This is a genomic window from Pseudomonas sp. ok272 (assembly GCF_900109995.1).
Classification (GTDB): domain Bacteria; phylum Pseudomonadota; class Gammaproteobacteria; order Pseudomonadales; family Pseudomonadaceae; genus Aquipseudomonas.
This window is the reverse complement of the sequence record NZ_FOCB01000003.1, coordinates 324508-380901: the sequence shown is the minus strand read 5'-3', so window position 1 is coordinate 380901 and position 56394 is coordinate 324508. Positions and strand designations below refer to the sequence as shown.

Annotated in this window: 59 protein-coding genes and 1 pseudogene; 41 read left to right on the top strand and 19 right to left on the bottom strand. The window is 60.0% G+C overall.

Annotated features, from left to right (window positions below):
- Positions 1-52 precede the first annotated feature (52 nt).
- From def to BMW74_RS07350, 5 genes are all read left to right on the top strand, one after another.
- Complete coding sequence (def, locus tag BMW74_RS07370) at positions 53-559, top strand: peptide deformylase (protein WP_093415775.1); 507 nt, start codon at positions 53-55, stop codon at positions 557-559.
- Positions 560-615: 56 nt separating this feature from the next.
- Positions 616-1575, top strand: coding sequence for a methionyl-tRNA formyltransferase (gene fmt / locus BMW74_RS07365; RefSeq protein ID WP_093415772.1), 960 nt, complete (start codon positions 616-618; stop codon positions 1573-1575).
- Complete coding sequence (gene rsmB / locus BMW74_RS07360) at positions 1572-2882, top strand: 16S rRNA (cytosine(967)-C(5))-methyltransferase RsmB (protein ID WP_093415770.1); 1311 nt, start codon at positions 1572-1574, stop codon at positions 2880-2882. The genes fmt and rsmB overlap by 4 nt, the downstream gene beginning before the upstream one ends.
- A gap of 22 nt (positions 2883-2904) precedes the next feature.
- Positions 2905-4278, top strand: coding sequence for a Trk system potassium transporter TrkA (gene trkA / locus BMW74_RS07355; protein WP_093415767.1), 1374 nt, complete (start codon positions 2905-2907; stop codon positions 4276-4278).
- Positions 4279-4439: 161 nt separating this feature from the next.
- Complete coding sequence (locus tag BMW74_RS07350) at positions 4440-4751, top strand: tetratricopeptide repeat protein (RefSeq protein WP_093415764.1); 312 nt, start codon at positions 4440-4442, stop codon at positions 4749-4751.
- A 265-nt stretch (positions 4752-5016) separates the two neighbouring features.
- Here BMW74_RS07350 and BMW74_RS07345 read toward each other — a convergent pair whose 3' ends face one another.
- Both BMW74_RS07345 and BMW74_RS07340 read right to left on the bottom strand, forming a co-directional pair.
- A complete protein-coding gene (locus tag BMW74_RS07345) occupies positions 5017-5904 on the bottom strand; it encodes a lysophospholipid acyltransferase (RefSeq protein WP_093415761.1) in 888 nt (295 codons plus the stop codon).
- A gap of 42 nt (positions 5905-5946) precedes the next feature.
- A complete protein-coding gene (locus tag BMW74_RS07340) occupies positions 5947-6504 on the bottom strand; it encodes a DNA-3-methyladenine glycosylase I (RefSeq protein WP_093415758.1) in 558 nt (185 codons plus the stop codon).
- A gap of 82 nt (positions 6505-6586) precedes the next feature.
- On the opposite strand from BMW74_RS07340, the gene glyQ reads away from it, so the two are divergent.
- From glyQ to BMW74_RS07320, 4 genes are all read left to right on the top strand, one after another.
- A complete protein-coding gene (gene glyQ, locus BMW74_RS07335) occupies positions 6587-7540 on the top strand; it encodes a glycine--tRNA ligase subunit alpha (RefSeq protein ID WP_008155694.1) in 954 nt (317 codons plus the stop codon).
- Positions 7537-9591, top strand: a complete 2055-nt coding sequence (gene glyS / locus BMW74_RS07330; RefSeq protein ID WP_093415755.1) for a glycine--tRNA ligase subunit beta — start codon at positions 7537-7539, stop codon at positions 9589-9591. Before glyQ ends, glyS begins: the two co-directional genes overlap by 4 nt.
- 6 nt (positions 9592-9597) lie before the next feature.
- A complete protein-coding gene (gene gmhB / locus BMW74_RS07325) occupies positions 9598-10131 on the top strand; it encodes a D-glycero-beta-D-manno-heptose 1,7-bisphosphate 7-phosphatase (protein ID WP_093415752.1) in 534 nt (177 codons plus the stop codon).
- A gap of 83 nt (positions 10132-10214) precedes the next feature.
- A complete protein-coding gene (locus tag BMW74_RS07320) occupies positions 10215-10970 on the top strand; it encodes a lysophospholipid acyltransferase family protein (RefSeq protein ID WP_093415749.1) in 756 nt (251 codons plus the stop codon).
- Between the two features lie 107 nt (positions 10971-11077).
- Here BMW74_RS07320 and BMW74_RS07315 read toward each other — a convergent pair whose 3' ends face one another.
- A complete protein-coding gene (locus BMW74_RS07315) occupies positions 11078-13384 on the bottom strand; it encodes a CHASE2 domain-containing protein (RefSeq protein ID WP_093415746.1) in 2307 nt (768 codons plus the stop codon).
- Positions 13385-13402: 18 nt separating this feature from the next.
- Positions 13403-14404 (bottom strand): FecR family protein, encoded by a 1002-nt coding sequence (locus BMW74_RS07310; protein ID WP_175479164.1) that lies wholly within the window; start codon positions 14402-14404, stop codon positions 13403-13405.
- 886 nt (positions 14405-15290) lie between these two features.
- On the opposite strand from BMW74_RS07310, the gene BMW74_RS07300 reads away from it, so the two are divergent.
- Positions 15291-16010 carry a response regulator transcription factor gene (locus BMW74_RS07300; protein ID WP_093415739.1) on the top strand — a complete coding sequence of 240 codons (720 nt, stop codon included), beginning with the start codon at positions 15291-15293 and terminating at the stop codon, positions 16008-16010.
- An 87-nt stretch (positions 16011-16097) separates the two neighbouring features.
- Here BMW74_RS07300 and BMW74_RS07295 read toward each other — a convergent pair whose 3' ends face one another.
- Entirely contained in the window at positions 16098-17060 is a 963-nt protein-coding gene (locus tag BMW74_RS07295; protein WP_256562541.1) for a UDP-glucose 4-epimerase family protein, read from the bottom strand.
- A 349-nt stretch (positions 17061-17409) separates the two neighbouring features.
- On the opposite strand from BMW74_RS07295, the gene BMW74_RS07290 reads away from it, so the two are divergent.
- Positions 17410-17751 carry a PilZ domain-containing protein gene (locus tag BMW74_RS07290; RefSeq protein WP_093415732.1) on the top strand — a complete coding sequence of 114 codons (342 nt, stop codon included), beginning with the start codon at positions 17410-17412 and terminating at the stop codon, positions 17749-17751.
- Positions 17752-17776: 25 nt separating this feature from the next.
- Here BMW74_RS07290 and BMW74_RS07285 read toward each other — a convergent pair whose 3' ends face one another.
- The 7 genes from BMW74_RS07285 to BMW74_RS07255 are packed head-to-tail and all read right to left on the bottom strand — an operon-like array spanning position 17777 to position 24063.
- Entirely contained in the window at positions 17777-19873 is a 2097-nt protein-coding gene (locus BMW74_RS07285) for a flagellar biosynthesis protein FlhA (RefSeq protein WP_093415728.1), read from the bottom strand.
- Between the two features lie 2 nt (positions 19874-19875).
- Entirely contained in the window at positions 19876-21012 is a 1137-nt protein-coding gene (gene flhB / locus BMW74_RS07280; RefSeq protein ID WP_093415725.1) for a flagellar type III secretion system protein FlhB, read from the bottom strand.
- Positions 21005-21805 (bottom strand): flagellar biosynthetic protein FliR, encoded by an 801-nt coding sequence (fliR, locus tag BMW74_RS07275; protein ID WP_093415722.1) that lies wholly within the window; start codon positions 21803-21805, stop codon positions 21005-21007. The genes flhB and fliR overlap by 8 nt, the downstream gene beginning before the upstream one ends.
- A gap of 5 nt (positions 21806-21810) precedes the next feature.
- On the bottom strand, positions 21811-22083 hold the full coding sequence (locus BMW74_RS07270) for a flagellar biosynthetic protein FliQ (RefSeq protein ID WP_093415719.1): 273 nt from the start codon (positions 22081-22083) through the stop codon (positions 21811-21813).
- A 17-nt stretch (positions 22084-22100) separates the two neighbouring features.
- Entirely contained in the window at positions 22101-22859 is a 759-nt protein-coding gene (fliP, locus tag BMW74_RS07265) for a flagellar type III secretion system pore protein FliP (protein ID WP_093415716.1), read from the bottom strand.
- Positions 22856-23227: a flagellar motor switch protein FliN gene (gene fliN / locus BMW74_RS07260; RefSeq protein ID WP_093415711.1), complete on the bottom strand. Its 372-nt coding sequence runs from the start codon at positions 23225-23227 to the stop codon at positions 22856-22858. Before fliN ends, fliP begins: the two co-directional genes overlap by 4 nt.
- Entirely contained in the window at positions 23224-24063 is an 840-nt protein-coding gene (locus tag BMW74_RS07255) for a FliM/FliN family flagellar motor switch protein (protein ID WP_093415706.1), read from the bottom strand. Before BMW74_RS07255 ends, fliN begins: the two co-directional genes overlap by 4 nt.
- Before the next feature lie 470 nt (positions 24064-24533).
- Between BMW74_RS07255 and BMW74_RS07250 the strand changes: the two genes are divergently transcribed.
- The 17 genes from BMW74_RS07250 (at position 24534) to BMW74_RS07170 (ending at position 38888) form a co-directional block, all read left to right on the top strand.
- A complete protein-coding gene (locus tag BMW74_RS07250; protein ID WP_093415702.1) occupies positions 24534-25946 on the top strand; it encodes a sigma-54 dependent transcriptional regulator in 1413 nt (470 codons plus the stop codon).
- Between the two features lie 28 nt (positions 25947-25974).
- Positions 25975-26307 carry a flagellar hook-basal body complex protein FliE gene (fliE, locus tag BMW74_RS07245; protein ID WP_093415699.1) on the top strand — a complete coding sequence of 111 codons (333 nt, stop codon included), beginning with the start codon at positions 25975-25977 and terminating at the stop codon, positions 26305-26307.
- A 20-nt stretch (positions 26308-26327) separates the two neighbouring features.
- Entirely contained in the window at positions 26328-28004 is a 1677-nt protein-coding gene (fliF, locus tag BMW74_RS07240) for a flagellar basal-body MS-ring/collar protein FliF (RefSeq protein ID WP_093415695.1), read from the top strand.
- Positions 27976-29043, top strand: a complete 1068-nt coding sequence (locus tag BMW74_RS07235; RefSeq protein ID WP_093415692.1) for a FliG C-terminal domain-containing protein — start codon at positions 27976-27978, stop codon at positions 29041-29043. Before fliF ends, BMW74_RS07235 begins: the two co-directional genes overlap by 29 nt.
- Positions 29044-29053: 10 nt before the next feature.
- Positions 29054-29749 (top strand): flagellar assembly protein FliH, encoded by a 696-nt coding sequence (gene fliH / locus BMW74_RS07230; protein ID WP_093415689.1) that lies wholly within the window; start codon positions 29054-29056, stop codon positions 29747-29749.
- A 3-nt stretch (positions 29750-29752) separates the two neighbouring features.
- Positions 29753-31072, top strand: coding sequence for a flagellar protein export ATPase FliI (gene fliI / locus BMW74_RS07225; protein ID WP_093415686.1), 1320 nt, complete (start codon positions 29753-29755; stop codon positions 31070-31072).
- 8 nt (positions 31073-31080) lie between these two features.
- Positions 31081-31506: a flagellar FliJ family protein gene (locus BMW74_RS07220; protein WP_093415683.1), complete on the top strand. Its 426-nt coding sequence runs from the start codon at positions 31081-31083 to the stop codon at positions 31504-31506.
- Between the two features lie 102 nt (positions 31507-31608).
- Positions 31609-31902, top strand: coding sequence for a flagellar biosynthesis anti-sigma factor FlgM (gene flgM, locus BMW74_RS07215; RefSeq protein ID WP_371911742.1), 294 nt, complete (start codon positions 31609-31611; stop codon positions 31900-31902).
- The gene (gene flgN / locus BMW74_RS07210; protein ID WP_175479163.1) at positions 31899-32339 is read left to right on the top strand and encodes a flagellar protein FlgN; all 441 of its coding nucleotides are present in this window, start codon (positions 31899-31901) and stop codon (positions 32337-32339) included. The genes flgM and flgN overlap by 4 nt, the downstream gene beginning before the upstream one ends.
- A gap of 285 nt (positions 32340-32624) precedes the next feature.
- Positions 32625-33920, top strand: coding sequence for a flagellar filament capping protein FliD (fliD, locus tag BMW74_RS07205; RefSeq protein ID WP_093415677.1), 1296 nt, complete (start codon positions 32625-32627; stop codon positions 33918-33920).
- Entirely contained in the window at positions 33920-34318 is a 399-nt protein-coding gene (gene fliS, locus BMW74_RS07200; RefSeq protein WP_093415674.1) for a flagellar export chaperone FliS, read from the top strand. The genes fliD and fliS overlap by 1 nt, the downstream gene beginning before the upstream one ends.
- Positions 34302-34628, top strand: coding sequence for a hypothetical protein (locus BMW74_RS07195; RefSeq protein WP_093415671.1), 327 nt, complete (start codon positions 34302-34304; stop codon positions 34626-34628). The genes fliS and BMW74_RS07195 overlap by 17 nt, the downstream gene beginning before the upstream one ends.
- A gap of 108 nt (positions 34629-34736) precedes the next feature.
- Positions 34737-35765: a flagellar hook-length control protein FliK gene (locus BMW74_RS07190; RefSeq protein WP_093415668.1), complete on the top strand. Its 1029-nt coding sequence runs from the start codon at positions 34737-34739 to the stop codon at positions 35763-35765.
- A gap of 67 nt (positions 35766-35832) precedes the next feature.
- Positions 35833-36318 (top strand): flagellar basal body-associated FliL family protein, encoded by a 486-nt coding sequence (fliL, locus tag BMW74_RS07185; RefSeq protein ID WP_093415665.1) that lies wholly within the window; start codon positions 35833-35835, stop codon positions 36316-36318.
- 9 nt (positions 36319-36327) lie between these two features.
- Positions 36328-37062, top strand: a complete 735-nt coding sequence (locus BMW74_RS07180; RefSeq protein WP_093415663.1) for a FliA/WhiG family RNA polymerase sigma factor — start codon at positions 36328-36330, stop codon at positions 37060-37062.
- A gap of 3 nt (positions 37063-37065) precedes the next feature.
- Positions 37066-37938, top strand: coding sequence for a flagellar motor stator protein MotA (gene motA, locus BMW74_RS07175; protein ID WP_093415660.1), 873 nt, complete (start codon positions 37066-37068; stop codon positions 37936-37938).
- The gene (locus BMW74_RS07170) at positions 37935-38888 is read left to right on the top strand and encodes an OmpA family protein (protein ID WP_093415657.1); all 954 of its coding nucleotides are present in this window, start codon (positions 37935-37937) and stop codon (positions 38886-38888) included. Before motA ends, BMW74_RS07170 begins: the two co-directional genes overlap by 4 nt.
- A 45-nt stretch (positions 38889-38933) precedes the next feature.
- Here BMW74_RS07170 and BMW74_RS07165 read toward each other — a convergent pair whose 3' ends face one another.
- The 4 genes from BMW74_RS07165 to flgA form a co-directional block, all read right to left on the bottom strand.
- Positions 38934-39407: a hypothetical protein gene (locus BMW74_RS07165; RefSeq protein WP_093415654.1), complete on the bottom strand. Its 474-nt coding sequence runs from the start codon at positions 39405-39407 to the stop codon at positions 38934-38936.
- Positions 39404-40312: a winged helix-turn-helix domain-containing protein gene (locus tag BMW74_RS07160; protein ID WP_256562540.1), complete on the bottom strand. Its 909-nt coding sequence runs from the start codon at positions 40310-40312 to the stop codon at positions 39404-39406. The genes BMW74_RS07165 and BMW74_RS07160 overlap by 4 nt, the downstream gene beginning before the upstream one ends.
- A gap of 252 nt (positions 40313-40564) precedes the next feature.
- Positions 40565-41446 (bottom strand): lateral flagellin LafA, encoded by an 882-nt coding sequence (gene lafA / locus BMW74_RS07155; protein WP_093415648.1) that lies wholly within the window; start codon positions 41444-41446, stop codon positions 40565-40567.
- Positions 41447-41713: 267 nt separating this feature from the next.
- Complete coding sequence (flgA, locus tag BMW74_RS07150) at positions 41714-42502, bottom strand: flagellar basal body P-ring formation chaperone FlgA (RefSeq protein ID WP_093415646.1); 789 nt, start codon at positions 42500-42502, stop codon at positions 41714-41716.
- 99 nt (positions 42503-42601) lie between these two features.
- Between flgA and flgB the strand changes: the two genes are divergently transcribed.
- From flgB to BMW74_RS07085, 13 genes are all read left to right on the top strand, one after another.
- Entirely contained in the window at positions 42602-42961 is a 360-nt protein-coding gene (gene flgB / locus BMW74_RS07145; protein WP_093415643.1) for a flagellar basal body rod protein FlgB, read from the top strand.
- Between the two features lie 3 nt (positions 42962-42964).
- Positions 42965-43393 (top strand): flagellar basal body rod protein FlgC, encoded by a 429-nt coding sequence (flgC, locus tag BMW74_RS07140; protein ID WP_093415641.1) that lies wholly within the window; start codon positions 42965-42967, stop codon positions 43391-43393.
- A complete protein-coding gene (gene flgD, locus BMW74_RS07135) occupies positions 43393-44076 on the top strand; it encodes a flagellar hook assembly protein FlgD (RefSeq protein ID WP_093415639.1) in 684 nt (227 codons plus the stop codon). Before flgC ends, flgD begins: the two co-directional genes overlap by 1 nt.
- Positions 44077-44124: 48 nt before the next feature.
- Positions 44125-45315: a flagellar hook protein FlgE gene (flgE, locus tag BMW74_RS07130; protein WP_093415637.1), complete on the top strand. Its 1191-nt coding sequence runs from the start codon at positions 44125-44127 to the stop codon at positions 45313-45315.
- A gap of 9 nt (positions 45316-45324) precedes the next feature.
- Entirely contained in the window at positions 45325-46053 is a 729-nt protein-coding gene (locus BMW74_RS07125; RefSeq protein ID WP_093415635.1) for a flagellar basal body rod protein FlgF, read from the top strand.
- Between the two features lie 14 nt (positions 46054-46067).
- Positions 46068-46853 carry a flagellar basal-body rod protein FlgG gene (gene flgG, locus BMW74_RS07120; protein WP_093415633.1) on the top strand — a complete coding sequence of 262 codons (786 nt, stop codon included), beginning with the start codon at positions 46068-46070 and terminating at the stop codon, positions 46851-46853.
- An 8-nt stretch (positions 46854-46861) separates the two neighbouring features.
- A complete protein-coding gene (flgH, locus tag BMW74_RS07115; RefSeq protein WP_175479162.1) occupies positions 46862-47524 on the top strand; it encodes a flagellar basal body L-ring protein FlgH in 663 nt (220 codons plus the stop codon).
- 12 nt (positions 47525-47536) lie between these two features.
- Positions 47537-48640: a flagellar basal body P-ring protein FlgI gene (locus BMW74_RS07110; protein WP_093415631.1), complete on the top strand. Its 1104-nt coding sequence runs from the start codon at positions 47537-47539 to the stop codon at positions 48638-48640.
- 14 nt (positions 48641-48654) lie between these two features.
- Positions 48655-49857, top strand: coding sequence for a transglycosylase SLT domain-containing protein (locus BMW74_RS07105; RefSeq protein WP_093415629.1), 1203 nt, complete (start codon positions 48655-48657; stop codon positions 49855-49857).
- The gene (gene flgK / locus BMW74_RS07100) at positions 49854-51221 is read left to right on the top strand and encodes a flagellar hook-associated protein FlgK (RefSeq protein WP_093415627.1); all 1368 of its coding nucleotides are present in this window, start codon (positions 49854-49856) and stop codon (positions 51219-51221) included. Before BMW74_RS07105 ends, flgK begins: the two co-directional genes overlap by 4 nt.
- A 42-nt stretch (positions 51222-51263) precedes the next feature.
- The gene (gene flgL, locus BMW74_RS07095) at positions 51264-52175 is read left to right on the top strand and encodes a flagellar hook-associated protein FlgL (RefSeq protein WP_093415625.1); all 912 of its coding nucleotides are present in this window, start codon (positions 51264-51266) and stop codon (positions 52173-52175) included.
- Positions 52176-52192: 17 nt separating this feature from the next.
- Positions 52193-53233, top strand: a complete 1041-nt coding sequence (locus BMW74_RS07090) for a hypothetical protein (RefSeq protein ID WP_093415623.1) — start codon at positions 52193-52195, stop codon at positions 53231-53233.
- A gap of 203 nt (positions 53234-53436) precedes the next feature.
- Complete coding sequence (locus BMW74_RS07085; protein WP_093415621.1) at positions 53437-53769, top strand: tryptophan synthase subunit beta; 333 nt, start codon at positions 53437-53439, stop codon at positions 53767-53769.
- Between the two features lie 98 nt (positions 53770-53867).
- Here the strand turns inward: BMW74_RS07085 and BMW74_RS25445 are convergent.
- The 3 genes and pseudogenes from BMW74_RS25445 to BMW74_RS07070 all read right to left on the bottom strand — a co-directional run.
- A pseudogene (locus tag BMW74_RS25445) lies at positions 53868-54044 on the bottom strand (aspartyl beta-hydroxylase); the annotation flags it as partial.
- 18 nt (positions 54045-54062) lie between these two features.
- Positions 54063-55580: a TolC family protein gene (locus BMW74_RS07075; protein ID WP_093415619.1), complete on the bottom strand. Its 1518-nt coding sequence runs from the start codon at positions 55578-55580 to the stop codon at positions 54063-54065.
- A 42-nt stretch (positions 55581-55622) separates the two neighbouring features.
- Positions 55623-56394, bottom strand: a 772-nt coding sequence (locus tag BMW74_RS07070) for an Ig-like domain-containing protein (protein ID WP_256562539.1), incomplete at its 5' end; no start/stop codon positions are given.

Sequence of the window (56394 nt, the reverse complement as noted above, 5' to 3'; positions counted from 1 at the left end):
CCCGCCCGGCCACCGGCCCCGACCTTACTTCACACGTGCAGCAATTACGCTTATGGCCATTTTGAACATCCTCGAATTCCCCGACCCGCGCCTGCGGACCATCGCCAAACCGGTGGCCGTAGTGGACGACGAAGTGCGGCAGTTGGTCGATGACATGTTTGAAACAATGTATGAAGCACCAGGCATCGGCCTCGCGGCGACCCAGGTCAACGTGCACAAGCGCATCGTGGTCATGGACCTGTCCGAAGACCGCAGCGAACCTCGGGTGTTCATCAACCCTGAGTTCGAGACCCTGACCGACGAGATGGACCAGTATCAGGAAGGTTGCCTGTCGGTACCCGGCTTCTACGAGAACGTCGATCGCCCGCAAAAGGTCAAGATCAAGGCCCTGGACCGTGACGGCAAGCCCTACGAGCTGATCGCCGAAGGCCTGCTGGCGGTGTGCATCCAGCACGAATGCGACCACCTCAACGGCAAGCTGTTCGTTGATTACCTGTCCTCGCTCAAACGCGACCGGATCAAGAAGAAGCTGGAAAAGCTCCATCGCCAGAACGCCTGATCCCTTTCTTCCAAAGGCTTGCTGCGGCAAGCCTTTTTCTTTTGTGAGAGCTTCCCATGACTGAGCCACTGCGCATCGTCTTTGCCGGCACCCCCGAGTTTGCTGCCGAACACCTCAAGGCCCTGCTCGATAGCCCGCACCAGATCGTGGCGGTCTACACCCAGCCGGATCGCCCGGCCGGTCGTGGGCAAAAGCTGATGCCCAGCCCGGTCAAGCAGTTGGCACTGGCGCACAACATTGCCGTGCTGCAACCGCCAACCCTGCGCAATGCCGACGCCCAGGCCGAACTGGCGGCGCTCGCGCCGGACTTGCTGGTCGTCGTGGCCTACGGCTTGATCCTGCCGCAAGTGGTGCTGGACATCCCGCGCCTGGGTTGCATCAACAGCCACGCCTCCTTGCTGCCACGCTGGCGCGGGGCGGCACCGATCCAGCGCGCCGTGCAGGCCGGTGATCGCGAAAGCGGCGTCACCGTGATGCGTATGGAAGCGGGCCTGGACACCGGACCGATGCTGCTCAAGGTCGTGACCCCGATCAGCGCCGACGACACCGGCGGCAGCCTGCACGACCGCCTCGCCGAACTGGGCCCGCCTGCGGTGATCCAGGCGATAGCTGGGCTCGCGGCCGGCACCCTGGAAGGCGATGTGCAGGACGACAGCCTCGCCACCTATGCGCACAAACTGAACAAAGATGAAGCCCGCCTCGACTGGAGCCGCCCGGCCGTGGAGCTGGAGCGCCTGGTGCGCGCCTTCAACCCGTGGCCGATCTGCCACAGCACGCTCAATGGCGAAGCCTTGAAGGTGCTGGCCGCCAGCCTCGTCGAAGGCAAGGGCGCGCCGGGCGAAGTCATCAACGCCAGCAAGGACGGCCTGATCGTCGCCTGTGGCGAACAGGCGCTGTGCCTGACCCGCCTGCAATTGCCCGGTGGCAAGGCGCTGGCCTTCAGCGACCTGTTCAACAGCCGCCGTGAGAAATTCGCCGTGGGCACCGTGCTCGGCGCTGCGGTGGACGCCCAATGAACCCGCGTCTGGCCGCCGCCAAGGCATTGGCTGCCGTGCTCAGCGGCAAAGCGTCGCTTAACAGTTCGCTGCCCACCCAGCTGGACAAGGTCGAAGACCGTGATCGCGGCTTCACCCAGGACCTGGCCTTCGGTACCGCACGCTGGCAGCCACGCCTGTCGGCACTGGCTGCCAAGTTGCTGCAAAAACCGTTCAAGGCCGCCGACGCCGATGTCGAGGCGCTGTTGCTGGTGGGCCTGTATCAACTGCTCTACACCCGGGTCCCGGCCCATGCCGCCATCGGTGAAACCGTGGGCTGTGCCGACAAGCTGAAAAAGCCCTGGGCCAAGGCCCTGATCAATGCCGTGCTACGCCGCGCCCAGCGTGAAAGCGAAACGCTGCTGGCCGAACTCGAACACGATCCGGTGGTGCGCACCGCCCACCCGCGCTGGTTGCAAAAATCCCTCAAGGCCTTCTGGCCCGAGCAATGGGAAGCCATCTGCGCCGCCAACAACGCCCATCCGCCCATGATTCTGCGGGTCAACCGCCGTCATCACGCGCGCGATGCCTACCTCGGGCTGCTGGCCGCCGCGGGCATCAACGCCCAGCCGTGTACCTACAGCCGCGACGGCATCGTCCTCGAAACACCGGGCGATGTGCGCAGCCTGCCGGGCTTCGCCGAGGGCTGGATCAGCGTGCAGGACGAGGCCGCGCAACTGGCGGCCGACCTGCTGGACCTGGCGCCCGGCCAGCGGGTGCTGGACGCCTGCTGCGCACCCGGCGGCAAGACCTGCCACATCCTCGAAGCCGAGCCAGCGCTCGCCGGCGTGGTGGCGGTGGACCTGGAAGCCAAGCGCCTGGTACGGGTGCGGGAAAACCTCGCGCGCCTGGGCCTGGACGCCGAACTGATCGCCGCCGACGGCCGCGACACCCAGGCCTGGTGGGACGGCAAGCCGTTCCAACGGATCCTGCTCGACGCCCCGTGCTCGGCCACCGGCGTGATTCGTCGCCACCCCGACATCAAGCTGACCCGCCAACCGGACGACATTGCCGCGCTCGCCGTGCTGCAGGGCGAACTGCTGGACGCAATGTGGCCAACCCTCGACGTGGGCGGCATCCTGCTCTACGCCACCTGCTCGACCCTGCCGACCGAGAACACCGACGTCATCGAAGCCTTCCTGGCGCGCACCCCGGGCGCTCGTGAACTGGACATCGCCAGCCAGGCCGGGATCAAGCAACCCCACGGCCGCCAGTTACTGGCCCAGGAGGGTGGCCACGACGGCTTCTATTACGCCAAGCTGATCAAGATTGCCGCCGCACGCGGTTAAACGGATTTAAGGGAGTGACTGGATGAAAATCATCATCCTCGGCGCAGGACAGGTCGGCGGCACGCTGGCGGAACACTTGGCCGGCGAAGCGAACGACATCACCGTGGTCGACACCGACGGCGAACGCCTGCGCGACCTCGGCGACCGCCTGGACATCCGCACCGTGCAAGGTCGCGGCTCGCTGCCGACCGTCTTGCGCCAGGCGGGCGCCGATGATGCCGACATGCTGATCGCGGTGACCAACAGCGACGAAACCAACATGGTCGCCTGCCAGGTCGCCCACACCCTGTTCCACACCCCGACCAAGATCGCCCGCGTGCGTGAAGCCGCCTACCTGACCCGCGCCGACCTGTTCGATAACGACGCGATCCCGGTCGACGTGTTGATCAGCCCGGAACAGGTGGTGACCAACTACATCAAGCGCCTGATCGAGCATCCCGGCGCCTTGCAGGTGATCGACTTCGCCGAGGGCAAGGCCCAACTGGTGGCGGTCAAGGCCTACTACGGCGGGCCGCTGGTGGGCCAGCAACTGCGTCAGTTGCGCGAGCACATGCCCAACGTCGACACCCGCGTGGCGGCGATCTTCCGCCGCGACCGACCGATCCTGCCCCAGGGCGATACGGTGATCGAAGCGGACGACGAGGTATTTTTCATCGCCGCCAAAGCGAACATTCGCGCGGTGATGAGCGAAATGCGCCGGCTCGATGAGAGCTACAAGCGCATTGTCATCGCCGGCGGCGGGCAAATTGGCGAACGCCTGGCCGAAGCCATCGAAAGCCGCTATCAGGTGAAAATCATCGAGATGAACGCGGCGCGCTGCCGCCACCTCTCGGACTCCCTGGACAGCACGGTCGTCCTGCAAGGCAGTGCCTCGGACCGCGATTTGCTGCTGGAAGAGAACATTGCCGACGCCGATCTGTTCCTGGCGCTGACCAACGACGACGAAGCCAACATCATGTCGTCGCTGCTGGCCAAGCGCCTGGGCGCGAAAAAAGTGATGACCATCATCAACAACCCGGCCTACGTCGACCTGATCCAGGGCGGCGACATCGACATCGCCATCAGCCCGCAACTGGCGACCATCGGCACCTTGCTGGCCCACGTGCGGCGCGGTGATATCGTCAGCGTGCACTCACTGCGCCGCGGCGCGGCGGAAGCCATCGAGGCGATTGCCCACGGTGACGCAAAGTCGAGCAAGGTCATCGGCAAGGCCATCGAGAACATCCTGCTGCCGCCGGGCACCACCATCGGTGCGATCATCCGCGACGAGGAAGTGTTGATCGCCCACGACGACACGGTGATCGAGGCGGGTGATCATGTGATTCTGTTCCTTGTGGATAAAAAGCATATTCGGGATGTGGAGAAGCTGTTCCATGTGGGGTTGAGCTTCTTCTGATCCAGAAGCTGCAGAGGCCGAGGGGCCTCATCGCGAGCAGGCTCGCTCCCACAGGATTCTCGATCGGTTACACATTTTTAGGTTCACTGACGGTCCGTTGTGGGAGCGAGCCTGCTCGCGATGGCCCCCTCACTGGACCCCACCTCAAAGAGGCCTCCACCATGCTCGAATCCCTGGAAAAAATGCTCGCCAAGGGTGTGGATAACTCGCTGCTGCGCTTCGGCCTGGGCAAGGGGTATCTGGACCTGAAGGAAAACGCCAAGGCTGTGGAGCATTTCAGTCGCTGCGTGGCGTTCGACCCGAAGTACTCGGCGGCGTGGAAGTTGCTGGGCAAGGCCCACCTGGCGCTGGCCGATTACCCGGCGGCGCGCCAGGCCTGGGAACAAGGCCTGGAAGCGGCCCGCGCCCATGGCGACAAGCAGGCGGAGAAAGAGATGGCGGTGTTCTTGAAGAAACTCGACCGCCAGGCCTGATGCGATCCGTGTGGGAGCAACTGTCTTAGCCATGCCGCTCGTCACCGCCATCGCGAGCAGGAATCTGGGTTGAGCCCGTAGGAGCGAGGCTTGCCCGCGAACCGGCCAGTCCATCCAACATCAATGTCGTCAGGTTTACCGCCTTCGCGGGCAAGCCTCGCTCCTACAAGAAATCCGGGCCTGACACGGGATGGGTGTTCACCGTGGACCAGGGTGGCAAGCCAGCTCCCACATTGTCTTGTGGTGCTTGAGCCTCAGCGGTCACTCAGTACCAACGCTCCTCACCCGGCGGACGCTTCTTGAAGCGCTTCATGCTCCACATGTATTGGCTCGGGTAAGCGCGCACATACTTCTCGACCACCTGGCTCATGGCCGCGCAGGACTCGGCGGTATCGGTGCTGTACATCGCCTCGGGCGCCGCCTCCAGGATCACTTTGTAGCCTGAACCGTCCGGCAGACGCAGCGCATGCAGGAACACCCCGACCGCCTTGCCGCCGGCGAGCATGTTCGGCACGAACTTGCTGGTCAGGGCCATGGTGGCGAAGAACGGTACAAAGATCCCGGCGGTTTCGGCCGGCTCCGGGTCGGCGGGAATGCCCACCTGGCCGCCTTTGCGCACTTCCTTGATGACACTGAGGATGCCTTCCTTGGTCGAGGCCGCCACGCGATTGCCCAGTTGCACCCGCTGCTTGCGCAACAGTTCGTCCACGGCCTTGAGCTTGGGCGGACGGTAGAAAATGATCGGTTTGCACTGGCTGCAATAGAAGTGATTGAGCACTTCCCAGTTGCCCAGGTGGCTGGTGATGCCGACCACGCCCTTGCCCGAGGCCAGGGCCTCCTTGAGCACGTCCAGGCCTTCGACTTCACGCACCAGGTCAATGGAGCGCTGGGCCGGCCAGATCCAGGCGCAGGCGCTCTCGGTCAGGGACTTGCCGATGTCCTTGAGGCTCTGGCCCACCAGGCGCTCGCGCTCGGCGGGGTCCATCTCAGGGAAACACTTGGCCAGGTTGATCCGCACCACGTCCCGGGAACGGTTGGGGGTTTTCCACATCACCCAGCCAATCGCCGCGCCTACGGTCTGCACGGCCCGCCAAGGGAGCAGGGCAAACAACCTTAGAGCGCCTACCAGCAAGGCGCCTTTCAACTTATCCACAGGTCACTCCTGTTGTCTTGATCCTGTTGTGAGCCGGGCATTCTAACCGCCTGCCGCCAATGTGGCGTAACGATCACAGTCGAGGGTGTGATCCATGACCATGCCCGAGGCCTGCATCAGCGCGTAACAGATGGTCGGGCCAACAAACGTGAACCCGGCGTTCTTCAAGCCTTTACTCATCGCCACGGCGACCGGGGTCACGGCCGGCACCTCGGTACGATCCTTGAAATGATTGACCTGGGGGACGTTATCCACAAACGACCAGAGAAACCCCACCGGGTCCTCCAGCGCCAGCCAGGCCTGGGCATTGCGCCGGGCCGCCTTGAGCTTGAGGCGGTTGCGGATGATCCCGGCATCGAGCATCAGATCATCGATTTCGGCGTCGCTCATCTGCGCCACGCGCTGCACATCGAAGCCGAACAACACCTGGCGGTAACGCTCGCGTTTCTTCAATACGGTGATCCACGACAAGCCCGCCTGGAACCCTTCGAGCAAAAGCAACTCGAACAAACGCTGCGCATCGCGCAGCGGCACACCCCACTCCTGATCGTGATAAGCCATGTACAACGGATCGTTTGAACACCAAAAGCAGCGTGGCATAGGGCTCCAGGGGAGTGGTGGCGGGGCCGAATCGGGTATACTCCCGCTCTTTAAATCGCAGCCCAAGTAACAGGTGAATTTCGTGAGCCAGCCTACGCCAGCCGTGCGTACCTTCCAAGACTTGATCCTCGCCCTCCAGCAATACTGGGCCGAGCAAGGTTGTGTGGTACTTCAGCCCTACGATATGGAAGTAGGCGCCGGCACTTTCCACACCGCTACCTTCCTGCGGGCCATTGGCCCGGAAACCTGGAACGCCGCTTATGTGCAGCCCAGTCGTCGCCCGACTGACGGCCGCTACGGCGAAAACCCGAACCGCCTGCAGCACTACTACCAGTTCCAGGTGGTCCTGAAGCCGAACCCGGACAATTTCCAGGAACTGTACCTGGGCTCGTTGAAACACGTCGGCCTGGACCCGCTGGTCCACGACATCCGTTTCGTCGAAGACAACTGGGAGTCGCCGACCCTGGGCGCCTGGGGCCTGGGCTGGGAAGTCTGGCTCAACGGCATGGAAGTGACCCAATTCACCTACTTCCAGCAAGCGGGTGGCATCGAGTGCTACCCGGTGACCGGCGAGATCACCTACGGCCTGGAACGCCTGGCCATGTACCTGCAAGGCGTGGACTCGGTCTACGACCTGGTCTGGGCTGACGGTCCGATGGGCAAAGTGACCTACGGCGATGTGTTCCACCAGAACGAAGTGGAACAGTCGACCTACAACTTCGAACACGCCAACGTCGAGAAGCTGTTCGAACTGTTCGACTTCTACGAAAGCGAAGCCAAGCGCCTGATCGAACTCGATCAACCGCTGCCGTTGCCAAGCTATGAAATGGTCCTGAAGGCATCCCACACCTTCAACCTGCTGGACGCACGCCGGGCGATCTCGGTAACCGCGCGCCAGCAATACATCCTGCGTGTACGCACCCTGGCGCGTTCCGTTGCGCAAGCCTACCTGCTGGCTCGCGCCAAGCTGGGCTTCCCGATGGCGACCCCGGATTTGCGTGATGAAGTGTTGGCTAAGCTGGAGGCTGCACAATGAGTGCTCAAGATTTCCTGGTTGAACTGGGCACCGAAGAGCTGCCACCCAAGGCCCTGAATACCCTGGCCGAGGCGTTCCTGGCCGGTATCGAGAAAGGCCTGCTGGCCGCGGGCCTGGGCTTTGAAGCCAAGACCGTGTATGCCGCCCCGCGCCGCCTGGCCGTGCTGATCACCGCCCTGGCCACTCAACAGCCCGATCGCAGCATCAACCTCGACGGCCCGCCCCGCCAGGCCGCGTTCGATGCCGAAGGCAACCCGACCCAGGCCGCCCTGGGCTTCGCCAAGAAGTGCGGCGTGGACCTCAGCGAAATCGACCAGAGCGGTCCGAAGCTGCGCTACAGCCAGAACATCGCCGGCAAGCCGACCGCCAGCCTGTTGCCGACCATCGTCGAAGACTCGCTGAACGACCTGCCGATCCCCAAGCGCATGCGCTGGGGTGCGCGCAAAGAAGAGTTCGTGCGTCCGACCCAATGGCTGGTGATGCTGCTCGGCGATCACGTGGTCGATTGCACCATCCTCGCCCAGAAGGCCGGCCGTGATTCGCGTGGTCACCGTTTCCATCACCCGGAAAACGTACGCATCACCGCACCGGCCAACTACCTCAACGACTTGCGCGCCGCCTATGTACTGGCCGATGCCAATGAGCGTCGCGAGCTGATCAGCAAGCGCACCGCCGAACTGGCCACCCGCCAGGAAGGCACCGCTATCGTGCCACCGGCCTTGCTCGACGAAGTCACCGCGCTGGTGGAATGGCCCGTGCCGCTGGTGTGCTCGTTCGAAGAGCGCTTCCTCGACGTGCCGCAGGAAGCCTTGATCACCACCATGCAGGACAACCAGAAGTACTTCTGCCTGCTGGACGCCGATGGCAAGTTGCTGCCGCGTTTCATTACCGTAGCCAACATCGAGAGCAAAGACCCGCAGCAGATCATCGACGGCAACGAGAAGGTGGTTCGCCCACGCCTGACCGACGCCGAGTTCTTCTTCAAGCAAGACAAGAAGCACAAACTCGAAGACTTCAACCTGCGCCTGCAGAACGTGGTGTTCCAGGAAAAACTCGGCAGCGTCTACGACAAGGCCGAGCGCGTCTCCAAGCTGGCCGCGTTCATTGCCCCGCATATTGGCGGCAACGCTCCGTGGGCGGCCCGTGCCGGCCTGCTGTCCAAGTGCGACCTGGCGACCGAAATGGTCGGTGAGTTCCCGGAGATGCAAGGTGTCGCCGGTTACTACTACGCCCTCAATGACGGCGAGCCGGAAGAAGTCGCCCTGGCACTGAACGAGCAGTACATGCCGCGCGGTGCGGGTGCCGAGCTGCCGACGACCCTGACCGGCGCAGCCGTGGCGATTGCCGACAAGCTCGACACCCTGGTGGGTATCTTCGGGATCGGCATGCTGCCCACCGGCAGCAAGGACCCGTACGCACTGCGCCGTGCCGCGCTGGGCGTGCTGCGCATCCTGATCGACAAGAAGCTCGACCTCGACCTGACCGACGCCGTGGCGTTCGCCGTGGCCGCGTTCGGCACCAAGGTCAAGACCGCTGGCCTGGCGGACTCGGTGCTGGAGTTCATCTTCGACCGCCTGCGTGCCCGTTACGAAGACGAAGGCGTGGATGTCGCCACGTACCTGTCGGTGCGTGCCCTGAAGCCGGGTTCAGCCCTGGACTTCGACCAGCGCGTCCAGGCGGTGCAAGCCTTCCGCCAGTTGCCGGAAGCCGCTGCCCTGGCCGCGGTGAACAAGCGCGTATCGAACCTGCTGAGCAAGCTCGAAGGCAGCGTGCCGACGCACGTGGAAGCCAAGTACTTCGACAACGCCAACGAGTTCTCCCTGTACTCGGCGATCCAGCAAGCGGACCAAGCCGTGCAGCCAATGGCCGCCGCCCGCCAGTACAGCGAATCGCTGGCCCGCCTGGCAGCCCTGCGCGAGCCGGTGGATGCGTTCTTCGAGGCGGTGATGGTCAACGCTGACGACGCCAACGTACGGGCCAACCGTTACGCTTTGCTGGCCCGCCTGCGCGGTCTGTTCCTGGGCGTTGCCGACATTTCGTTGCTGGGGTAATACGGTTTGAAGCTGCTGATTCTCGATCGGGACGGGGTGATCAATTACGACTCCGACGCTTACATCAAGTCGGTGGAGGAGTGGATCCCGCTGCCCGGCTCGGTCGAGGCCATCGCGCAGTTGAGCAAGGCCGGCTGGACCGTAGCCGTGGCTACCAACCAGTCGGGCATTGCTCGCGGCTACTACGATGTCGCCACCCTGGACGCCATGCATGCGCGCTTGCGCCATCTGGTGGCCGAGCAGGGCGGCGAACTCGGCTTGATCGTCTACTGCCCACACGGGCCAGACGAAGGCTGTGACTGCCGTAAACCAAAACCCGGCATGTTGAAAACCATTGCCGCCCATTACGAGGTGGCGCTGACGGGCCTGTGGTTCGTTGGCGACAGTCTCGGTGACCTGGAGGCGGCAAAGGCCGTCGACTGTCAGCCAGTTTTGGTAAAGACCGGTAAAGGCGAAAAGACTCAGGGTAAGGGCCTTCCGGCAGGTACGCTGATTTTTGACGATCTGGCGGCGATTGCCGCAGAACTTATCAACAATTAGGGCGATTCTGACATCCTGATCAAGGATTGTTCGGGAACGCGCTTTTAGAAGGCGGGCAATGCCCCGCAATGGTAAACGCGACCATGTCGATCTTGCAGGCAATCAGAACCTTTCTTTTTTACCTGCTGCTGGGCACCAGCTCGTTGCTGTGGTGCAGCCTGAGTTTTTTCATCGCGCCTTTCCTTCCGTTCAAGGCGCGCTACCGCTTCATTAATGTCTACTGGTGCCGCTGCGCCTTGTGGCTGAGCAAGGTGTTCCTGGGCATCCGCTATGAAGTCAAAGGTGCCGAGAACGTCCCGGACCGCCCCTGCGTGATCCTCTCGAACCACCAGAGCACCTGGGAAACATTCTTCCTGTCGGCCTACTTCCAGCCGCTAAGCCAAGTGCTCAAGCGCGAACTGCTGTATGTGCCGTTCTTCGGCTGGGCAATGGCCATGTTGCGCCCGATCGCCATCGACCGCGATAACCCGAAGGCCGCGCTCAAGCATGTGGCGAAGAAGGGCGATGAACTGCTCAAGGACAATGTCTGGGTACTGATCTTCCCCGAGGGCACCCGCGTTCCGTTTGGCACGGTGGGCAAGTTCTCCCGCGGCGGTACGGCACTGGCGGTCAACGCCCAGTTGCCCGTGCTGCCCATTGCCCACAATGCCGGCCGGTTCTGGCCCAAGACTGGCTGGGCGAAAAACCCCGGCACCATCACCGTGGTGATTGGTGCGCCGATGTACGCCGAGGGCAGCGGGCCACGAGCAATCGCCGAACTCAACGACCGCGCAGCCGCCTGGAACGAACAGACCCAGCGTGAGATGGGGTCGTTGTCGCCACTCCCAGACGCGACGTGAGTCCCTGTGGATAAGCAGTAGGCGGGTTACGCTGAAATGATGTCGCGGGTTTAAGTCTTCAAAACGCCGTAACCCGTGCCAACGCTTTTTATGCCCGCTTACTGTGCTCATCCATCCAGCAATGGCAACTGAACCGTAAAGGTCGTGCCCTGGCCAACGCGGCTTGTGCACTGGATCCGCCCCCCATGCCGATCCACCACCGCCTTGACCATCGACAACCCCAGGCCCAGGCCCTCGCTGCCTCGCGATGAGGCAAACCGGCGATACTGGCCGAACAATTGCTCCAGCTCATCGGCAGCGATGCCCTGGCCTTGGTCGACAATTTCACAACTCAGCCAGCCCTGCGAGTCCCTCACCCGCACGCTGACCGTCGAACCTTCCGGGCTGTACTTGATGGCGTTTTCCAGCACGTTGAACAGTGCTCGGGTCAGTAGCGACTGGTCGGCCAGCACCAGGCCTTCGGCGTCATCGTCCAGGTCATGGGTCAATTCGATCTGCTTGAGCTGGGCGATGCTCATCGCTTGGTCGAACGCATCGAGCACCAGCATGGCGAACATGCTGGGCTCGAACTGATATGCCTCGGACTCGGCCTTCGCCAACTGCACAAACGCTTCAGTCAGGCCCAGGGCTTTGCGTACCTGCAGTTCGATCTGGCCGAACAGGTGCAGGTCGCCGCTGCGCTGATGGCGCTGAACATCCAGCAGGGCCAGGATCGCTGAATGGGGGGCGCGCAGGTCGTGGGACAGGAAACGTAGCAGCACCGCGCGCTGTTCCTCGGCATCGCGTTCGACGCTCAGGTCCGTGAGGCTCAGCAGCCAACCAATCGCCGGTCCTTCCTCGGCCGGCAACAACGGCGCCAGATCCACTCGCAGGCTCCGGCCCTGGGTATCGCGGAACTCGTTGCTCGGTAGTGTCGACAGGCTAGGGCGCTCGCCATCTGCCAGCCCCGGGTAGCCCACGCCAGCGAGTCGTTGCAGTAAATCCTCGCCCACCAGATCACCGGCAAACAAGCTCCGGGCATTGCGGTTGGCCAACAGAATTCGCCCGTCGGGGGCGCTGATCAGTGTCGCCACGGGCAGATACTCCAGGCCGTCCGCGATGAATCGGCGGGTATCGCGCGTTCGGCTCAAGGCCTGTTCCAGCGCGACTATCTGCCCTTGCAACTCGTCACCCGCCGGCGAAGGTATACGGCGGCGCTCGGGGAATACTTTCGGCTCACTGTCCAGGCGTTCCAGTTCCCAGCCGAAGTAGGCGAGCACTGCGCTCAACCGGCGCCAGTTCCAGATCAGGTACCCCAGGAGCATCCCCAGCACGCTGGCCGCCGGCGACCACCACCATCCACCTCTGAGCAGTAGCGCGGAACTCAGTAGGGCGAGCGCCATGCACCCCAGCGTCAACCACAGGGCTCGCCGTGGTCGAAGCAACAGCAAGGCCAGCAGCACGGTCACGAACGCGACTGACAAGGTGACCGTCCAGCCAGTGCCCAGCACCACGATGCTGCGTTGTTGAAGCAGGCCGTTCAGCAGATTGGCCTGAATCTCGATGCCCGGCGTCGTACCCAGGCTCGCCGACTGTGGCGTCACATAGCGGTCGCCCAACCCTGGCGCCGTGGAGCCCACCAGGATCAAGCGATCGCGTAGCAACTGCGGCGGCACTTCGCCCCGCAGCACGCTGACGTAGGGCACGCTGGGAAACCCGGCATCGGCACTGATAAACGGGATGCGAATGCCGTAGGAGCGTTGCCACCCTTGCACCGTCGATGGCGAGGGTACGCCCGGCAGGATGTCCGGGCCCTCGGTGGTTGTTTCGTACAACAACCACGCCAACTGCGACCGCGGATTGCGCTCAGGGCCTTCGCGCAGGTAAACGCTGCGCACCGTGCCATCAGGGTCTGCCTCGGCATTGATATGGCCAATACCCTTGGCACACTGGCCCAAGGCTGCCACGGGCTCGATCTCACCCAGCGGCTGTCCGTAGCGGGCGACACCTTCGCGCAGCAAGGGAATGAACACATTGCCGGCCCGACAGATCGCCTCGGCCAGGCGCTGATCATGGCCTGGGATTTTGTCCGGCTCGCTGAAGATCACGTCAAACAGCACGCCCCTGACCTTGGCGGCCGTCAGGCGGTCCAGCAAGTCTGCATGCACCGTCCGTGACCACGGCCACTGCCCCAGTTGCTGCAAGCTGTAGTCGTCGATGGTGACGATGAGGATTCGTGGATCAACCGGCAGGGGACTCAGGCGGCGCAGGTTGTCATACAGCAGGTTGCTCAGTGTCAGCCCTTGGCTCAAGGACAGGATGGCCGTCAGCGGCAACAGGATCAGGCTGACCCAGAGCCACTCACGGACCAAGCGACGAAACAGGTGCTGCGCCTGGCTCGGCTCTCGCCCTTCCTTCCTCGGCCAGGGCATCATCGGTAACAGGCCGATGGTTTATTGGACACGCAGGGTCCGGGGGTAATAGAAGATGTCATATACCCCGGTTTCTCCTTCAAGCCCCTGATCGTCAAACGCAGAGAGCCGAACGTGGTAATTAAACGCCTTCAATCCGCTGAAATTGATCTCGGGCGTGCTGGAAAACTGCTCCTGCAAGATGTTCAAGAACCCCGTGTCGGTGGCCACCTGGGCACGGTAGCGCGTCGCACCGTCCATGGGTCTGATGATCAATTGCCAGACAGGCTGCCGCCCGGTCTGGCCTGCCTGGCCGAGCAGCTGCGGGGCTGGCAGCAAATCGGTCGGCGTGAGCTTGCCTTCCTTTTGAATGCGTAGCCCCTGGCGAGCCATGACCTGTACCACCTCGTCGTCCCCTGCACCGACTTGGCGCGGCGACTTATCCCCAGGCTTCTTCGCAGGCTGATCGGTATCCTCAGTGCGATCAACGGCCACCTGGCCGTTCAGCACTTCGACCAACGACTGGCCCTTGTCATCGTTACGCACTCGAAAGTGCGTGCCGCGCACGCCGAGTACCCCCACCGGCGTGACAATCTGAAAACGATCATAGTCGCTGGCACGCTTGATCACATAGGACTCGACCTGACCCTGCTCCAGAATGACCTGCGCCACCTTGAGCTCTTCGTTGAGCGTCAACCTGACCTGGGAACTGGAGGGCAGGACGATACGCGATCCATCGCCCAGCGACAGACTGACAAATGCAGAAGGGGAGGTCTTCACCCCTTCCTGTTCATCCACGCTCATGCCCTCTTCCAAAGGAACCTGCTGGCCCTTGTGGTCGAGCTTCCAGGCTTCGCCGCTCAGGTGCTCAATCGTGGCAGGCAACGGCTGGCCACGACATTGCTGGTTATCATCGATATACGGTAGGCGCTTTGCGGGGAGGGACGCAGCGTGCGCGCTCTGGGTCAACGAACCCAACAAGCCCGCAACCAGCAGCAGGCAAGTGCTGAAACGGCGACAGTGCAAAGAAGTGATCGGGGTCATTGGATTCGCTTTTCACGCTTTTCTAAAGGTCGGGCAGATCAGCCAATTGGGCAACCCTATGCATGCACCATACCTGACAGGGCTCTACGACCGGTAGCCCAGGCCAGCGTACGCAATGATCGCCGATAAAAAGCTGTTTCGGGGCTCCCTGAACGTGAACACCTCGAAGGAGGGAAGTGACACATCCTTGTGTCGGATCGAATCCATCTCGATCTCGAGAAACATGAGAGGGCACTCCTTTTTTTCCCCTGGACTGCAGACCGCAAGCGAACCGGCGATCGGCGGTCCTGCCAGGTGGCAGCGACACACCCTGTGTCGGAGCACATCCCAGTGCTCCTGTGCCTCTCAACGCGGATGAATGTACCGATTTCCAGGTGCGATTGGCTGATTCTCAATATTTGTTCAGAATTGCTCCGCCGACGTGTCAGAACACCCAGCGCGGCTGGCTTTCACGTACCCGCAATGGCTCCTCTTCGGGTGTATCGACCGGTGCAAAACCTCGCGAATCGCTAAACCCTACGGGTGTCGCCACAGGACTGAAGTAACGCGGCGACGGCGGCGTGTTCGCCGGCACATCACTTGAGCTTGCGGTAGATGCCGCAGTCCCCATGTAGGCCGCGAACACCAACGACAAACACCCTGTCAGCACCCACTTCCTACCCCCCCTCACCCTCAATGCATGAAGATTCCAACTTTTCACTATGGCGGCTTCCTTGACTCTTCAAGCGGATACCTGCCGATTACCGGCCTATTGATATCAGCCTAACCAACCAAGGACAGCCTGGAGTAAATCGCCACAATTGTTCAGATTCGAACAATCAGCCTAAACTCGACATCGTAGGACCTTTTACCCACGCCATTCTACGAGTCGAAGGAAACACCCCGCATGCGTGTCGCAATACTGGATGACGAACCCGCCGAGTTACGCCGGGTGGAACAGACACTGCGACAAATTCCCGGGGTTGGGGAGCCAGCGTGGTCGCTCTACAGCTTCGAGCGAGGTGAGGACCTGCTGCGCCAGCTTCGGCGCGAGACCTTCGACCTGCTCATCCTCGATTGGCAGTTACCCGATATCAGCGGCCTGTCATTGCTACGCTGGACCCGCGAACACATGAAAGCGCCTCCCGCGGCCATCATGCTGACCAGCCGCGATGCGGAAAGTGACATCGTCCAGGCATTGAACGCGGGTGCCGACGACTACGTCAGCAAACCGTTCCGCCCCAATGAGCTCAAGGCCCGGGTCGCGGCCGTACTGCGCCGTCATGGCCTGCAGCGCACCTCAACCAACGAGCATCTTAGCTTCAATGATTTGGTGTTCGACGACGCCGAACTCACAGTGATCCGCGCCGGTAGTCCCATCAGCCTGACAGAGCGGGAATACCGCCTGGCGCATTGCCTGTTCACCAACCTCGGCCGGCCGCTATCGCGAGAGTACCTCTACGAACGTTTTTGGAGTCACGAGGAGATGGTGTCTTCCAGACCGCTGGATACCCATATCTACCGCCTGCGCAACAAACTGGGCCTGACCCCTGACCGTGGCTGGCAGTTGTTGACGATCTATGGCTATGGCTATCGCTTGGAGAGTGTTGCGACGACACGTGAGTAGTGCTTGTTCGGCGAGTCATCAAGAAGGCCAACGCGAGTGCATTGGCCTTCTTGGTTACTGCAGGTCTCATCCGGTAAGGGGGCCTGGCTACTTCAGGACAACACGCGGTGTATCCTGCGCCGAATCCTTGAAGCATCTACTCAGGCCTTCATCGAGTGAGAAGGGCGGCGTCCACCCAAGCAGCTCCGTGGTTTTGCTGATGTCCACCCGCAAGGACCCCAGCAGCCGATTCGCCATCGCCCGCTTCCCGAGCACGGCGGCCCCCGCTCTCAGGACGGCTTCGGGCACCGGAATGAGCCTCGCTGGCTTACCCATCGCTTTCGCCACGCGGCGCAACAGTTCCGAGGTCGAAACGTCCTCGCCATCTGAAGCAAGCAGCACCTTGCCAGCAGCGGCGGGGTGATCGAGGCACGTTGCGATCAAATCGACCATGTTGTCCAGGCCAATCAATGAGCGTTGGTTAGCGATTGCTCCGAGGGGCAGTGGAATGCCACTTGCAACCCATTTAACCAAGTTTGCGAAATTGCCCGGGGCGCCGGGGCCATACATCAGGGGCGGGCGAATAATCACCAGCTCCATGCTGTTGGTTTTGCACAGTTCGACAAGACCCTGCTCGGCCTCCCATTTGGAGATCGCATAGGGCTCCTCGGGAGCAACTGAGTCAGTTGCGGTAAAGGGTCGGTCGTTACATGTCCCATTCACGCCAATGGTGCTGATGAAGATGAATCTTTTGACGCCGCTAACGGCTGCCTGGCGGGCAATGTTCAGTGTGAAGTCGACATTGACCTTGCGAAATTCCGCCAGCGGGTCTGCGGCCTCATCCTTGAGGACATGAGCACGGGCTGCGGCGTGAACCACCACGTCGATACCGGCCAGACACGCCATAAAATCAGCGGTGGCGAATGCGTGCTTCGCCGGGGAGGTATCCGCCGCCTGCCAGCGGGCAGCCTTCCGTGAAAGACCCGTCACGTGCAGTCCGTCATTCTCGCAAAGCCTGGAGATGAGGGTCCTGGCCATGAAGCCGGAAGCCCCGGTTACCAATATGTTCACAGTATCTCCTTCGACGCCTGCCATCGTTCGGATGTTGCAGACCGTGTCGTTTGCACATGACCATTCGAGCGTTCTTGGCGATAGCAGCGTTACGTTGACTGGGTCACAAAATAGATGATTCGGGAGCCCCTGCAAACGCTGAATTGACCCTGTTGCCGAGATTTCACTGACCCGGTGAGCCATTACCGGTGCTGGGCTTAATGAATGGCGCCAGCCGGTCGCCTTCTTTAACCTGCGGCCTCGTGCGCGAGACCGCAGGCTAAAGCACCCAACGGTCAGGATGCGATTCGCGCGTTCAAATTTGACTGCCGCTGGTATCTTGCGAACCCAAAAAAAGACCTCACACATCATGCGTCAGCACACTCGCATCACCTTTCGTTCAATCTTCCGTATCAAGGTCAGCGATTGCCAGACCGACCAATTGATTGGCTATGTGGGCGACGTGTCCGAGTCAGGTTTGCGCCTGCTCAGTGACGCCCCGCAGGACGTCGACAGCTGTATGAATCTGCGCCTGCGGATGCGTGATCGCGACGGCGAGTTGCGTAAGGTCGACATTCTGGCGCTATGCCTGTGGTCGCAGGAAAACGCGAGAACCGGATACTTTGAGTCGGGCTTTAGATTGGCTCAAGACTCGGAGGCGTTCGCCCACTTGGTGGGCAATATGCGGCCAATGCGACGCGTACAGAGTTGACCCGCTCGCGGCATTGGCTACGGGGTTAGCCTAGGCTGCCGAGAATATTGACCCCAACCTTCTCTGGGATTTCATTTTGCGACAGCACGTACAGGCCTGGGCTGAACACCCGTGCATAACGCGCGAGCAGCGGGCGTAATTGTGGCGTCACGGTGAGAATGGGCGGATGGCCTTCCTTGCGCAGCTTTTCCTTGACCACCGGCATGGAGGTTTGCAGTTGATTGAGCAGGCTGGGTTCGACCGGGATGTTATCCAGGCTTACCGGCCCGGCCTGCCGGGCAATGCTCAAGGCACTGAGCAGCGTGTTTTCCAGGGCGTTATCCAGTACGAACACGGCCACCTCGCTGCGCTCCCCGGCAATGCTTGAAACGATGTTGCGGCGCAGCGCATAGCGCACGTCCGATGCCAGCAGAATCGGGTCTTTCGTGCTTTCGCTGCCCTCAACCAGGGCTGTGGCGATGCTGACGATGTCCTTGAGTGAGACCTCTTCCAGGAGCAACTGCCGATACACTCGATGTTGTTGGGTGAAACTCAGTTGGGCTTTCAGGCTCTCGGCCAGTTTCGGCGCTTGCAGGGCCAGGCGTTGCATCAGGTGCTCGACATCGTCGTGTTTGAAAATATCCGGGAGGTTGTTGCGCACCACTTTGTTCAGATGGGTGGCCAGCACGCTGGCGCAGTCGATCACCTGATACCCCAGGTTAAGGGCTCGCGATTTGTCGCCAGGCACAATCCACACAACCGGCATGCGATAGGCCGGGTCGGTGCCCAGAATACCGTCGATTTCGCCGTACAGCTCGGGGGAGGGAATGGCCATCAGACGGTCAGCGTGCAGCTCAGCGCCGTCGATTCGTTCACCGTTGATGTAGATGTTGTACTGCGAGGCCTTGAGCCGCAGGCTGTCGCGAATCTGCACCTCCGGCAGGAGAAAGCCGAGGGTTTCCGAGAGGCTCTGGCGCACCCCGCGTACGCGTTGCGCCAAGGGCGCGCCGGCCGCCTCGTTGACCAGGCCGACCAGTTTGTAGCCAAGGGAAATCGACAGCCGCTCGACCATCGGAATATCTTCCCAGGCCAGACTCTCGGCCCGCTCCTGCTCCATGGCTTTGCCGATGGCCTTCACCTGTTGCAGGCTAGTGGCTTCGTCGGGCGGCTGGCCGACGGAAACGCGCCAGCCAATAAAGCCGATCAGGGCGGCAAAGCTGATAAAGGCCAGATGCGGCATGCCGGGCACCAGGCCCAGGATCAGTAAGATGCCGGCCACGGTGTAGAGCACCGACGGCGAGGCCATCAACTGACGCTGGACCTGGGTGGTAATGTCCGAGGACTCGTTGATCCGGGTCACGATAATCGCTGCCGCAGTGGACAGCAGCAGCGCTGGAATTTGCGCAACCAGACCATCACCAATCGCCAGCAGAGCGTATTGCTGGAAGGCCTGGCCCGCACTCAGGTCATAGACAAACAGGCCGATGGCAAAGCCGCCGAACAGGTTGATCAGCAGAATCAGGATGCCGGCGATAGCGTCGCCGCGTACGAACTTCGAGGCGCCGTCCATGGCCCCGTAGAAGTCGGCTTCCTTGGCCACTTGCTGGCGCCGCTGCTTGCCTTCTTCCTGGGTAATCACCCCAGCGTTGAGGTCGGCATCAATCGCCATCTGTTTGCCGGGCAAGGCATCCAGGGTAAAGCGCGCAGTGACTTCGGAGATCCGCTCGCCACCTTTGGTGATCACGATGAAGTTGACGATCATCAAGATGGCGAACACCACCAGGCCGACAATAAAGTTGCCGCCGATGACGACTTCACCAAAGGCCTCGATCACCTTGCCCGCCGCACCGGTGCCGGTGTGCCCGTCGAGCAGCACCACGCGGGTCGACGCGACGTTGAGGCACAGGCGCAGCAAGGTGGTGATCAGAATCACGGTGGGGAACAGCGAGAAGTCCAGCGGGCTTTTCGCTGAAACGCTGACCAGCAGCACAAGGATCGCCATGGCGATGTTGAAGGTGAACAAGATGTCCAGCAGCAGCGGTGGCAGCGGCAGAATGATCATTGCCAGGATCGACAGAATGATCAGTGGAATCCCGATGCGGCCACTACGGAACGTCGGCGCGAGTTGCTGGAGTAAATTCATGATTAAGCCCTGTTCGCCATGCTATCGGGAATGTTGAAGTCGCCCGCCAAATGCGGTTTGCTCCGGCGCCCTTGCCGGTAGGCGCGCAGTTGCAGGATGTAGGTCAGAACATGCGCCACCGCGGTATACAGCGGTGCCGGGATTTGCTGGTTAACCTGGGTGCTGTAGTAGATCGCGCGCGCCAGCGGTGGCAGCTCGATCACTTCAAGCTGGCTGGCAGCCGCCATCTTGCGCATGTACAGCGCGGTCTCATCGACGCCTTTGGCCAGCAAGAAGGGGGCATTGGCCTTTTTCGGGTCGTACTTGAGGGCTACCGCAAAGTGCTGCGGGTTGACGATGATCACATCGGCGTTTTTGATCACCCGGCTGATCTGCCCTTGTAGCATCTGTCGCTGCAGTTGCTTGATGCGCGCCTTGACCTCCGGACGACCCTCCTGGTTCTTGTGTTCCTCTTTGCGCTCCTGCTTGGTCATGCGCATTTTTTTCAGGAAGAAGAAGCGCTGCAACGGGATGTCGATAAAGGAGAACAGTACAAACACCAGCAGCAAAGTCAGGGTCATGTTGAAGGTCAGCGACAGTGCGCTGCCTATGGCACTGAACAGATCACTGCGTTGCAGCGCAATCAGCCGGGGCACGGCATCAGCGATCAGCACCCAGGCCACCCCCAGCAGCACAAGAATTTTCAGGATCGACTTGAACAACTCGCTGAAGCTCTGGGCCGAAACGATCTTGGCCAGGCCAGTGATTGGATTGAGCTTGCTGAATTTGGGGTAGAAGTTTTTCGCCGCAAACACCCAGCCACCCGGAACCAGCGACAGCGTCACGACCAGCAAGGGTGTCACCAGCAGGGGCAGGAGCAAGGTGATGAACAGCACCAGGTTATGGGTGATGATCAGTTGCAGGTCGTCCAGGCTGATTTCACTGTGCTGAAAGTTCTGGTACGACAAGCGGAAGCTTTCCTGCAAGGTTTCATAGAACAGCACCACGCTGAATTTGAGCACGAACAGCGTCGCCAGCAGGGAGATGGTGGTGGCCAGATCCTTGGAGCGGGCCACCTGGCCGTCGTCTTTGCTCTTCTTGAGCTTCTGTTGCGAGGCTTCTTCGGTTTTTTCCTGGGAGCTGCTGCTTTGCTCAGACATCACGCCCCCCCAGATGCATGCTGCCAATGTTGTGCAGCAGTTCGCGGGTCAGGTGCAGGTAGCTTTCCGGCAGGTTGGGCAGGGTCATGTGAATGCACAACAAGCCAACCAGAATAGTGATGGGAAAGCCCAGGGAAAACAGGTTCAAGGAGGGTGAAATACGGTTGAGCAAGCCGAAGCAGAACTGCACCAGCGTCATGCAGAACACCACTGGCAGGGTGATCAGCACGGCGGCGGAGAACACCCAGGCGATGGCGCGGATGAAATGCTCGAAGCCGGCGAACTGCAGGCCGCTGCCTATCGGCCAGTAAATAAAACTTTGGTAGAGCACGCTGACCGTGAGCAGATGGCCGTCGATGGCCAGGAGCATGAACACTAACAAGATGAAGTACAGCTGGAACACGATCGAAGAGGACGACACGCCGTTCATTGGGTCGTTGTAGCGCGCCATGCTCATGCCCATTTGCGTGGAAATGACCTCGCCAACCAGGGTGAAAATGGTAAACACCAGTTGCAGGCTCAGCCCCAGCAGCACGCCAAACAGCACTTGCTCCAGCGTGGTCAGCAGACCCTGCAGGGACAGCGGTTCAATGTATGGCGGCTTGGGCATGGCTTGTGCCAGGGCCAGCGTCAAGGCCAGCGCCAGGAGTACGCGTAGACGCACCGATAAGGTTTTGTGGTTGAACAGTGGGGCCATGCTCAAGACCCCCAGAATGCGGCAAAACGGCCACCAATAATTCACGAGGGCTTGCAGGTATTGGCCGGTGTGCAGCAATGGTTCGCTGGCGGGCATATCAGTTAGCCAACCAGCCTGCCGGCTTGCTTGAAGGACTCAATGAACAGGTCACCGAGGGTGCGCAGAATCCAGTGACCAGCAAACATCAGCATGCCGAGGGTGATCAGCAGGCGCGGCAGGAAGCTGAGCATCTGCTCGTTGATCTGCGTGGCCGCCTGAAAGATGCTCACCAGTAGACCACCAATCAGGCTGGGGACAATCAGCACGCAGACGATCAGCGCGGTGATATGCACGGCATTGGAGACGATACTGACGGCGCTGTCGGGGGTGAGCATGGTGGCGGCGGTCCTGGCTAGAACGGTTGAATGCTGGTGGTGAGGGTGCCAACTAACAGCGTCCAGCCGTCGACCAGAACGAAGATCATCAGCTTGAAGGGCAGCGAGATCATCATCGGCGATAGCATCATCATGCCCATCGCCATCAGGACGCTGGCGACCACCAGGTCAATCACGAGAAAGGGCACGAAAATCATGAAGCCCAGCTGGAAAGCGGTTTTCAGCTCGCTGAGTACGAAGGCCGGCAGCAGCAGGAAAAAATCCAGCTTGGCGAGGTCTTCGGGCATTTTTTCACCCGCCAGCGAGACCATGGTTTCCAGGGAGGTCTTGTTGGTTTGCGCCAGCATAAAACGGCTGAGTGACTGCTTGGCGGTGCCCAGGCCCTGCTCCAGGGAAATCTGGTCGCGCTCGAATGGCGCGTAGGCCTCGCTGTAGATTTCCTGCCAGACCGGGCGCATCACCAGCAGGGTCAAGCACAGGGCGACACCGACCAGTACTGGGTTGGGCGGGCTTTGTTGCAGGCCAATCGCCTGGCGCAGGATAGCCAGCACGATGATGAAGCGCGTAAAGCAGGTCATCATCATGAGCATGGCCGGCACAAAACCGAGCAGGGTCATGATGACCAGAATCTGCAGTTTGACACTGAGTTCCTGGCCATTTTCAGTATCGTTCAGGTTCAGCAGGGAGATTTCCCCTCCCGCCGCCTGAGCCAGCATGGGCATGAGGCCAGTGCCCAGCAGCATGATCAGTGACCCCCAATAACGCACGCGCTTCATGCCGTCAGGTCATTCAGGCTGGTGCCGCTGAGTTCGACAATGCGCAGGCCATAGTTGCCGTTCATCACCACCACTTCAGCTTTGGCGAACAAGGCCCCATTGACCTTCACGTCGAGTGGTTCGCCAGCGAGTTTATCGAGCACGATCACGCTGCTGGCGTCGACCTCCATCAACTCCTTGAGGGAGATTTCGGTGGAGGCTACTTCCAGGGTGACATTCACCGGGATCTTGCCAAAGAAGCTCAGGTCTTGCTGCGGCAACTGGGGGGTGCGCTCAGCCACGCCAGGCTCCAGGGCGGCGGGCGTCAGGCCAAGCTCGCTATCGTTGATCAGGCTGTCGAATTCGTTATCGGAAAGGGGGCCGTTCATGGAGTTTTCACGCTCTCAAGCGAGGTTAGCAATAAGGAGCCGTTATCTTCGAAAATGGCGCCGCGAAACAGCTTTTGCTGATTGATCTGCACATCGCAGCGCTCCAGCAAACGCATCATCAGAATGTCGCCCAGACGCAAGTCGAGCACTTGCGACAGTGGCATGTGCAAGCTGGCGATCACGCAATCGAGTTGAACCGGCAGGTGTTTGATCTGCTCGACCGGGTTACCGTTGAACTGGCTAGTGCTCGGATGGGTCAGGCGGCTGGTGAGCTCGTCGACCAGCTGGGTGTCCAGGTAAATGAAAATCGACGAACTCACACCAGTGATGTGGCTGGTGTACTGGAACTCAGCGATGTATTCCCAGTGCGTCTCGACGTAGGCATTTTCGTAAGGCTTCAGTTCGCCAAACGTGGACCCGGCGAGAATCGAGCGAGCAAAGATCTGCGCGATATCGATGCCCAGACGGCTGCGCATGCGCTGCTCGGAGGTGCTGATCGGCGGGGTCTCGTGGCTGGGCAACGACGTGCCGCCGTAATAACACTCCAGCGCCTCTGTTAATAAGGCGCGCTCGATGGAAAACCCCACTTTGCCCAGCGGCGAACGATAAATACATTCGGCGGCTTCGCTGCGGGACTCGTGGACCACGGCTTTATTAAGCTCGAGGTTGATCCGGTAATTACGCAAGAAGTAATCGCTGATGACCCGCGGGTGTTTATTGGACAGCTCGCGTATGTAGGTCGGGATCTTGTGATAGTGCCTGCCTAACTTCTGCGGCTTTAACCTGGTCAGACTTTCGGCGGGCACGCCATGGTGGACTTTTGCATTGCCAGTCATGTTGTGAGCGGTCTTCCTGGGAATTACGGCAGGACGTTTTCTCGCCCGCCGAGCGGTTGCGATAGAAAACAGTGTGATGGGCTGACGGGGTGTGCCGCGGGCACAGCCAGCAAAGCCTAGGCCGCATGCTTTCTAGCGCTGGAGGGCATGCTGGCGGGGGGTGATTCTAGGCAGGCGGGCGCCGGAAAATAAATCAATAGCTATCAAATGCTGTTTTTTACAGCGCTTGCCAGCGTTTGATTGAATTTTAGGCTAAGTGATTCGTGGATTATTTGTGAGCTGGTTAACGTTTGCGCGGTAAGTTTGTTGCGCTTCTCGGTGGCGGAGTCCCAGGCGACGTTCGCTGTTCTGTAAGAGGGCGACGCAATCGTTTAGTTCCTTAACCGGTTAAAACTATTTTTCACGCAGATGAACTATCTGCCCGTGGTCGTGACGCGTGTTTTCGCCCATCAACGAACAGGTGCTTTGCATTGAAGTCTGTCAACCAGTCAGTGGATTACACCTGCACTCAGTTGTTTGCGGACGTGCTGTCGCAACAAAAAATCGTGGTGGTTGGCGATGCGCGTGAACACAGTTACGCCTTATTGACGAAAGGCCTGCAGCGCCAAGGTTGCTTGGTCACTCGTTACGCCAGTTGTACCGATCTGAATGCCACGGTACTGAGTGAAGCTCGCCTGGTGTTTGTGTTTGTCAGCAGCGTGCCGGCGCATGCCTTGCTGGCTCAGGTCGGGGCAATGATGCAGGGCGCGCGCGCAATCAGCGTGATCCCGATCGTTGAATATGCCGACCAAGAAAAAGCCGCTGCCTTGCTGGAACTCGGCTGTGTTGATTACCTGCTGTCGCCCTTCAGCGAGAACCAGCTCAGTGCGTTATTGCGTCGCCAGGAGTCCGCACAGGCGGCGCAGGAAGATTTTGTCTCCTGCTCTCAGGGCGGGCGACGTTTGCTGGCCATGGCCCAGCGTGTAGCGGCAACCCGCGCACCGATCCTGATTACCGGGGAAACCGGTACCGGCAAGGAGTTGATGGCCCGTTACATCCATCGCTTTGGCGCCAGTGCTGATGCGCCCTTTATTGCCGTGAACTGCGCAGCCATTCCCGAGCAGATGCTCGAATCAATGCTATTCGGTCATGAGCGCGGCGCCTTTACCGGAGCGGTGAGTACCCAGCCAGGCAAGTTTGAGCTGGCCAATGGCGGCACCCTGGTGCTCGACGAAATCGGTGAATTGCCGCTCGGCTTGCAGGCCAAGCTGCTGCGCGTGCTGCAAGAGCAATGCGTGGAACGGCTCGGCGGGCGCAAGGAAATCAAACTGGATGTACGCATTATTGCGGCGACCAACCGCGACTTGCAGGTCGAGGTGGCCGAGGGACGTTTTCGCGCCGACCTGATGTTCCGTTTGGATGTGTTGCCGCTGCACATCACGCCACTGCGCGAGCGCAAGGATGATGTGTTGCCCCTGGCACGACGCTTTATTCACAAGTATGCCCCGCAGGAACAGCACCACAATCTGCTCACGGATGACGCCTGCCGCGCCCTGCTCAGCCATGACTGGCCGGGTAACGTGCGCGAGCTGGAAAACACCGTGCAACGGGCCTTGGTGCTGCGCAATGGGTTGTTTATTCAGCCGCAGGATTTAGGCCTGATCGCCCCCGCCACGGCACAGCCCGTCCAGGTGCCGCTCAGCCCGGCGATGCTGTTTGAAGGCGGCGGCAAAGCGGCGTTGCGCGCTAGCGGCAAGTGGGCCGAATACCAACACGTGATCGACACCATCCGTAAATTCGATGGGCACAAGACCAAAGCCGCGCACAGCCTGGGGATGACCCCGCGGGCTTTGCGTTACCGCCTCAATGCCATGCGCGAGCAGGGCATCCAGATCACCATTTAGTCAAAGCAACAGGCTTGGAGAGCAGAGGATGAATTCACTCATGCAGGTGCAGCAGGACATGCTGGGCCGGATGGAGCAGATCAAGGGCCTGTCTGAGGGCGCGGCGATCAAGCCCGCGCAGATATTCGAGGCGCAGCCGGCAGAAGGCTTTGCGACTGCATTCGACAGCGTGTTGTACGCCGTCAATGAGCAGCAGATAAAGGCGAGCGAAGCGGCGGCGGCAGTGGACAGCGGCAAGAGTGATGACCTGCTCGGCGCCATGATCGATAGCCAGAAAGCCAGTGTGTCGTTCTCCGCGCTGCTGCAGGTGCGCAACAAGCTCACCAGCGCGTTCGAGGAAGTGATGAGGATGCCAATGTGATCGGGCGTGGGTGCTAAGACGTGCTGCAATTTATTAAAAGCAAGCTGCCCGCCAATGGGCTGAAGCTGGATCCGCGCCTGTCCTTGTTCGGCCTGGCGGCTGTCGCTGCCGCGCTGGCGGTGGGAGTGGTGTTCTATCTGTGGCGCGATCAAGGGGCGTTTCGCCCGTTGTACGGTGCCGGTGAGGCCTTCCCCGCTGCCGAAGTGATGCAGGTGCTCGATGCCGAGGCCTTGGCGTATCGTCTGCACCCACAAAGTGGTCAAGTGCTGGTGCGCGAGGACCAGTTGGCACGCGCGCGCATGCTGCTGACCGCCAAGGGTGTGCGTGTGGCGGTGCCGGCGGGCTATGAGCTGTTCGACAAAGAGGAGCCGCTGGGCACCAGCCAGTTCGTCCAGGATGTGCGCCTCAAGCGCAGCCTGGAGGGTGAATTGGCGCGCACGGTGATGACGCTTAAAGGTGTTGAGCAGGCGCGCGTGCACCTGGCGATGGCGGAAGGCAGTTCGTTCGTGGTGAGCAAGCGTGACCCCGCCAAAGCTTCGGTGATGCTGCACATTGCGCCGGGCAACAAGCTCACGTCGGAACAGGTCGGGGCCATCGTCAACCTGGTGGCCAACAGCGTCCCGCAGCTGAGCGCAGATCATATCAGTGTGGTTGACCAGCATGGCGTGCTGCTGTCGCGCGGCCTGAACACCAGCAATGGCCCAGTGCAGAGCTGGCAAGCAGTAGAGGACTACCAGCAAAAAGCGGTCGCTAATATCGAAGAAGTGCTGGCCCCGGTGCTGGGTAATGGCAACTACCGGATTAGCGTTGCAGCTGACATCGACTTCAGTCAGCGAGAGGAAACCTTCCAGGCCTATGGCGAGTCGCCACGCTTGCGTAATGAAGTGCTGCGTGACGAAAGCGTGCTCGATCAGTTGGCCTTGGGCGTGCCCGGCTCGTTGGCGAATCGCCCGGTAGCACCGCGCGAGCCGCCCAAGCCCGGTGAGCCGAACGCGGCCCCGGCCCCGACGCAGACTGAGGCGAAGGGCGAAACCTCCTTGCGCAAGGAGTCAAACCGTCAGCTCGATTACGATCAAAGCGTCACCCATGTCAAACATGCCCCTTTTTCCTTGCGTCATCAGAGCATCGCGGTGGTGCTCAATGCCAGCACTGCGCCGGAAGGCGGCTGGACACCTCAAGCGCGTACCGACCTTGAAGCCCTGCTCAAAAGCGCCGTGGGCTTTAACCAGGCGCGTGGCGACTTGCTCACCTTGAGCGTGTTCCCCTTCACCTTGGACGCTTCGCCATTGGAGGGTGCTGCCTGGTGGGAAAGCTCCCAGTTGCATGACCTGGCCAAGCTTGCTCTGTTTGGCCTGATCAGCCTGCTGCTGTTGTTGATGGTGGTGCGCCCGGCAATCCGCACCCTGAGCAAACCCAAGGTGCCGAGCCTGGCGGTGGATGATCAAGAGTCGGCATTGATGGTGAGCGAGCGAGCTGAGCGCCTGCTGGGCCGCGCTTCATCCGAAGAGTTCAGCGCAATCAACGTGCTGGGCGAGCTGAATCCGCTTTCGGAAATTCGTCTACCGGCACCTGGCTCCGGTCTCGAGTTGCAAATCGAACATCTGCAAATGTTGGCCAAGAACGATCCTGAGCGAGTCTCGGAAGTCATCAAGCAATGGATAGGGCGAAATGAAAGAGACCTCAACCCAGCAGGTTAGTGAGCAAGGCTCACTGGCGAAGAAAGAGTTGTTGACGCACTCACAGATGCGCCCGATGAACTCCCTGGAACAGGCGGCGATCCTCATGTTGAGTATGGGTGACGCGACCTCGGCTGGCGTGCTGCGGCATTTCTCCCGCGAGGAAATCGTCAGCATCAGCCAGGCCATGGCACGCTTGAGCAACGTCAAACAGCCGATGGTATCGGAAGTGATCGGGCGTTTTTTCGAAGACTACAAAGAGCAAAGCAGCATCAAGGGTGCTTCGCGCCATTATCTGTCCGGGATGCTCGGCAAGGCGCTGGGCAGCGACATTACCCGCAGCCTGTTGGACAGCATCTACGGCGAGGAAATTCGCGCCAAGATGGCCAAGATGGAGTGGATTGATCCCAAGCAATTTGCGGCACTGATTGCCAAGGAGCATGCGCAGATGCAGGCGGTGTTCCTCGCCTTCTTGCCGCCGGGCATGGCCAGCGAAGTGCTGGAATGCATGCCGGCCTCGCGCCAGGATGAGCTGCTGTTTCGCATCGCCAACCTCAGCGAAATCAACAGTGATGTCATCGCCGAACTGGAGCTGTTGATCGAGCGCAGCCTGTCGGTCCTGTCGACCCAGGGCTCGCAAGTGCGAGGGGTCAAGCAGGCCGCCGACATCATGAACCGCTTCAAGGGCGACCGGAATCAGATGTTCGAGTTGCTGCGCGCGCATGATGAAACGCTGGTCGGCAGGATTGAAGACGAGATGTACGACTTCTTTATCCTCTCGCGGCAAACCCAGGATGTGCTGCAAGCCCTACTGGAAGCGGTACCGCTGGAAGAATGGGTGGTGGCACTCAAGGGGGCTGAGCCGGCACTGATCAAGGCAATTCAGGGGGCCTTGCCCAAGCGTCAGATGCAGCAGATGGAGTCCATCAAGCGACGTCAGGGACCGGTGCCGATGAGTCGTGTCGAGCAAGTGCGCAAGGACATCATGGGCGTGGTGCGCGAAATGGCCGACGCTGGCGAACTGCAGGTGCAGTTGTTCCGCGAGCCGACAGTCGAATGAGGGCGCAGGCATGACAGTCAAAGTGATCAAGGGCGATGCGCGCAACTGGCGGCCCTACCGATTTCCGCCGCGCTTGAACAGTCAGCCACAAGACGACTGGGGTCGCGACCCCGGGGCCATGCAGCAGGCGATTGCCGACGGTTTTCAGGACGGCATCGAGAAGGGCTACCAGCAAGGACTCCTGCAAGGCCAGGAGGCTGGCCAGCGTGAAGGCTTCGACCAGGGCCAGGCGGAAGGCTTGCGCCTTGGCCGTGAAGAGGGGCGGGCTCAAGGCCGCCAACTGTTTGAGGAGGCCAGTGCACCGCTGGAGCACGCCAGTGCGCAGGTGCGCAGCTTTCTCGGCGAGCTGGAACTCAAGCGCCGCCAGGAGCTGCTCGAGCTGGTGAAAAAAGTCTCCCAGCAAGTGATTCGCTGTGAGCTGACCCTGAACCCGACACAGTTGTTGACCCTGGCCGAAGAAGCCTTGGCGGCGATGCCGGGCGAACAGGGCGAAGTGCGTATTCTCCTCAACCCTGAGGAGTGCGCGCGGATCAAGGATCTCGTACCAGAGCGTGCGGCGGCCTGGCGCCTGGTGCCGGATGACAAGCTGGCGCTGGGGGAGTGCCGGGTAATTACCGCGCAGGCAGAGGCCGACATTGGTTGTCAGCAGCGTCTGGATGCCTGTGTCGAGACCTTGTCCGAGCACCTGCAGCTGGTCGAGGGTTAGCCCGTGCTAGAAGGCTTCAAACTCGACGAGGCGCTGCGCTCACTGGATACCGTGCAATTGGCCAAGGTCAGCGGTCGTTTGGTGCGCGTCTCCGGCATGCTCCTGGAAAGCCTCGGTTGTCAGCGGATGACCGGCCAGCGCTGCTACGTCGAACAGGGCGATGGCAGCATGCTGGAGGCCCAGGTCGTCGGTTTCAACCGCGATATCACCTATCTGATGCCGTTCAAAAAACCCGTCGGCCTGACCTCTGGCTCGCGGGTATTTCCCGCCAAGGACGAAGCGCTACTACAAATCGACGAGTCTTGGCTCGGGCGGGTACTCAATGGTCTCGGTGAACCCCTGGATGACAAGGGCAAGTTAAGCGGTCGTGATCTGTTGCCGACCGAGTTGCCGCGGGTCAATCCACTCAAGCGCCGGCCGGTTTCCGAACCACTGGACGTCGGGGTACGCGCGATCAATGCCTTGCTCACCTTGGGCAAGGGGCAGCGCGTCGGGCTCTTCGCCGGCAGTGGCGTGGGTAAAAGCGTGCTGCTGGGGATGATTACCCGCCAGACCAAGGCCGATGTCGTGGTGGTTGGCTTGATCGGTGAGCGTGGCCGTGAGGTGCAGGAGTTTCTCCTGCATGCCTTGGGCGAAGAAGGCCTGCGCAAGGCCGTAGTGGTGGTGGCTCCCGCAAATGAGTCGCCGCTGATGCGGCTCAAGGCCACAGAGTTGTGCCACACCATCGCCGGCTATTTTCGCGATCAAGGCAAGGATGTGTTGCTGCTGGTCGACTCACTCACCCGCTACGCCATGGCTCAGCGCGAGATTGCGCTGGCCTTGGGCGAACCGCCAGCGACCAAGGGTTATCCACCGTCGGTGTTTGGCATGCTGCCCGAGTTGGTGGAGAGCGCGGGCAATGGTGCCGGCGAGCAGGGTAGCCTGAGTGCGTTGTACACCGTATTGGCCGAAGGGGATGATCAGCAGGATCCGGTGGTCGATTGCGCGCGGGCGATTCTCGATGGGCATATCGTCTTGTCGCGGCGCTTGGCCGATGTCGGGCATTACCCGGCCATCGATGTCGCGGCCTCGGTCAGTCGCTGCATGAGCCAGGTCAGCACGCCAGCGCATCAGGGGGCGGCGCGCCAATTCAAAGAGCTCTACAGCACCTTCGAGCGCATCAAAGAGCTGATCCCATTGGGCGGCTACACCCCAGGGATGGACAGCAAAACCGATCGCTCGGTGCAGCTGGCACCCAGTATCGAGCGTTTCCTACGCCAGGATGTTGGCGTGGCCGCCGATCTGGGGCTGAGCATCACCACCTTGCAGAGCATCATTAAATAGGCGGCGTGATGAAACAACAGATTGAGGTGTTATCGCGCTTGGCCGGTCTGCGCGGGAGCCGGGTGCAGCAGATGCTCGGGCGGGTGACCTATCAGCAGAATTTGTGCCAGCGCTATCGCAACAACATCGTCGGCTTGGGCCGCTTGTGCAGCTACACCGTACCGATGACGACCCCTTTGCAGCGCGATAATCAGCAGCGCTACAAGGACACCTTGCACAAGATGGTCGAACTGCAGCAGCGCGAGCTGGTACTGGCTGAAGAGAACCTGGCCCGCATTCAAGGCGAACTACTGGCCGCCATGCGCAGCGAAAAGGTAGTGGCGCAGGTGATTGATACAAAAATGCAGCAGTGGCAGCAATTGCTTGCCCAGCAGGAACAGAAGATCCAGGATGGCCTGGCTGCGCAGGCCTGGTGGCGCGCGCAAGGCACTTGAGTCGTTAGCTGCAGGCGGATGCCCCCGCAAGTGAAAATATTTGCGCCCGGGCATTTAAGTCAACGCCACTGGCGGTCGCCTATTTGGCTGTAACCCCAAGAATTGGATGAGATCATGGAAATCAGCAGGCCGTTCAAGGCCGGTTTCAACGTGCCGAGCGAGACTTCGGCGCTGAGCAATGCTGAGCGGCCAGGCCCGTCTGCGGCGGCAAGCATGACGGCGCGCAGCCCGGCTCCGCGCTTAGAACATGTGCAGGACGCGCTGCGCAGCCTGCCGGATATCGATCTGGATAAGGTGGCGGCCTTCAAGCTGGCGCTGCAGCGTGGCGAAATCAGCACTGACACGGCGGCCTTGGCGAGCAGCATGTTGAGCTATCACAGCGGCAGCGATGTGTGAGTAAGCGCGAGCAACTGCTGAAGGTGGTTGAGCAGGATGTGCAGCTCGACTGCACTGACTACTTGAGCCTGCGCGACTTGATGCAAGGGTTGTATCAACAGTTGCTGGAGCGCAATAGCCCGCAGATTGACCAGCTCAATGCACAGGTCGTTACCTTGATTGATCAGGTACGCCTGCGTGCACAGCGGCGCAGCAAAATTCTTACGGCCTTTGCTTTCGCACCTGACAATGCCGCGTTGCAGCAGCTGTTTTTGCAGTTCCCGCCCAGTCGCGGCGATGCCCTGCGTCACGCCTGGGCTCAGCTCGCTCAGTTGGTGGCACAGTGCAAGCAGCTCAATGAGCGCAATGGCAAATTGTTAGCCATGCACAACGACATCCTCAGTCAGTTGCTCGGCGATGGTCGAGACGCCCCGTTGTATACGCCGCAGTTTTTCTGAGTCGGCGTTCCCCCTTTTAATTTTTCTTCCCTCTTCCTGACTTTGCCTGAGCGCGACGTTCGTCGGCGCAGTGCGGCGTGACGCTTAAGAAAAGCCGGCTGGCTGTCGCCTATCAAGGGGTAATGACCGGCAGTCGCGAATGCGGAAACAGGCCTTCCCTTTGTCGCGCATTCAGAGGCGAGCGGAAGTGGTCTTTCTGCATGGCGCAGGCTGATGCCCGTATAAAACCAGCGTTTGGTTCTTGGCACCGTAATTGCTCATACCTCATTTAAAGGAGCGCTCCAGATGGCGATAGATTCCGACTACATCAAGAAAATGTCCACGCAGCTAGCCAACTATGAGGTGCAAGCGGCGTTGGCCAAGGCCAATCGCAACGAAGCGAACTACAAGGCTCAGCTCACCGCGGTGAACTCGTTGGACAGTTCGCTGAAGAGCTTCAGCTCGGCGATCAAAAGCATGAAGAGTGCCGGTAGCACCATGCTGATCAACAGCGCCACCTTTAGCCAGGAGGGGGTTGCCACGGCGAAGGTCGGGACCACGGCTGTTCCAGGTAACTACCAGTTCTTCGTTGAGCAGTTGGCCACGCGCCATCAGGTTTCCCTGGGTGGACTGACGGCCGCCGACCTGGGCAGCGGTAGCTTGAATATCGGTCAGGACGGTAAGTCATTCAGCGTCGACCTCAGTAAGACCGCGACCCTGGACGAGTTGGCTGCGGCGATCAACAACGCCGCGGACAACAGTGGGGTTAAAGCCACACTGGTACGCAGCAACGGTGAAGTTTCATTGGTGCTCAGCAGTGAGAAAACGGGTGAGGCCAATGCCCTTAGCCTGAGCGCGACCGGCAATACCGCGCTGGACGGCGCGTTGGCAACCAAGCAGGAACTGAGCAAGGCTCAAGATGCCAAGGTGCGCCTGGGGGGCGAGAGCGGCATGTTGCTGACCAGTGCCAGCAACACCTTTGAAAACGTGATTGACGGCGTCAGCCTGACCTTCAACAAGGTGCACAAGCCGGGTGATCAGGCGTTGAGCATCGACATCGGTCAAGACAAGACGGCAACCAAAGACAAGGCGCAGTCGTTCGCCACTGCGCTCAATACCCTGATGAGCACGTTCGACACGCTGACCGCCAGTGGCGGTGAGGATAGTACCCGGGGCGTCCTGGCCGGAGACTCCAGCATTCGCGCCATCGAAAACCTGCTCAACCAAGTGGTACGCAACCCGTACGGCGGCGTCAGCCTGATGGAGTTCGGTATCAGCGCCGATCGCAGCGGCAAATTGGTGTTGGACGCCACCCGTTTCGAAAAAGCTGTGGCGGCCAACCCGGAAGGCTTCGAGAAACTGTTTACCGGCAAGGACAACCTGCTCGAGAGCATTGAGAAGAACCTCTCGGTGTATACCAGCAGCGCCAATGGCCTGATGAAAGCCCGCAAGGACAGCTTGAACAACCAGCTGCGCCGGGTCGACGAGCAGTTTGAAAACATCCAAAAACAGTACGACAGCTACTACGGTCGCTACCTCAAGCAGTACACCAGCATGATGCAGACGATGTCGGCGATGGAACAAACCTACGGCCTGTTTTGATGAGTACCTATCACGTGAATGAAAGCTACGACAGCTACCGCTCGATCGATCTTGAGTCGCGCACGGCCGCCGCCTCGCCCTATGCGCTGGTGCTGGTGCTGTTTGACGGCTTGCTGGATGAGTTGGCGCGTGCCCGTGGGCATATCGAAGGTAAGCGTTATCAGCAAAAAGGCCAGTCACTGGAAAAGTGCCTGAACATCCTTAATGGCCTCAACGGTGCCCTCGATTACGAGGGCGGTGGTGAGCTGGTGTTGGGGCTCTCCAGGCTCTATGACTACTGCATCTATCGCCTCTCTGATGTCAGCGTCACGCTGTCGCTCGAAGGGCTGGATGAAGTGGTGCATTTGCTCGCAGAGCTGCGCGATGGCTGGGAGGGTGTGCATGCAGTCCGCGGCTAGGCGTCAATTGCTATTGCGCTTTGTTGCGGTGCATGAACAGCTGGCAGAGGTGGTGCAAAGCAAAGGCTGGGAACGTTTCGCGGCGATCGATGTGAGCGTGCGCGAGTGCCTGCAAGCCCTGTCCACAATGACTGAACCCGGAGAGGAGTTGCTGCGCGTCAAGCAGCAGCTCAAACAGTTGTATGCGCAAGCGATCAAGGCCTGCGCGCAAGCCTGTGAACATCTACGCCAGAGCTTACTGACACACCTTGAGTATGCCGAAGGGCGCTCTGCTTATTTACGCGTCGATCTGTTTCAAGGTGGGAGATAAACCGTGCTTCAGTTAGTCACTCAGGGGGCTGCGTCGGCTGTACCGACACAGGATAGCGAGGCACGGCCCGCGCGTGGCAGCGCTGAACAACCCGGCTCAGCGGAGGCTGTGCTGGGTATTGGCGAGCTGTTCGCCAGCGAGTTGGACAGTGTTGCGCAACAGCAGGATGCACGGTTCGGGGAGCTTGACCCCCTGCCCGAGGTCGCCGTCGAGGCGCAGGCGGACCCCGATGACACGGCTCAGATTGAACCGACGCTGGAGGCTGAGCAGTGGTTGCTGAGTATGCTCGGCCAGCGCGAAGTACAGCTGCAAGCGCGGGATGCGCCGTCATCGGCCCAGGTTGGGCCCGCGGTGATCAGCGACGCAACGACCGAGCGGGGTGTGGTGTTGGCCTTGCCGCTGGACGCCCGCTTGCCCGCGCCGGATAGACCGACTCACTCCGCCGGGGGACGCGTCACCGCCAACGACAACACCATGGGCCTACTGACCAACCAGCCCGTCGTGCCGGACTCGGCGCGTTCGACAGCGCTACCGAAGGCCGAAGCACTGTTGCCGACCCAGGTTAAACCGGTTGATGTGGCGTTGTTGGCGGCCCTGGAGCCTCTGGAGGCTGCCACCGGAACGCCGGCAACTGAGGTGGGCGATAGCGTGACACCTGCCTCATCGACCCCGTTGCAGTCCGCATCTGCGGCGGCCGTGGAGCGCTCAATCAGGTTGCAAGGGCCAGAGGCCAAGTGGGGCGAGCAGATGCTCGGTGCGTTGCGTGAACACGTTGAACTGCAGGTGCAGCAGCGTGTGCAGAACGCCACCATCCGTCTCGATCCGCCTGAGCTGGGCAGCATGGAAATCTTCCTCAGCCATGAGTCGGGGCGTCTCAGCGTGCAGATTACCGCCTCTCAGGCCGATGTCGCGCGCCTGTTGCAACACACCAGTGAGCGTCTGCGCCAGGAGTTGGTTGGGCAGCACTTCACCCAGGTCAGTGTCGGTGTGTCCAGTGACGGACAGTCGAGCCAACAACATGCACAGCAGGGCCGCGCACGCTTTTTTGGTGAAGCCGAGATAGCGGCCAATCAAGCCAGTGACGCACGGACAGAGGAAAAAGCTGCGGCCAAGCGCGATGTATTGATCACTGTTTAAGCGCGTCGTCCCAGCCGCCGGCTGGACGTGAAAATTATTAACCCGTGTGTGGATTTGAGAGTCAGCTATGTCAATGCCGCGAGTCATTCTATTAATGCTCATGCTAAATATCGCCATTACGCTGGCGGGTTTCACCTTCACCTACAGCCAGATCAAGGCCAGACCAATGGCGGCTGTCAGCACCGTTGAAAGCGATGCCTCAACTGGCTCGGCGCAAGCCGAAGAGGAGGTGGAGTTGACTGAATACACCTTCTTCCCGATAGAAAAAATCATCGTCAGCCTGCAAGGCGAGGGCCGTGAGTACTACGTTGTGCTGGACCTGGTGCTGCAGGCAGAAGCTAAAGCCGACGTCAAAAAGCTCGAACAGATCGACCCCATGGTGCGCACCTCGGTGGTCGCCCTCCTGTCGAGCAAGTCACTGCGTGAGGTGCGGGCCATGTCGGTCCCCGAATTACAGGCGGTACTGGAAAAGGCGCTGTTGGCGGATTTCGCCAGCAAGAAGCTGGTGCTGCCCTTCGCGCATGTGCTGGTCAGCAAACTGATCGTTCAGTAGGGCGCGGCGATGAATGCCACCTGTGCCATCGACTCCGACTACAGCAGCCCTCACGGCGGTCACTCGGTGTTTGCTCCGGGGGCTGAGCAGCGGTGGTTGTTGCAATACCTGCCGTTGGTCAAGCGCATCGTCAGCCAGCTGTCGCTGCAAGCCAATCAGGTGCTGGATCGTGAGGACATGGAGCAGATTGGCTTGATGGGTTTGCTCGAAGGGTTGCGCCGCTATGGCACGCCGGACGAGCACTTTGGCCGCTTTGCCGCATTGCGTATACGCGGCGCGATTCTCGATGAGCTGCGCCGCCAGGATTGGCGTCCGCGACAAGTGCGCCAGCAGGCGCACAAGGTCCGTGATGACATTCGCAAACTGGCGCGCCAACTCGGACGGGCGCCGCTCGATGAAGAAATTCTGGCCTTTACCGGATTGGTCGAAAAGGACTATCAGGAGTTTCTTCGAGCCGAGTCCTGTGAGGCGATCGAGAGCCTTGATGAGCTGTTGCAGAACGGTCATGAAGGGTTTCTCGAAGCGGCGGTCGGTATTGAAGAGCGGGTGTTCAAAGAGCGCTTGCTGGAGCAGGCGCTGAGTCAGTTGAGTGAGCGCGAACGCTTGGTACTGACACTGTATTACCAGCACGAATTGAGTCTGAAAGAAATCGCCCTGGTGCTTGAACTGAGTGACGCTCGGGTATGCCAGATCAGTAAACAGGCGATTGACAAGGCCTGTCGATATTTAACCGAGAGAGCTTAAGTTGTGCAGAAGATAATTGGTTCCTTGTTCATTGTGGCCTGTGTGCTGGGCGGTTACGCCATGGCCAATGGGGATATGCGGGTGCTTTGGCAGCCGGCGGAGATGGTGATCATCCTCGGTGCGGGATTGGGCAGCCTGATTGTTGGCAATCCCAAGGAAGTGCTGCTGGAAATGTGTTCGCAAATCAAAGGTGTGTTCGTGTTGAAGCGCCGTGGCGAGGCGTTTCAACGGCAGTTGCTGATGCTGCTGTACGAACTGTTGGAAATGGTCGAAGCCGGTGGCCTCAAGGTGCTCGATGCACATATTGAAGAGCCGGAGCAGAGCGACCTGTTTGGCCGCTACCCGCTGATCCTGCAAGAAAAGAACCTGATGGCCTTTATTGCCGACAACTTCCGCCTGATGGCCATGGGCAAGATCAGCGCGCATGAGTTGGAGGGCTTTCTTGAGCAGGAGTTGGACGCCATGGAGCACGCGTTGCTACAGCCATCGCGCTCGCTGCACAAGATCGGCGAGGCCATGCCGGGCTTCGGTATTTTGGCGGCGATCATGGGCATCATCATCACCATGGGCAGCATCGGTGGTTCGGTGGCAGAAATCGGTGCACATGTGGCCGCTGCGCTGGTCGGTACCTTCCTGGGTATTTTCTTTTGCTACTGCCTGATGGATCCGTTGAGCAATGCCATGGCCCAGCGAGTGAAAACCGAGCTGTCGGCCCTGGAGTGTGTGCGTACCACCTTGGTCGCCCACGTGGCCGGCAAGCCGACGTTGTTGGCGGTCGATGCCGGGCGCAAGCTGATTGAACAGGACGTTAAACCGGCCTTCAAACAGCTGGAGACCTGGGTCAACCGCTATGAGGATGAAAGGGACGCAGCATGAGAAAGCGCGGCGATACAGGCCATGAAGTGATCATCCGGCGGCGCGCGAAAAAAAGCTCGCATGATGAGCATGGCGGTGCCTGGAAGGTGGCCTTCGCTGACTTCACCCTGGCGATGATGGCGTTGTTTATGGTGCTGTGGATCGTCAACCCGAAAACCGATGAGCGTCCGATTACCTCCGCGGATCGGCTAGCCAATCCGATGGTGGACGGCGGTGCCGGAGTATTCGATAACAGCAGTCGGGTGCCGACGCAGCTCGACGGCGTGCCCCTGAGGGCCAATCCAGAAGTTGAAAACAGCCCGATCAGCGAGACGCGTGAGCAGACACGAGATAGCGCAATAGCGACGAACGGCAAGCAGCACGTCAATTCACCTGCCGAGATGAAGCAGTTGGTCGCGCTGCTTGATGCACTGGCCAAGGAAACCGATGCGCTGACCAATCTTGAAGTGCAGGTGGTCCCCCAAGGGCTGCGCATCTTAATCAAGGATGACCAGCAACGGTTCATGTTCCAACGTGGCAGCGCCACGCTGACCGCGCATTTTCAGCGTGTGCTGAGCGGGCTGGCCGGGGTGCTGGCCAAGGTCGACAACAAGCTGATCATCAGCGGGCATACCGACGCGACGCCCTATAAGCACAAGGCCGGCTACAACAACTGGAACCTCTCGGGTGATCGAGCCTTGCGCGCGCGCAATGTGATGGTTGACGCGGGTTTACCCGCAGCGGGGGTGTTGCAGGTCAGCGCGCAGGCCGATGTCATGCCGTTACGTGCAGATGAGCCGCAACACGGTGCCAATCGCCGTATCGAGATCCTCCTGCTGACCAGCCAGGCTGAATCCCTGTACCGTGAGTTGTTCGGTGAGCACAACGGGCGGGCGGATTATTCCGTGCAGGGCAGTGAGTACGTGAACCCGCAAGCGCCCACTCCAGCGCCCCCTGTTCAAGCACTCTGAGTGCCGGTGGGCGTGACGGGAAATGGGCGCTTGGCCGTAGCGGCTTTACAGCGATTCTGCAGTATTGACCGCACAATAAATCTGGCGTGTTTCCAGTCCGTACAAGCACTCGTGGATCGGCACCAGGTTGATGCTCGAACCCTTTTGTCGACCATATAACAAGTTAAACACTTGTTCGTCGTCAGACTCTTCGGTGAGACCTATCAGCTCACCCTTTTCGACGAGTAAGCGGTAGCGCCCGAAAAAGCCGTATTCGATGCTGCCGCTGCTCGCCAGGATGCTGCTTCCTTGGCGAGTCATTGCATAAAAGCGGCCGTTGCTGAAGCGCACATTATGTGAAACGTCGATGACGTGACCGTTACGCAGTTGCATCTGGCCGCTGGAGCTGTAGCGGCCCTCCAGTTTGGCGCCGGGCTTAAAGTTCAACCAGAGTGTCCCCAAGACCAATAGCAGCAGGGCCAGGCCGCCGCTCAGCAACAGACTGCGCCGGCTGGCCTTGAGTCGCCGGTAAAGAGTCATTGTAAACATGCCTGGAGCTGCTCATCAGCGATCATGTCCAGTTGTTTTTGGTGGAACATCAGTGATTTGAAACCTTTATCAGCCTGCAGGCAGAGCACTTCGTAGTAGCCTGCGCTCATCCCGACGATCAGTTGATAGGGTTTTTGGCTCAGCGTTGCGATGCGCTTATGCAGCGTTTCCGTCTGCTTGATCAGGCGTTCTAGCATGTGTTGATCCTGATGGATGTACATGATGTCGCTGTTTCCGGCGCTCACGTGTTGCGTGGCCATTTTGAGCGGCAAGCTGCTCAGGTAGTAATAGCCCAGCATCGCCAGGCTGATCGCCAGGGTAATCAACACGCTGCGTTTACTCGTTAGCAGCCGCGCGAGTGTGCGGCCAGCGGGTGCCGCGGCTGGAGCACCGTCGCTGTCAATGGGGGCGGATTGGCCCATCATCAGGTAGTTAGGATTGAACATGTAGCCACGGCGCGGCAGGGTTTGGATGATATCGCGACTTTTCTCGTCGCCGAGCACCTGGCGCAATGTGTAGATCTGTTGGTTAAGGCTGCCCTGGCCGACTACCCGATCAGCCCAGGCATAGCTCATCAGGTCTTCGCGGGTCACCACTTCTCCCGGGTTTTGTAGCAGGCGCTCTAACAGGCGGCTACCGGAGAACCCGAGGTCGATTTTTTCCTCGTGGGCACCGTTGAGCAGCATCAGCTGGTAAAGCGACGGGTAGAAGTGGGCATGGCAATCAGCGCGTCCGGTTTTGATAACCAGACAGGAGAAGCTCGATCCGCCATCCGCTGCGTGACTGTGTGTTGCTGTATTCATGTATTTCGTAGCAATAGGGGTAAGTCCGTTAGGAACGATTACCGTGGCGGCCCAAGGGTGGCAATATTTTGGCGTCATAATATGGATGGGCAAGATTTGTTCCACTTCGAGCACAAGGGTTCAAAACTTTTCCCGTAGGCGATTGTCGCCTGAGCTGTTCATCTCTGGCTGCCCGCTGCTGGCGCACTCTGTCTCGGCAGTCTGTGGGGGGTTGTGCCGGTATTTTTTTCAGTGCTCAGTCGTTAAACATATGAAAGCGCCTGCTTTTTCGCAGGCAACAAAAAACGCCCCATGGGGGCGTTTTTTGTTCGGCGCAAACAGTTGCGCCGGATCACGCTACCAGGCTTAGCCCAGCAGGGACATAACCATGCCTGGCATTTGGCCGGCTTGCTTGAGCATGGAGATGCCCGACTGCACCAGCATGCTGTTTTTGGTCATGGTGGCCGATTCAGAAGCGAAGTCGGCATCCATGATACGGCCCTTGGCCATTTCAGTGTTGTCGCGCATGTTGGCCAGGTTGTTGGCAGTGTGGTTCAGACGGTTGATGTTGGCACCGAACTGAGCGCGCAGGGCACCGATATCGTCCAGCGCAGTCGCCAGGGTATCAATCATGGTGCTTGCGCCGGCAGCGCTTGCGATTTCAGTACCGGTGGCTGCGGCGGCAACGTCGTAGTTAGCCGACAAGCCGTCAAGGGAAGTGCCCAGTGCTTCGGAGGCAGCGGTAACGTCCATCGACAGTTTTTCAGCGGTCGTTGCGCCGATCTGGAAATCTACCGCAGCAGCGCCAAACGTACCGGTTTTGCCGTCCAACCCGAACAGGGCAGCGCCTGCGTAGGTGGTGTTGGTCATGATGTTGCCGAGTTCTTTACCCAGCTCGTCGTATTCTGCTTGCAGAGCGTCACGGTCTTCCTGGGCGTTGGTGCCGTTGGAGGACTGAGTGGCCAGGTCCTTCATGCGCTGGACGATATCGGTCATCTCGCTGAACGCGCCTTCGGCGGTCTGCAGCATCGACACGGCATCGTTGGTGTTGCGCATGGCAACGGCCATACCACGGGACTGGGCGTTCAGACGTGTAGCGATCTGCAGGCCGGCGGCATCGTCAGCGGCGCTGTTGATACGCAGGCCAGTGCCCAGACGCTGCTGGTTGGTGCCCAGGGCGTTGTTGGTCTTGCCCAGGTTGGTCTGGGTGATCAGCGAGGAGTAGTTGGTATGAATCGACAGAGCCATGAGAGTGATCCTTCGTGCAAGTGAGCGTGAGTGACGCTGGCGGTTATTGCCTGCTGAAAGGGTAAGGCGACCGACTTTTGACGGCGCTTAAATGGCGTTCGATTAATTTTTTGCAACCACTCGGTAACGGGCGGGCTAATCGGCTGGCGCGGTGGGATGGCAGTAGGGGGAAGGCGGTTATCGCCGGGTGTGGTCGTGATGTGCGGTTGTGGGTGGCCGCCGCTCACGCACACGGGCCCAGCCACTGGCTGGGCCCGTGGCGGTAGGCTAGCGAAAGGTGCTGGTGACCACGCCAGCTTCCAGCACTTTGCTTTCGATCGTTTTGCCGCTGCTGAGATTCTTTACGCGGATAACGGCTTGCTGGCCGCCACTCTCCAGCGCCTCACCCAGTGTGGTGGCGCTAATGCCGTCGTGGCTGGCGAGGATTTTCACCTGTTGCCCGCGCCGCACCAGTAATGGCATGGCCAGCACGTTGGGGCTGAGTGCCTGGTTGGCGCGAATGCGCCGTTTGGCCCCCATGCCAACCACTTGGTCGATACGGTTGAAGAAGCCGCGTGGCGCTTTGCCAATATCGAGCTCTTGCAGGGTGAGTTGCTCGGCACTGATGGTATGCCCGCGCTCGATCGCTTGGTTGGCAAACACGACGGGGAGAAAGAGACTCACTTGGCTGCTGACCACCGTGCTCCAACCGGGCTGGTCGTTGCAGCTAATGGTCAGGCGTTGCCGGGCCAGCGGCGAGCCACGGTCACCGCTGACTGTCGGGGAGTGGTTGCAGGCGGGCAATTGCGCAAGGCTATTGAGCGGGCTGCTGTCATGGCTAAAGCGCTGGCCTTGCCAGCCCTGCTTCGCCGCCTCGGCTGCAATCACCTGGGTTAAGTGCCGGGTGACGGCCTGATCGATTTGCTGGCTTGCGCTGGGGGCGGCCACGAGAACAGTGGGGAGCAGGCCTGCGCACAGCAGCAGTGTCCGGCACGCGGAAAAACAGCTTCCGCCTGTTTCCCGGGCGCGCGCCAAAAGCGGAAGCGACGCGGTGCCATGGAGCTTTTCTATTCTCATAAAATTCAATTAAATCAATGATGTATGAGTCCTTGCCAAGTTGGGCATGGTTTGTGCTCTTGCACAGTCATGCTGAACCTTGGTTAAGGGTATTGGGTTATGAGTATACGGATAGATGAGGCTTTGGGCGTTCATGCGCGAGCGCTGGAATTGCGTGTGCAGCGCAGCGAGATTCTCGCCGCCAACTTGGCCAACGAAGACACGCCGGGTTTCCAGGCGCGGGATATCGACTTCTCCGCCGAAATGCAGCGCCTGGACTCTGGCAATGCCACTGCGCTGTTTGCCTCGGCGCCGAACTTGCAATACCGGGTGGCCACGCAGGCCTCCCAGGACGGCAACACGGTTGAGCTGAGTGTCGAGCAGGCAGAGTTCTCCAAGAACGCGATGGATTTTCAAACCAGCCTGACGTTTCTCAACATGAAATTTCAAGGTTTCAAGCAAGCCATCGAGGGACGTTAAGCCATGTCATTTGATTCGATTTACCGCATTGCCGGCTCCTCGATGAACGCGCAAACCGTGCGCCTGAATACCGTGGCCAGCAACCTGGCCAACGCGGACTCTGCCGCTGCACGGCCCGAGGATGTGTACGCGGCACGCAAGCCCGTGTTTGCCGCCGTGTATGGCAATGACCAACTCACCCGTGGTGTCGGCATGGGCGGCGCGCATGTGCAGGTGCTGGACGTGGTCACCGCCGGACGCGAACCGCAGCGACGCTATGAGCCGGATAACCCGTTGGCCAACCGTGACGGTTATGTGTTCTACGCCAACATCAATGAGATCGAAGAAATGACCGACATGATGTCCGCCAGCCGCAGCTTCGAGACCAGTGTCGAGGTGCTCAACCGGATCAAAGGTATGCAGCAAGGCCTGCTCAAGTTAGGAGAAGCCTGATGAGTGCGGTGAACAATAATACCCAGAATAAAACCGGCAACCCTTACGGCATTGATGAGGTGGTCAAGCAGAACGTCAATGTCAGTGACGCCACGCAACTGGAGAACAACTTCATCAGTTTGATGGTGGCGCAGATCCAGAACCAGGACCCGACCAAGCCGGTCGACAGCACCGAGTTTCTCAATCAGTTCTCGGCCATGTCTCAGGTCAAGAGCATGGAGAACATGACTCAACTGAGCAAAAGCAACCTGGTGTTGATGGACAACCTGCAAACCTTGACGGCAGCGGGGCTGGTTGGCCAGGAAGTGAAGGTCAAGGTGGAAAGCCTGCAACTGACGGACGAGCCGGTGCATGGGCAGGTCAACTTGGGCTTCGCCTCCGGCAAGACAGTGATGACCCTGACCGACAGTAATGGGGTGAAGACCGAGGTGTCGTTGGGGGCGCAGCCGGCCGGGCCGCTGGCCTTTGACGTGGACCCGACAGCCCTGGGCTTGGCACCCGGCAAGTACAAGGTCGAGGTCAGCAGTGACAGTGGCGAGTTCCCGACTGTCGAGGTGGCCGGGTTGGTCAGCCATGTCCGGGTCAGCGCAGAAGGCCCGGTGCTGGAAGTTAAAGGTGCCGGTTCAGTGCCGTTCTACAACATCACCGAATTTGGTCAGGGCCAGTTGGCTGGACTGCTCTAGTTCGCATTGCGTTTGACTCTTTTCCGACTTGCACAAGGTTAATACACCATGAGTTTCAATATCGCCCTGACGGGCCTCAGCGCCGTGACCGAACAACTGAACGCCATCAGTAATAACATCGCCAACGTCGGCACCACAGGCTTTAAGTCGTCACGCACGGAGTTCGGCAGTGTGTATGCCGACAGTCAGGCCATGGGCGTGGAAGTGCTTGGGCTGACGCAAAGCATCACTCAGGGTGGCTCGCTGGTGTCGACCGGGCGCAGCCTGGACCTGGCCATCTCCGGCGGTGGCTTCTTCGTGACCCGTAATACGACCGGCGACCTCAGCTACACCCGCGCCGGGGTGTTCGGCGCGGACAAGGACAACATCATAGTTAACGCCGCCGGCCAGCGCTTGCAGGGCTATCCAGTGGGCGCTACGGGCAACTTGCAGGTGGGTAATGTCGGTGACCTGAAGTTGCAGAGCGCCAACTTGCCAGCCAAGGCGAGTGACACTTTATCGTTCGTGATGAACCTGGATTCCAATGAAAAAGTCCCGGCAGTTGCGGTGTTTGATCCCAAGGACGCCAACTCCTTCAACTCCACCTACACCACCAAGGTGTTTGACTCCCAAGGCCGTGAACACACGCTGACCCAGTACTTCGTGAAGACCGCCGATAACGAATGGGACGCCCACTATTTTTCAGACGGCGCCGCAGTCGGCGGGCCGGAGAAGTTGAGCTTCGGCACCAATGGCGCCCTGGCCACCCCGATTGCTGCAGTGACGTTGAACTATGGCTTGGGTGCCGGGGTTGACCCGATGACCATCGCACTCGACTACAGCGGCAGCAGCCAGTACGGCTCGGATTTTGTGGTGACTACCAACCGTGCCTCCGGCTATTCCGCCGGCGAACAGACAGGGCTGGCGGTGGAAAAAGACGGCATGGTCTACGCCAACTACAGCAACGGCCAGCGCATGCTGCAGGGTCAGGTGGTGTTGGCCAGTTTCGTCAATGCGGGTGGCCTGAAGAACGAAAATGGTACCGCCTGGAGCGAAACGTCCGAGTCCGGCGGAGCCTTGATCGGCGCGCCAGGTGTGGGTTCTTTGGGGGCCTTGAGCGCCGGTGCGCTGGAGAACTCCAACGTCGACTTGACTCAGCAGTTGGTGGGCTTGATGGAAGGGCAGCGCAACTACCAAGCCAACACCAAGGTGCTGTCGACCGATAAAGAGATGACCCAAATTCTGTTCGGCGCGATCTGAGGCTAATCCATGGACCGTTTGGGATACACGGCGATGACCGCCGCGAGCCGCACCATGACCTCGTTGCAGGTGCGTGCTAACAACCTGGCTAACGCCAATACGCCGGGCTATCGCGCCGATCTGGAGCAGTCCAAGGCCGTTGCCGTAAAAGGCTATGGCTACGACAGTCGGCACCTTGCTCTGGCGCAGGGCAATGGCGTCAGCCTGGCCAGCGGAACGCTGATGGAGACCGGACGGAGTCTTGACTTCGCCATCAAGGGCCAGGGCCTGATCGCTCTGCAAGGGCCGGAAGGCGAGGTCTACACCCGCAACGGCAACATGCAGGTGGATGCCGACTTGAACCTGACGGTCAATGGCCGGCCGGTGCTGGGCGAGGACGGACCGATTGTGCTGCCCGAGTACGACAGCCTTCATATTGGCTCTGATGGTCTGGTTTCGGTGATGCCGCGTGGTGATTACCTCATGGCTGAAGTCGGTCGGATCAAGCTCGTCGACGTACCCGCGGCGCAGTTGCAAAAAAATGAAAGCGGCCTACTGGTGACCAAGACTGGCGAGCCTGCTGCCGTTAATGACGAAGTGGTGCTGGTGTCCGGGCATCTGGAAACCAGCAACGTCTCGGCGATTGATCAGTTGGTGGCGACCATGAGTCTGAACCGCCTGTTCGAGACCCAGGTAAAAATGATGAAGGCTGCCGAGGATTTATCCGAGGCGGGTAATCGCATGATTCGCGGCAGCTAAGAGAGGAGCACGTTATGAGTTCAGCATTGTGGGTCAGCAAAACGGGTCTGGCCGCCCAGGACAAGGCCATGACGGCCGTGGCCAACAACCTGGCCAACGTTAACACCACGGGCTTCAAGAGCGACCGTGTGGTGTTTGAGGACTTGTTCTATGCCATCGAGTTGCAGCCCGGTGCGCAGGCCGATCAGGTCAATACGGTGCCTTCGGGTATCCAACTGGGCAGTGGTGTTCGTGTTGCCGGCACGCAGAAGGTGTTTACCGAAGGCAGCAGTCAGACCACAGGCCAGCCGATGGATCTGGCGATTATCGGCAGTGGTTTCTTTCAAGTGGAGTCGGCCAATGGTGACACCTATTACACCGAAAGCGGCCAGTTGCAGCTCAATGCCGAAGGGGTAGTGGTCAACGCGCAAGGACTGCCGCTGGTGCCGGGTATCGAAGTGCCGGCCGGCAGCCGCAGCTTCACCGTCGGCAGCGACGGTATCATCACCGCCGTGTTGCCGGGTGACACCGTGCCTGTCGAGCTGGGTCAGATCACCTTGGCCAATTTCACCAACCCGGCCGGCCTTGAAGCGCTGGGCGGCAACCTGTACCGGGAAACGGTCGCCAGTGGCGAGCCGGTTGAAGGCGTGCCGGGTGAAGATGGCCTGGGCGTCATCAAGCAAGGTGTGCTGGAAGGGTCCAACGTGCAGGTGGTCGAAGCCATGGTCAACATGATCGCCATCCAACGTGCCTACGAGGCCAATGCCAAGGTGCTGGACGCATCGTCCGGCATGCTGCAATTCCTCAATCAGACCGTTTGAGTCAGTTGATGCGTAGTTTATTTCTGCTGCTTTCACTGGCGCTGCTGAGCGGTTGCGCCAGTTTCAACGAGATGCTCCCCGACGAGGACTCCAGCACCTATGAGCCGTTGGAGCTGAGCTACGATCTGCCGCCGACCAGCGGCGGAGGGGTTTATCGTTCCGGTTACAGTAGTTCGTTGTTCAGTGATCGGCGAGCGCTGCGCGTGGGCGATATCCTGACCATCGTGCTGGATGAGTCGACCCAGTCGAGCAAGAGCGCTGGCACCAGCTTTGGCAAGAACGCGAGCATTGGTGTCGGCGTGCCCACTGTGCTGGGCAATACCTACCCTGACCTGGAGACCTCGGCCAACGCCGGACGGGACTTCAAAGGCTCGGCGAAAAGCTCCCAGCAAAACACCTTGCGCGGCTCGATTGCGGTGACCGTACACAAGGTACTGCCGGGCGGCACCTTGCTGGTCAAGGGCGAAAAGGCCCTGCGTCTCAACCAGGGCGATGAATTCATCCGCCTGACGGGGCTGGTGCGCCGCGATGACATCACCAGCAACAACCAGGTGTCCTCGCAGAATGTTGCCAATGCACGTATCTCATACGCCGGTCGCGGCGTACTCAATGACAGCAACTCGGCCGGTTGGCTGACACGCTTTTTCACTCACTCGTTGTTTCCTTTGTAAGTGGAGAGCGGCATGCGTCGATTTTTCAACGTGCTGTGCGCCGGTGCTCTGGTGGCGTGTACGCTGCCCGCTGGGGCGGTGCCGATGCTGGACCTGGTCGATATTGAAGGGATTCGCGGCAACCAGTTGATCGGTTACGGTCTGGTGGTTGGCCTGGATGGCAGCGGTGACAAGAATCAGGTCAAGTTCACCAATCAGTCGGTGGTCAATATGATCAAGCAGTTCGGCGTCAATTTGCCGCCGAACATGGACCCCAAGCTGAAGAACGTGGCCGCAGTCAGCGTGACCGCGACCATGCCGACCTCCTACAGCGCCGGGCAAACCGTGGATGTCGTGGTGTCTTCGTTGGGCGACGCGAAAAGTCTGCGGGGTGGCCAGTTGCTGCTGACCCCGCTGTTGGGGGTCGATGGTGAGACCTATGCCCTTGCCCAGGGTGCGTTGGTGGTCGGCGGTTTGAATGCGCAGGGCAGCAGCGGCTCCAGTGTGGCAATCAATACGGCCAACGGTGGGCGGATTCCCAATGGCGCAACCGTCGAACGGATGATTCCCAGCGACTTTCTCACGCGTGACGACGTCATGCTCAACTTGCGCACGCCAAGCTTTCAGACCGCCAGCCGCGTGGTGGATGCGGTCAACGCGCGTTTCGGCAGCGGCACCGCGACCGCACTGAATGCCACCAAGGTGTCACTGCGCGCCCCGGTCTCCAGCAATCAACGAATTAGCTTTCTGGCAATGCTCGAAGCCGTGGAAGTCGTAGAAGGGCGCACCCGGCCCAAGGTGGTGTTCAACAGCCGTACCGGCACCGTGGTGGTTGGCCAGGGTGTGCGGGTGAAAGCGGCAGCCGTGGCCCACGGTACCTTGACCGTCACCATCAGCGAAAATCCGCAGGTGAGCCAACCAGGCGCATTCTCGGGTGGGCAAACGGCGGTGGTGCCGCGCTCCGACGTGAACGTGTCGCAGGAGGCCAATGCCATGTTCAAGTGGCCGGAGGGTGCCAGCTTGGAAAGCATCATCAACACCGTCAACAGCCTGGGGGCAACCCCGGACGATGTCATGAGCATCCTTCAATCATTGGAACAGGCTGGCGCACTGAGCGCCGAGCTGATCGTTATTTAAGCGCAGGCCGGTCCATGAGTATTGTTTCCCTGACACAGCAATTTAACAGCCATCGTGGCGCCGCTGACGGTGTGGGTTCCGCGCAGCGCACCGAGCTGACCGCCGCTGCCGAGCAGTTCGAGGCGTTGTTTCTGCAGCAAATCCTCAAGCAAATGCGCAAAGCCAGCGATGTGTTGGCGGCGGATAACCCGATGCGCAGCCGCGAGCTGGATACCATGCGCGATTTCTATGATGAAATCCTTGCCGAAACCCTCGCCGGCAAGAAGCAGACCGGCATTGCTAACCTGCTGGTGCAACAGTTGTCGGGTGATGCTGGGCAAAGCCAGAGTCTCGAACAGGCTGGCGCCCTGGCGCGAGGGGCTGAGTTGCCCACGCGCACGGCCAGTCTGAGCGAGCCGTTGCGCGGCACCTGGCAGCGCGGCATCGACAGCCTGAACAGCACCTGGCAGCGTGGTACCGCCGGCTTTAGTGCCTTGGTCGACCGGGTTATCCAGCATGAGTCAAGCGGACGGGTCGACGCCGTCTCGTCCAAGGGCGCCCTCGGCCTGATGCAGTTGATGCCCGGCACCGCCCGCGACATGGCTGCCGAACTGGGCGTACCGTTCAGCGAAGAACGCCTGACCCGTGATGCGGGCTACAACAAGCAACTGGGCAGTGCGTACTTGAACAAAATGCTGTCGCGTTACGACGGCGAGCCTGCCTTGGCGATTGCCGCTTACAACGCCGGGCCGGGCCGGGTTGACGAATGGCTGCAGCAACATGGCGATCCGCGTTCCGGCGAGATCAGCGTCACAGCCTGGATCAAGCGCATCCCGTTTCAGGAAACCCGTGACTACACCCACAACATCATGGGTGTTCAGCGCGCTGCGACCCCCAAGGCCGCGCCGCTTGAGCAACCACTTTCGATGCGGCCTGCTCAGCCTCTGACGCAGCCCTGGTCAACGGCGACCCAGATGCAGGTAGAGGCGGCCGCCAGTGCCAAGCAGGGGCTGATTATCGGCTCGGCGGCCAGCAAACAGCTGGTTGGCCAGACCCCATCGGACGCCATGGGCGGTGAGCAGCCGGTTGCGAGCGAGGTCCTGGGATTTAAGTCGGCTACCGATTCTGTCGCCTTGCCTCAGAGAACAGCTAATTCGGGTGGCCAAACACCCCACCAGAGCCACTCTGCGGCCTTTGCCCAGGTGATTCGGATTGAGCGCAAGGAGATTGAGTCATGAGCATCCTCAACCAGATTGCCTACAGTGGCGTACGGGCGGCCCAAATAGCCATCTCGACCACCGGGCAGAACATTGCCAACGTCAACACCCCGGGTTTCAGCCGCTTGAATACCGTGCTGGGCTCGTTGTCCGGTCAGGGCGGGCTGAGTATCGGTGGGGGCGTGGAGGTCACCAGCATCCGCCGCTTGTCCAATGACTTTCAGAACCAGCAGTTGTGGCGTGCCACCACTGAGCAGAACTATTACAACAACTCCCAGCAGTACCTGACCTCTCTGGAAGGGCTGATGGCCGGGGAAGGCTCGAGCATCAGCGTTGGCCTGGATCGCTTTTTTGCTGCGATCAGTGAGGCCAGCGCCTCGCCGAGCTCGATTGCCTTGCGCCAGCAGATCATCAGCGAAAGTAAAAACCTCAGTCAGCGCTTCAATGGTCTCAACAGCAACATCGACGCGCAGATCAATGCCCTGCATGAGCAGCGCTCGGCCATGGTCACCGAGGTCAATGGCCTGACCGCCAACATTGCCCTGCTCAACCAGAAAATTGTCGAAGCCCAATCGGTGGGCGGTGATACCTCCGCATTACGTGACCATCGCGAAGGCTTGGTTACCAGCCTCAGCCAGTATGCGTCCCTGCGTATCAACGAAGTTCCGGATGGTTCACTCAGTGTCGCCTTGGCCAATGGTCAGCCGCTGGTGGCCGGGACGACGGCTGGACAATTGCAGGTGACGAAGACCGTGACTGGCGAGCAAGAGATGGCCCTGGCCTTTGCCGGCACCAGCTTCCCGCTGAAACAAGACGGTTTTGGCGGAGCCTTCGGCGGTCTGTATGAGGTGGAGTACAACAACCTGCGGCCATCCCAGGATGCGCTACATGATATGGCCAGTGAGTTGGCCAAGATGATTAACGACACCTTGGCTACGGGTTTTGACCTGGCGGGCAATCCGGGGCGTGCCCTGTTTACCTACAACGCCTCCAGCACCAGCGGCATGTTGACCGTGACTGACCTGGCGCCCGAGGACCTGGCATTTTCTTCGGCCGCCGGTGAAACCGGTAACAACGAAGTACTGCTGGCGTTGTTACAGCTCAAAGGCCAGACCATCAATGTCGGCGGCAGCCGGGTGACCTTGAATGACGCCTACGCTGGATTGCTGGGCCAGGTGGCCAGCGCCAGCCGGCAAAATCAGGCAGACCTTAAGTCAGCCTCTGCTGTCACCCAGCAAGCACAGTCACAGCGTGACAGCGTCAGCGCGGTGAGCCTGGATGAGGAGGCGGTCAATCTGATGACCTATCAACAGGCTTACCAGGCCAACATGAAGGTCATCAGCACCGCCAATCAATTGTTCGACGAGATGCTCGCGTCATTCTGAACACCGCCCCGATAACCAGCAGATCGACGAGAGTCCAATACCATGCGGATTACCAACGCACAGACCACTGCCTTGATGCACAACTCGATGAACAACAGCTCAGCGCAGTTGGGTAAGCTGATGCAGCAGATGGCCACAAGCCAACGCATGATGTTGCCATCCGATGACCCGATCGCCAGTGTGCGGGTGCTGCGGGTGGAGCGCGAAGAAGCGAGCCTGGCACAGTTTCGCAGCAACATCGCCAACGTTTCCGGCAGTTTGTCGACTCAGGAAGCCAACCTGAAGTCTACTTCCGACTCGATGCTCAACGTGCGTGACCTGCTGTTGTGGGCGGCCAGCTCGAACACCAGTGAGGACCTGGCAGCCATTGCCGGTGAGTTGGAGAACATCGAGAAGACTATTCTGAGCTTCGCCAATGTGCGCGACGAAGAAGGACGCTACCTGTTTTCCGGAACCAAGAATGATGTGCCGGCGGTGACCTTCGACACAGCGACCAATACCTACACGATGACGGGGAACGATAAGCATCGCCAGGCGGCGGTCGCCAACGGCGTGCTGGTAGCAGAAAACGTCACGGCCATGGAAGTCTTCGGGCCGAACATGGACATGCTCAACGAGCTGCATGAGTTGGTGGCGCTTCTCAAGTCTCCGACGTTGGACAGCAGTGATCCCGCGGTGCGCCAGAAAGTGGTCGATACCATTGAGCAACTGGACCTGGCCCACGCCGGTGTTCTAGGTGCCGTGACCGAGTTGGGCGGTCGGCAAAACACCCTGGCCTTGCTAACCGACAGCAATGAGGAAGTTTCGCTGGTCAATCAGAAAATTAAAGGCGAGCTATCCGAGCTAGATTATGCCGGCGCCAGCATCGACCTCAACAACTACAAAATGTCACTGCAAGCCACGCAGAAGACCTACCTGAAAATCAATGACCTGTCATTGTTCGGTCTGCTTTAAGTTACGAGGGTAGCGTCATGAAAATCGATAAACAGCTACCTGTTACCACCACGCTGGACACGCGTGCCCGTGCTCAAACACAGCTGTCAGATGCGCCACTGACCTGGCGCCGGGTCCGGGAAAAAAGCAGCGCTGATGCCCAGCCGGTTGAGCGGCTGCTGGATAAAGGCTCGAGCTTTAATCTGCAGCTCAATCAGCAACTGTCTTCCATGCAATCGGCTGAGCGCTACCTGAGCACTGTGGCGGAGCATCTGTCTACCCTCAAGCTTTCGCTCAGCCGGCAGCTCAGTAGCGCTCAAACCAGTGGCGAACGCGACAAAGTCACGCACTCGTTACAGCAGTTGAACAGCCTGCTCGAACAGCGGGCAAAAGCGTCCGGCGAATCGCTGGATGCCAGCTTCAAACTGCGCCTCAACGAGCCCTTACGCAGCCGTTTCAACTGGCAAGGGCTTGAGTCGATCGACAGGGTGCAGCGCTCGGGCAAGGAGACCTTGCTGTTCAGCGCCGGTCGCCATCTGCCCGAGCCGGTGGCAGTGGTGCTCGATGATGACATGAGCCATGAACAGATCCTGCGGCGTTTTAACATCAGTCTGGGCCAGGTTGGCATTCGTGCCGAACTGAGTCAGGAAGGCGCCTTGAAGTTCTCCGCCCCGGAGCAGACATGGCAGCCGCTCAAGGAGCAGCTTAAGGTTCAGGGCGAGGACAAGTTGTTCGCCAAGAGTGCCTCTGCGCTGGTCAGCCAGGACGATGAGCTGCTCGACCTTCCGCTCACACTCGGCCAAAAAACAGTCAGCGAACTGCGTCAGTTGCTGGACTCCGTGATATCGGCGCTGGATCGAGTCAGTACGCTGCGCGAACAGATCAGCCAACGCCAGACGGATGTTCGCGAGTTTCTCGCACGCCAGGAAAGTCAGGATGAGAAACAATGGGCGCAGCGTTTTGCCGGTACGGTTTTCAGCTTGAATGGAGATAAATCAGCCGGCTACACGGTGATATCGCAAGCGGTAGTGGCGCAGTCCAATCTCAGCCGTTATGCCGTCGTCAGCCTGCTCTCATAAAGTGCGGGCTGCCCGCCTATCCATTCTGGGTGCTTCTGTGCACGCTGCTTAATCGAGCAATATGAGGCTCGCCCCCTACGCGATCACCAAGCTGCGAGAGGGGGGCGACGGGGGGATCCTGGTATCCTTCATAATGCTGCCGACAAAGAGGTATTTTTTAGGTTGCCGGCCGCGGCTCACTGATGCGGTCATGGGGAAAGTCTATGGTATATGTACAGCGCGATGATCATGGCCGCCTGCTACGAGTCGAGTATCAGCCCTTTGTGGGCATGACCGATCATCTGGCGGTAGCAAGTCCTGAATTGACGACCTGGTTGGACGCCAAAGAAGAGGTCCGGATACGCCTGATCAACCTCAACAACTCCGATCTTGAGTTGGTGCGCGTGCTCGAGGATGTGGTCAGTGTGCTGGTGGTGCGCGGCATCATTCAGTACACCGACCTGCCAGAGGCGGCCCGCATCAAACTGGATGAGCGGGCGCTGGCCCGTGCAGAGATTGAAGGTTTGAACAGCGTGCTGGAAAAAAGCAAGGTGTAACGCCTCTACTCCTCCCAAATCTCGTGCTCAAGCATTTCGAGCCACACACTGGGCCGGCAATCGAGAACACGTAGTAGACGCGCAGACACAACGTCCAGCGACAGATCAGTCAATGCATCAGTCGCCGAATTCAGCGCCACACCGCTCCAGTCGCCGGTGTAGCAGGCGCTGTTGAAATGACCGCGTCACTGGTCTTCGGCAATCGCCGCTAGTGCCTGCAGCAGCAACGGCAGATCCACCGTCACTGGCAAGCACGAGAACGCCGTCCGGCTCATCACTTTGGCAGCAGCAGCTTACTGGGCCTGAGCATGAGGCGACACTGGCACCGTAATGTTGCCCGACGCCCACGCAGCTTCACGATTGGCCAACGCTGTGGCGATAGACTGGACTTGGGTCGATTGCACCTCATCCGGCATCGGGTCGAGGCCGGCGCTGGCAAAGATCTGCCCATAAGCGTTACGCAGATCGGCGTAGGACAGGTCCCGACGCAAATCCGCCTGCAAGGTGTTCAGTTCCCCCTGGATCAGATCCAGTTCCCCGATACCCGCCGCTTGATGACGGTTACGCAACTGCCCAAGAATCTGCCCGTCGATGCTCGACAATTCCTGGTTGGTCTGGAACTGATGCATCGCTTCCTGATAGTTCGCGTTGGCCACGTAAAGCTGGGCCAGCACCGCAATGGACATCGCCTGGCGGCGTGCCTTGGCGACTTCTTCACCCGCTTTGGCCACGTCGATAGCGGCCGGTGCGGAGATCACGTTAAACAGGTTCCAGGTCAACTTCACCCCGTAGTCGGCCCACCTGTCGTTGACCAGAAACGAGTTGCTGTCGTAATGCCCACCGGCCGAAAACTCCAGGCCTGGCAATAACCGCAACATGGCTTTACGGGTTTCTGCGGTGCTGATACGGGTCTGGTAATCCTGCTCACGCAGCTCAGGACGACTGGCCAGGGCTTCCTGTTCCAAACTAGCCATGCCGACCTTCAACTGCGGAATCGCGTAGTCGTCCGGGGTGGCCAATTTCAGATCGGTGCCCATTGGCAAGTTGATCAGGGTTGCCAGTTCGGTTTTGGCCAGGGACAGCGCCCGACGCTGCTCTTGCAACTGACGAGTTGCCTTGATCAGTGAGCGCTGATAACCCAGCGCCACGACCGGATCGCCAATGCGTTGCTCGCTCATGCTCTGGCTGTTGGTGCGCGCGGTATCGACCCGCACCATCAGGCTGTCGATCTGCGTGAGCAGGCGTTCAGCCGCCACCGCTCGCCAATAGGCCGAACGCACGTCCTGGACAATGGTGTTGATCACCTTGCGCCGGCGTTCCTGAACGATCAGTCGCTGGTCCCCCTGCTGCTTGGCACTGATGTAACTGACACCAAAGTCGAGGACGTTCCAGACCATGGTCAAGTCAGCGACGTTACGATCACGGTCCTGGGAGGTCGACGATTCCAGGGATTGCGCGCCGGTGCGCACACTTTGGCTACTGGAGGCACTGACGTTGTTACGCCCGGCATAACCTGCGTCCAGGGCCATGCGTGGCAGCATGTCGAAACTGGCCAGATCGAGTTGGCGCTTGGCCAAAGCCTCTTCCATGATCTTGAGTCGGCCTTCGAGGTTGTATTTCACCGCGCGGGCCATGGCCTGGTGCAACGTCAGGGGGCCACTGAGAGGCTCTTGACCGGAGTACATGGTCTGCAGATCGCTTTTGGCGCGTTGCTCACTGACACTACGTTCAATCGGTTCGCTCTTGACTGCACATCCGCTGATCGCCAGCGCCAGCAGACTGGCACCGAATAACTTCTGACTTCTCTTCATCCTTGGATCGCCCCTGGGTGCCGCACAGATTTAGGTATGTTTTCAGGCCTGCATTTCGCTGATGCCAACCTTTTGCAACGCAGCGGCGAGGCTATTGACCTGCCGTTGTTCGGTGTCTTTAAGCTGTTGCAATTGCTGAACCAGACTTGGCGCGCCAAACACCCCACGCAGCCCTTGGGAAGCATCCCCGCCCCTGATTGAAAAATTGTCGAAAGCGCTCAACGAATCCTGTTCGGCGGCGGTTTCCTGACTGAACAGGGCCGACAACGTACTGGTGCCGAACACCCCACCGTCGCCACCGCCAAAACCGAGGCTGAAACCATCGCCAGTGTTATCGCGGCCGCCGAATACTTGAGCGATGAAACTCGGCGCCGGCGTCCCACGGTCGATGAAAATATCCGCCAGCGGCTGGATGCCATTACCGATGACTCGCTGTTCAAACAACGGGGTAAAGGTCAACGGCGAACCCAGACTTTCCGTGGCCGCGGCGAAGATAATCGGTTGCAATGGCACGCTCGCTTGATCGACCTGGACCACCGGCTGCGTAATAAGGAACTGGGGATCCGCCGGCACTAGCACAATCGGCGCAGGCGATACCGCCACGGTGTTGATCGCATAGCCATTCGATTGGCTGGTACCGCTGCCGGCGTTGCCCGAACCGTCACTGACACCCGCGACGTTCAGCGTGATCGCATTATTGGCGTTGATGATGTCGGCACTCGGCGTCAGCGTCGCGGTCCAGGTTTTGCCGCCGTCACTGCTCGACAGATTAGACAGCGTGCCGTTGGCGACGCTGACGTCGGACACGTCGAAA

Bases quoted from the DNA above. Each gene is read 5' to 3' on its own strand.
- def (WP_093415775.1), top strand. From the start codon at position 53: ATGGCCATTTTGAACATCCTCGAATTCCCCGACCCGCGCCTGCGGACC.
- fmt (WP_093415772.1), top strand. From the start codon at position 616: ATGACTGAGCCACTGCGCATCGTCTTTGCCGGCACCCCCGAGTTTGCT.
- rsmB (WP_093415770.1), top strand. From the start codon at position 1,572: ATGAACCCGCGTCTGGCCGCCGCCAAGGCATTGGCTGCCGTGCTCAGC.
- trkA (WP_093415767.1), top strand. From the start codon at position 2,905: ATGAAAATCATCATCCTCGGCGCAGGACAGGTCGGCGGCACGCTGGCG.
- BMW74_RS07350 (WP_093415764.1), top strand. From the start codon at position 4,440: ATGCTCGAATCCCTGGAAAAAATGCTCGCCAAGGGTGTGGATAACTCG.
- BMW74_RS07340 (WP_093415758.1), bottom strand. From the start codon at position 6,504: ATGCCACGCTGCTTTTGGTGTTCAAACGATCCGTTGTACATGGCTTAT.
- glyS (WP_093415755.1), top strand. From the start codon at position 7,537: ATGAGTGCTCAAGATTTCCTGGTTGAACTGGGCACCGAAGAGCTGCCA.
- BMW74_RS07320 (WP_093415749.1), top strand. From the start codon at position 10,215: ATGTCGATCTTGCAGGCAATCAGAACCTTTCTTTTTTACCTGCTGCTG.
- BMW74_RS07315 (WP_093415746.1), bottom strand. From the start codon at position 13,384: ATGATGCCCTGGCCGAGGAAGGAAGGGCGAGAGCCGAGCCAGGCGCAG.
- BMW74_RS07310 (WP_175479164.1), bottom strand. From the start codon at position 14,404: ATGACCCCGATCACTTCTTTGCACTGTCGCCGTTTCAGCACTTGCCTG.
- BMW74_RS07300 (WP_093415739.1), top strand. From the start codon at position 15,291: ATGCGTGTCGCAATACTGGATGACGAACCCGCCGAGTTACGCCGGGTG.
- BMW74_RS07290 (WP_093415732.1), top strand. From the start codon at position 17,410: ATGCGTCAGCACACTCGCATCACCTTTCGTTCAATCTTCCGTATCAAG.
- BMW74_RS07285 (WP_093415728.1), bottom strand. From the start codon at position 19,873: ATGAATTTACTCCAGCAACTCGCGCCGACGTTCCGTAGTGGCCGCATC.
- flhB (WP_093415725.1), bottom strand. From the start codon at position 21,012: ATGTCTGAGCAAAGCAGCAGCTCCCAGGAAAAAACCGAAGAAGCCTCG.
- fliR (WP_093415722.1), bottom strand. From the start codon at position 21,805: ATGCCCGCCAGCGAACCATTGCTGCACACCGGCCAATACCTGCAAGCC.
- BMW74_RS07270 (WP_093415719.1), bottom strand. From the start codon at position 22,083: ATGCTCACCCCCGACAGCGCCGTCAGTATCGTCTCCAATGCCGTGCAT.
- fliP (WP_093415716.1), bottom strand. From the start codon at position 22,859: ATGAAGCGCGTGCGTTATTGGGGGTCACTGATCATGCTGCTGGGCACT.
- fliN (WP_093415711.1), bottom strand. From the start codon at position 23,227: ATGAACGGCCCCCTTTCCGATAACGAATTCGACAGCCTGATCAACGAT.
- BMW74_RS07255 (WP_093415706.1), bottom strand. From the start codon at position 24,063: ATGACTGGCAATGCAAAAGTCCACCATGGCGTGCCCGCCGAAAGTCTG.
- fliE (WP_093415699.1), top strand. From the start codon at position 25,975: ATGAATTCACTCATGCAGGTGCAGCAGGACATGCTGGGCCGGATGGAG.
- BMW74_RS07235 (WP_093415692.1), top strand. From the start codon at position 27,976: ATGAAAGAGACCTCAACCCAGCAGGTTAGTGAGCAAGGCTCACTGGCG.
- fliH (WP_093415689.1), top strand. From the start codon at position 29,054: ATGACAGTCAAAGTGATCAAGGGCGATGCGCGCAACTGGCGGCCCTAC.
- BMW74_RS07220 (WP_093415683.1), top strand. From the start codon at position 31,081: ATGAAACAACAGATTGAGGTGTTATCGCGCTTGGCCGGTCTGCGCGGG.
- fliD (WP_093415677.1), top strand. From the start codon at position 32,625: ATGGCGATAGATTCCGACTACATCAAGAAAATGTCCACGCAGCTAGCC.
- fliS (WP_093415674.1), top strand. From the start codon at position 33,920: ATGAGTACCTATCACGTGAATGAAAGCTACGACAGCTACCGCTCGATC.
- BMW74_RS07195 (WP_093415671.1), top strand. From the start codon at position 34,302: ATGCAGTCCGCGGCTAGGCGTCAATTGCTATTGCGCTTTGTTGCGGTG.
- fliL (WP_093415665.1), top strand. From the start codon at position 35,833: ATGTCAATGCCGCGAGTCATTCTATTAATGCTCATGCTAAATATCGCC.
- BMW74_RS07180 (WP_093415663.1), top strand. From the start codon at position 36,328: ATGAATGCCACCTGTGCCATCGACTCCGACTACAGCAGCCCTCACGGC.
- BMW74_RS07170 (WP_093415657.1), top strand. From the start codon at position 37,935: ATGAGAAAGCGCGGCGATACAGGCCATGAAGTGATCATCCGGCGGCGC.
- BMW74_RS07165 (WP_093415654.1), bottom strand. From the start codon at position 39,407: ATGACTCTTTACCGGCGACTCAAGGCCAGCCGGCGCAGTCTGTTGCTG.
- lafA (WP_093415648.1), bottom strand. From the start codon at position 41,446: ATGGCTCTGTCGATTCATACCAACTACTCCTCGCTGATCACCCAGACC.
- flgA (WP_093415646.1), bottom strand. From the start codon at position 42,502: ATGAGAATAGAAAAGCTCCATGGCACCGCGTCGCTTCCGCTTTTGGCG.
- flgB (WP_093415643.1), top strand. From the start codon at position 42,602: ATGAGTATACGGATAGATGAGGCTTTGGGCGTTCATGCGCGAGCGCTG.
- flgC (WP_093415641.1), top strand. From the start codon at position 42,965: ATGTCATTTGATTCGATTTACCGCATTGCCGGCTCCTCGATGAACGCG.
- flgD (WP_093415639.1), top strand. From the start codon at position 43,393: ATGAGTGCGGTGAACAATAATACCCAGAATAAAACCGGCAACCCTTAC.
- flgE (WP_093415637.1), top strand. From the start codon at position 44,125: ATGAGTTTCAATATCGCCCTGACGGGCCTCAGCGCCGTGACCGAACAA.
- BMW74_RS07125 (WP_093415635.1), top strand. From the start codon at position 45,325: ATGGACCGTTTGGGATACACGGCGATGACCGCCGCGAGCCGCACCATG.
- flgG (WP_093415633.1), top strand. From the start codon at position 46,068: ATGAGTTCAGCATTGTGGGTCAGCAAAACGGGTCTGGCCGCCCAGGAC.
- flgH (WP_175479162.1), top strand. From the start codon at position 46,862: ATGCGTAGTTTATTTCTGCTGCTTTCACTGGCGCTGCTGAGCGGTTGC.
- BMW74_RS07110 (WP_093415631.1), top strand. From the start codon at position 47,537: ATGCGTCGATTTTTCAACGTGCTGTGCGCCGGTGCTCTGGTGGCGTGT.
- BMW74_RS07105 (WP_093415629.1), top strand. From the start codon at position 48,655: ATGAGTATTGTTTCCCTGACACAGCAATTTAACAGCCATCGTGGCGCC.
- flgK (WP_093415627.1), top strand. From the start codon at position 49,854: ATGAGCATCCTCAACCAGATTGCCTACAGTGGCGTACGGGCGGCCCAA.
- flgL (WP_093415625.1), top strand. From the start codon at position 51,264: ATGCGGATTACCAACGCACAGACCACTGCCTTGATGCACAACTCGATG.
- BMW74_RS07090 (WP_093415623.1), top strand. From the start codon at position 52,193: ATGAAAATCGATAAACAGCTACCTGTTACCACCACGCTGGACACGCGT.
- BMW74_RS07085 (WP_093415621.1), top strand. From the start codon at position 53,437: ATGGTATATGTACAGCGCGATGATCATGGCCGCCTGCTACGAGTCGAG.
- BMW74_RS07075 (WP_093415619.1), bottom strand. From the start codon at position 55,580: ATGAAGAGAAGTCAGAAGTTATTCGGTGCCAGTCTGCTGGCGCTGGCG.